Here is a 57,671-nt window from a genome sequence, read left to right on the forward strand (position 1 = left end):
CGGTACCGTCCGTGCGGAACTCGAAGGCTCCGGCGAACTCGTTGTCGTTGTCGACCACGAACCGCACGAACGTCTTGCGCTCGGTGGTGTTGGGCAGCACCTGCTGGTCGAGGCCGCCGGTGACGATCCGCACCGGCGCGGTCCGATCGTTGTGCACCGCCTGCCAGTCGGGCCGCTGCAGCACCCGCTCGGGCACGTACACCTCGGTGCCGGGGAACCGCCGGCCGTACTCGAGCAGCTGCTCCAGGTTGGTCACCGGCCGGTCCGCGCCGAACGGCAGGTATGCCGAGAGCCGGTCCGCGGTGTTGTGGTAGAGCCCCAGCGCCGTGCCCAGCGCCGAATCGGCGCCGCGGCGCAGCCACCGCAGCCGTCCCTGCAGCTGCTGCGGCATCACACCGAGAGGGCCCAGCGGCGCATCCGGTCCCGGCGCCCCGGTGGCCTTCGCACCGGGGGGACCGGACACGCCGGCGCTTGACAGGCCGGGCGTTCGCACGGCGCCGAGCGCCCGATGCTCGAACTGCGCCGCGTCCGGCGCCGCCACCCCGAGCTCGCCCCTCACCCGGGTCACGACGATCGGCAGGGTCCGGCCGGCGGTGAGCACCATCGCCCCGAAGTCCCACTCGCCCTCGTACCGGATCTGCCCGCGGTCGCCGGGCGACATGAACGCGGTCTTCGCCTGCCCCTGCTCCTGCAGGGAGTAGCCGACGTCGCGCCCGACGCCGCCGCCGAAGCCGAACGACAGCGACAGCGCGCTGTGGATCAGGAAATGGAACGGCACGCCGACCTCGAGCTTGCTGCCGAGCTTCCGGCCGCCCTTCGAGGTGAACGTCGAGGCGATGTCGTCGCGGACCCGCGCCGAGGCCCCGCCGACCGCGCGGACCCGGCGCAGCGCCATCGACACGATGATCACGCCGTCCGAGCCGTCCGGCAGCTCGAACACGTCGGACACCAGCGCACCGGCGAGGGCGTACCGGCTGCGGTCCTTGATCCACTTCTCGTGGATCTCGGCGCGCAGCTCGGACAGGGTGCGCCCGGCGCCGGCCGTCGCGCCGGTGTACCGCAGGCCGAGCCAGCCGAACCGGGTCCAGTCCTGCCCTTCGATCTGCCGCCGCAGCCCGGCCACGAGGGGGGCGACGTCCACGGCGTTGACGGTGCTGTTGACCTCGTGCACGGCCATCGGGTTGAGCACGTCGTGCCAGCCGTCGCCGGACTGCCCGGCCACGCCGCCGCCGACCACGCCGCCGCCGAGGGCCGAGAACACCGTCGGGTAGCTCACCGTGAGCCGCCCGGCCAGCGTCGTCGTCCGCGCCGGCGAACCGCCGCTGGACAGCACGCTCACCGTCAGGTCGTTGCGGAACGTCCGCGCGGCGTTGGCCAGCGACCGGTTGCCGGCCTGGATCTCCCGGACCGTCGCGTCGTGGCGGCCGGAGACGCGGGTCCAGCCGACGTCGGGGGCCCACGTGAACAGGCCCAGGGCTCCGGTCAGCGCCCGGGCCAGGCTCTCCACGGCCAGCCGGATGTCGAGGTCGGAGTCCGTCCCCGCGTTGTCCTTGACGGTCGTGTCGCCGTAGCGGCTCGTGCTCTGCGACTCGCCGGCCCGCTTCGCGGCGGCGGCCGCGGCGTACACCGGGTTGCGCGTGGTGAAGCTCACCCGGGCCCACAGCTCGCCCTCCGCCACGAAGAGGCCCTGCCGCAGCAGTTCGGTCCACTCGGTGGGCTTCTCCAGGGCCAGCGCGGCCTCCACCTCGGCGCGCAGCCGGTCGCGCAGCGCCGGGGTGCGGCGGTCGCCGTCGGGCAGCCCCACCAGCCGGACGATCTGATCGGCCGCGTTGCTGCGGTCGTCGGCGGACCGCCACGGCTCGACGCCGGAGACGTAGGAATCGCCGTCCATGCCGGCGCCGGCGTACCACGGCAGGCCGGGCCGGGCGGCGCGCTGCTCGACGCGGTGGGCCACCAGCTCCGTGGGCAGCGTCGCGTGCTTGGTCAGCGCGTCGCCGTAGGCCCGCAGCTGATCGGCCGGCAGCGCCGGCCCGGCCGGCCCGCCCCGCAGCTGATCGGCAAGCTGCTCCAGCGCGGCGGTCGTCGCGCGCGCCCGGGCGGCGCCGGCACCGAACAGCTGGTCCCACAGCTCGCCGACCACCTTGTCCTGCGGCGCCGGCACCTCCCCCGCGGCGGCCTGGTCCAGCACTCCGACCAGCGCGTCCCGGGTGGGTGTCCCGGGACCGAGCATGGCCTCGACCGCCCGGAAGTACTGCTCCGCGTGCACCATCTCGTGCAGGGCGGTGACCAGCACGCCCGCCGGGTCGGCGCCGACCGTGCCGAGGCCGCCCAGCCGCACCGCCCACCGCAGCTGGTCGAACTGGCCGCGCCGGCCGCCGGACACCCCGGACACCACGACCGGGTTCGGCATCCCGACCAGCCTGGCCAGCCCGTCGACGAAGTCCTGCACGCCGGCGAGCATGACGGCTTCCTTGTTCGCACCGGGCGCGCCGGCGAGCAGCTCGATCGACAGCCGCGCCCGGGCCTGCTCGAGCCGGACGGAGACCTGCCGGCTCATGTCCTCGTCGGTGAACCGCACCAGCCGGTGCCACGCCGGCAGCGGCGCTCCCGCCCCCGCCTCCAGCGCGTCGAAGCCGGGCAGCTCCTGGATCCGGGGAGGACCGGCGGCGGCCGAGGACGGGCCGGCGGCCGAGGACGGACCCGCCGCCGAGGACGGACCGGCCGCCGCCGCGCGGCTACCCAGCTCGATCGCCCCGCCCGCCCCGACCCGGGGCGGCACGAACGTCGCCGGCGCCGCACCGCTCGCAGGCCCTGACGGCGCGGTCCCAGGCGCAGTCGCCGCCGCCGGAGGCACGGTCGCGGCCGCCGAGGGCACGGTCGCGGGGCCGAGCGCGGCGAAGCGGGCCGGTGGGCGGGTGATGCCGGCGCCGTCGGGGTCGCCGAAGACGGCGCTGTCCGTCCGGTGGAGCTCCTGGGCCACGTCGCGGGGCAGCAGGCCGTACATCCGGCCGTTCACCCCGGCCTGGCGCCGCGGGCCGTGCGTGACGAACGTCCCGTCGAAGCGGTAGACGACGAAGTTGGTGTCGAACGTGGAGTTCAGCTCGGTGTAGTCGCCGCCGGTGCTGGCGAGCTCCTCGGCGATCCTGCGTACGTACTCGAAGTTGATGCCGGCCCCGTCGCCGCGCTTCGGGTCCTCGCCGTCGAGGTAGACGGCGTGGAGCATGAGCCGCAGCACCGTCTCGTAGGCGCCCTTGAGCTCGGCCTCCGGCTCGGCGGCGTGCTCGGGGAAGAGCAGCGCGACCGCGTTGGCGTCGGTCAGCGGCATGGCGAGGCTGACCGTGAAGCCCTGGCTCAGCGGCTCGCCGCCGCCGATCCGCGGCACCTGCAGCCGGTGCAGCAGCAGGTCCCGCACGTTGGTGTTCAGGTTCGCCCCGTCGAGGGCGACCGAGGCCAGGTCCCCGTCGATGCGGGCCGGGTTCATCCGCGGCACCGTCGTCGAGCGCTCCGAGGCCGCGGCCGCCCGCTGCGCGGCCGCGGTCACCTGCTCCGCGCCCGACGCGCCGTACATCAGCACGAACTTGGCCAGCAGATGGACCCAGTGCCGCGGGTCGTTCACCCCGGCCGGTATCTGGTTGCCGCCCACCGTCGGCGGCGCCGCCGCGGCCGGCGCCGGCGGGCGCGCGGAGGGGATCGCGCCCGCGGGCTGGTCCCGGACCATGAACTGCGGCACCAGCACCGTGGCGCTGCCGTTGACCGGCGGACTCGTGGCGATCGGCGCCTGGGCCTCGGTGTCGGCGATCCCCAGCGTCTCCCGGGCCGCCTGGTAGCCGGACCGCAGCAGCCGGACCAGCTCCGTCGGCTCGGTCGCCTCGTACAGGTACAGCCGAAACGTGAGGGTATGGGAGAACTGCTCGGAGCGGCCGGTGAGCGCGCCGGTGTTCGCGTCGGTGCCGTTCTTGACCGTGATCCGCCGGATGTCACGCTTGGTGACCGTCGTGCCCTGCTTCTGCTCGCTCTGCTGCGCCATGCCGAGCGAGCCGCCGAGGTTGATCTGGATCCAGCGGGGGCTCTCCCCCTCGCCGGCCAGGTTCTTCCCGGCCCGGCCGCCCAGGTCGAGCATCTGTTTCCACACGCGCTCGCGCACGGCGTTGTCCCGGGTGATGTCGAACGCCTGGCCGCCCACGGTGTTGGTCGCGTCCGGCCGGAATCCGTCGTAGGTCTCCGGGCCCCAGGTCGCCTTGAGGACCAGCCGCGCCCGCTGCACGTTGCCGACAGCGCCGCCCGGCGTGAGGACGCTCGGCCGGACCGTCACCAGGTGCGAGATCTCGCCGCCGTTGGCCAGCCTGGTCACCGACCGGAGCAGCGCCCACTCGTCGAACGTGTTGGTCAGGCCGCGCACGACGTCGGTGGGGGTGTCCCGCTGCGCGGCCGGCAGCAGGCCGTGCTGTTGCAGCAGGGTCTTCGCGGCGGGCAGCACGCCGGCCGCGTCGATCTCGATCGCGCCGGACAGCGGCAGGGTGGCCGCGGGGTCCACGTAGAACGTGTCGCGGGTCGGGTCCGGCGGGACCAGGGTGTCCGGCACCAGCTCGCGTGGGTCGGACGGCAGCGGGAAGTTGTTGGCGACCGCCGGACCTTGCGCGGCACCCAGCTGCACGCCCCCTTCGAGCCACACGTAGACGTGCTGCCGGCTCGGTGCGCCGTCGCCCGTCCACCGGAAGCTGGTGATCTCATACAGCGCATCGGCGCGGGCCGAGTAGCCCTCCTTGGCGAAGCCCACGATGTTGAGCGTCAGGTTGCCGCCGGTGGCATTCTCCTCGGTACCGGTCTTGCGCTCGAAGATCACCGGGACCAGCTCGCCGCGGAAGCGGTTGCCGAAGGCGCCGCCGTCCGAGGGCCGGGCCGCCGGCGGGTGCGCCGCCTCGTCGTCGGACCGCTTGTGGTGCCCGGCGCCGCCCTGCCCGGCGTTCGAGGTGCGCACCACCTCGGAGAAGCCGGCGTGCACCTCCGGCCAGGTCGTGGCCGAGCCCGACGAGGTGCTGAACCGGCCGTCCGTCTCCTGGTAGTGCTCGCTGGCCGCGTCGCGGCGGCCGCTGTTGCGCGGGTTGAACATCACCAGCCGGACCGCGAGGGCCCGCTCGACGCCGCCCGAGTCCTCGGGCAGCGGGAGGTACATGCCGCCGGGGGAGTTCAGCGGCCCGAGCCGGCCCGGCAGGACCGTGCTGGACAGGCCGTCACGCACCTCGCTGGGCAGGTCGGTGCGGTCGGCGGCCGGCGGCAGCCCGCCGTGGCGGCGCACCAGGTTGCCGGCGACCCAGGCCAGTTCCTCGGAGCCGGGCAGGTACGCCGAGATCCCGACCAGGCCGCCGGCCGGCAGGTCCCACCGCTGGTGCCCGCCGGCGCGCGGGATCAGCCGGTTCAGCTCCCGCAGCCGGTTGCCCAGGGCGTCGGGCACCGACAGGACCAGGGCCTGCCCCACGGTCTCCACGGCCGGCAGCGGCTGGCCGTCGAGGGCGACCGGCAGGTACTGGCGCGGGACGTACACCGGCGTCCAGTACTTCGGGCCGTACAGCTCCCGGCTCTCGCTGCTCAGCAGCCGCTGCGTGACCCGGTCGCGGACGGTGCCGGTCACGACGTACCCGGCGGCGTAGTCGAACCGCCGCGGCACGCCGTCGAGCCGTTCCCGGGTGTACATCTTGCTGCCCCGGTTCGACTCCGCGGCACGCTTGCTCTGGTAGCCGGCCCCGCCACCGCCGCCGTAGTCGCCGATCACGCTCGAGCCGTGGCTCACGTGGCCGCCGAGGTCGGCCTCCACCCCGACGGAGAAGCCGCGGTCCTCGCCGGACTCGACCGCCACGCCGGCCTTGTTCTGCCGGTCGATCGACGACTCCAGCATCGGCGTCGAGGGCCGCAACCGGGGGCCCAGCGCCGCGGCGACGACGACCTCGACCGTGTAGGGGCCGAGCGTCACCTTGTGGTCCACGCCACCGCTGAGCCCGTCGCGATAGCGCGATCGGATGCCGCCGAGGCCGAAGCGCGCCGCGAGGTCGCGGTACACCTTCGCGATGCCCTGCTGCAGCAGCAGGTCGCCCACGTGGTACTCGTGCGCCAGCTTGGTCAGCATCGCCGACGCGACCGGCAGGATGTTCTCGGCCCCGGGCAGCTCCCGGACCTGTCCCGGGCCGAGCCCCCACCGGGCGGCCAGCTCCGGTGGCTCGTACGGGTCCCGGGCCCAGGTGGGATGCTGCCCGGCCCCCGGCCGTGGCGGGGTGAACCGCAGCCGCATGGCCTCCCGCTGCGGCAGCCGCACCGGCTGGCGTTCCTGGTCGGCGGCCGGTCCCGGTCGCACGGCCGCCGCCCGCGCCGGCGCCGGGAGCCAGCCCGCCACGCGCCAGTTCCCGCTTTCCGACACGAATTGGTACGCCCCGGTGACGTCGCCCTGCGCGTCCACCACGAAGCGCAGCGGCACCTGGTTCGCGCCCGGCACCGGCTGGTCGCCGGTCCCGCCCTCGACCACGGTCACGTTTTGGCCGGGGTTGGCGCGCAGGCCGGCCCACGCCTGCTCGCGCGGGTTCGCCGGCCGCTGCAGCACGCTCCGCGGTACGGCGACCTGCGTCGGGCCCGTGCGCGCCGCGAACGCCTGCAGCGTGACCGGGTCGGTCACCGGCCGGTCGGACACGAACGGCGCGGGCGGCCTGAGCAGGTCCTGCAGGTTGTGGTACCCGGAACGGAGGTGACTCCAGGCGCTGCCGGCGCCGCGTCGCAACGGCAGCAGCATCCCTTGGAGGTCCTTCGGCGCCACGCCGAGCGCGCCGAGCCTCTGCGCGACGCTCATGGCCGCCGGGTCGGGGGTGCCGGCCGGCCCGTAGACCCGGGTGCCGGACAGGCCCGGCGAGCGCACCCCGCCGAACGCCCGGTGCTCGAACTGGGCCGCGTCCTCCGCGCTCACGCCCATCTCGCCAACCGTGCGCACGGTCTGCACCGGCAGTGCGCGCGACGGGGTGAGCACCGCGATGCCGACGTCCCAGTTGACCTGGTAGCGGATCTCGCCGGCCTTGGCGTTGGACATGAACGCGGTCTTCGCCTGGTCCTGCTCCTGCAGCGAGTAGCCGAGGTTGCGGCCGAAGTCGCCGCCGACCTTGAAGCCGGTCGAGAGCATGCTCTTGATGAGGGCGTGGAACGCGTACGACACACCGAGCTTGGACCCGGTCTTCCGTCCGGTCTTCGTGGTGAACGTCGAGGCGATGTCGTCGCGGATCCGCGCCGGCGCGCCGCCGAGCACGCGGGCCTGGGCCGCCTCGATGTAGAGCACCAGGGCGGCCGCGCTGCCGTCGGGCAGCTCGAACTGGTTGAGCACCAGCGAGCCGCCGAGGCCGTAGCGGTTGCGGTCCTTCACCGCCTTCTCGTGCAGCTCCTCCATCAGCTCCGACACGCTGCGGCCGGCGGCCGCGGTCCGGCCCTGGTTCGTGAACAGCGCGGGCAACGCCGACCAGTTCGTGGTGTAGATCAGGGTTTCCAGCGCGTCGACCAGCGGCTTGGCGTCGAAGCTGTTCAGCGTGGTGTTGACCTCGTGCACGGCGGCCGGGTTGTCCACGGTGACCCAGCCGTCGCCCGCCGCCCGCCCGGCGACGCCGGCCTTGCCCGGCGCGCCGCCGACGGCGGAGAAGGCCGCCGGGTATTCGACCGTCAGCCGGGACGGCAACGTCACGGTGTTCGCGGCGGCCTGGCCTCTGGTGGCCACCTCCACGACCACGTCGGTCAGGAAGGCCGAGTTGTCGCCGGTCAGCGAGCGGTTGCCGGACTGGACCTCCCGGGCGACCGACTCGTGGCGGGCCGACGGGCGGGAGAAGTCGATGTCGGGCTTGTTGGTGATCAGGCCGGTGAACGTGTTGACGTGCCGGAGCAGGTTGTCGTAGTCGAGGCTGAGGCTGGAGTCGCGGTCCTTGCTGGCCGCGTCCTTGACCGACGTGTCGCCGTAGCGGCTCGCCGCGCCCTTCTCGCCCGTGCGCAGCCCGGCCCGTGGCCCGGTGTACTGCTGGTCGCCCAGCCGGAAGCGGACGTGGACCCAGTTCGGCGAGTCGCCGGTCGCCATCTGGACCAGCCGCCTGGGCCCGTCCAGGACCCGCTCGACGACGCCTTCGGGCGCCTCCTCCACGAAGATGCCGGTCTGCAGCAGGCTCATCCACTCGGTGGGCGATTCCTCGGCGAGCGCCTCCCGGACCCGGTCGCTCACCTGCCGCTCCAGCTGGGCGTCGCGCGGCGTCACCAGCGCCGCGATCTGGTCCGCCAACCGCCGCAGGTCCGTGCCCGCGGCCCAGGGCTGGACGGCGCTCACGTACGAGTCGCCGGCCATGCCGGCACCGCGGTACCACGGCAGGCCGGGCCGGGAGGTGCGCCGCTCGACGTGGTGCGCCGAGATCTCCTCCGGCCGGGCCGCCCACGCCTGCAGCGCGTTGGTGTAATCGGTCCGCTCCTTGGCGGTGAGCGCCGTCCGGCCGCGCAGGGGAGCGGCGATCGCCTCCAGCCCGCGCTCCGCGGCGGTGCTCCTCGCCGCGCCCGCGCCGAACAGGTCGTCGAACAACGCGGTCCGGTCGGCGGTCCAGCCGGTCGCCGGCGGGCGGAGCTGACCGGTGCCAGCCTGCTCCAGCACCTGCACCAGGGCCTGCCGGTCCACGCCGGTCGACGGCAGGAACCCCTCGACGGCGCGGTAGTACTGCTCGGCGTGCACCATCTCGTGCACCGTCGTGGTCAGCGCCGGCAGCGGGTCGGCGGCGATCCGGTCCAGGCCGCCGATGCTGACCGTGTACGTCGACGGGTCGAACCGCCCGCGCCGGCCGCCACCGGCGCCGAGGGCCCGCACCCTGGGCGCGACGGGCAGCCCGGCCCGCTGCGCGATGTCGTCGACGAGCCGCTGTACCCAGGTCACCAGGAGTTGCTGGCGGTTCGCGGCGGGATCGCCCGCGAGCAGCTCGATCGACAGCCGCGCCCGGACCTGCTCCACGAGGTCGGTCACGGCGTCCTGCACGCCATGGTCGGCGAGCCTCAGCAGCGCATGCCACGCCGGCGGCGGCCCCGCGTTGACACCGAGCAGGTTGAAGCCGGGCAGCTCGTCCACCCGGGCCGGTCCCGCCTCGGACTCTCCGGGCCGCGGATCCGCCGGCCCCGGATCCGCCGGCGGCGCCTCGGCGTGGCGCTGGAACGCGGGGGCGAGGAAGTCGTCGACCGCCGCGACGTGCTCGTCGGGCAGCTGGGCCAGATCGACGATGACGTCGGTGCCGCCGATGGTCACCGCCCGGCCCGGTGCGGTCCCGGCGGGCAGGCCCGGCGCGTGCAGCCATTCGGCGCCGCCGTAGGGCTCGGCGACCACGCCGGGGGCGACCTCGACGAGGCTCGGCAGCGGCCGCTCCGCCGGTGGGAGCTCGGCCTGGCCGCCGGCCGGCACCCGCCAGTAGTCGGCGAGCGGGGCGTGGGCCGGGCGGCCCCACCGGTCGACCGGGACGAAGCCCTCCCCGGGCGGGCCCTCGAGCCGACCGGCCGGGAACCACACCTGGCCGTCGCCCGCCGGGCCGAGGACCCGGTCGGCGGCCCGCTGCATCCGCGGCGCGGCCAGCCCCGGGCCGGGCAGGACGACCACGGCGGTACCGCCGTCCGGCACGACGCCGAGGGACCGGCGCACCGGCGGCGCCACGGTGACGCGCTCGTCCACGACGATCGTGGTGACGCCGTCCCGAGCCGCCGGCGGCGCCGGCAGGTCGAGCGGCCGCGGGGGTGCCGGCGGATCGCCGGGCAGGCCGTCCGGGGTCAGCGCGAAGCCGGAGCCGGTCGGCGTGAGGGCGAACCCGGGTCCGACCGCAAGGTTGGCCGCGGCCAGCCGTTCGGCGGCCGCCTGCCGATCGCGCAGCTCGATCTCCAACGGGCGGCGCAGCATCTCGCCGAGCAGCCGCCGGGTGTCCGGGCTCAGCTCATCGGGCGAGACGTGGAAGACGAACGTCGTCCCGCCGACCGTGACCGGCAGACCGGCCCCGGCCGGAGCGCCATCCGCGGCGCCATCCGCGGCGCCATCCGCGGCGCCATCCGCGGGGCCGTCCGCGGGCCGGAACTCGATGGTGTCGCGGCCGGACACGCTCATCACGACGCCCTCGTCCAGGCGCCAGCCGCCGTCCGGCGCGGCGGGCAGCCGGTACGGCGTCGGGGGATCCGGCACGACCCCGGTCGGGTAGACGTAGTAGGCGTCGGCCAGCGGCGGCAGGGTGACCCGGCCGTCGCGGTCGATCGGCACGATCTGGTCGCCAACCGGCCGCTCGGTGAACCGCTCGACCGGGAACCGGGCCACGCCCTCGGCGCCGCCCCGCTCCGGCGCGAAGATGTTGTCGGCGGCCCGCTGCGCCTGCTCGGGCGTGACCTGCTTCGGCCCGCCCAGCGACACCACGACCCCGTTCGGCGCCGTGGCGCCGACCCGGTCCACCACGGCGCGCAGGCCGGCCAGGTCGCCGTACTCCGGATCGACCACGACGGTCGGCGCGCCGCGCACCGCCCGCACTGCCTGGGCGTCCGCCGCGCCGCCCGGTGAGCCCTGGCCGCGCCACGGCTCACCCGCGTACACGTAGTAGTTGTCGCCGGCCCGGTCCAAGTGGGTCCCCTGCGGCGCGGCCGCGCGCGCCGCGGCCAGCTCGGCATCCGGCCGCGGGACGACCGGCCGCTCCTGTACGGCCTCGCGCTGTGCCGCGGCGCGCGCCTCCTGCTCGATCTGCCGCAACTGCTCCTGCCGCTCCTGCCGGTACTCAGCCGCCGCGTCCTGGCGCAGCTGCTGCCGCACCGCTTCGGTCGGCCGCGGCCGGTCGAACGCCCCATCGGACCCCCCGTCCGACCGCTGGGTCGCCGCGTCGGCGACCCGCTCGCCGATCGGGCGCCGGTCGACGGCGCCGACCGGCCGGGGCGAGTCGGCGCCGACCAACTTCGTCTCGTTGGGGAACCCGGACCGCGCCCGCGGGTTCGCCGCCCCCGCCGAGCCGGTGCGCTCCGGCCCGGGCTTACCCGCGACGGGCTCGGCCGCCCCGGTCGGCTCGGCGGGGCGCGGCCGGTCGGCCGGCGCCACCGACAGCTCGTCGTTCTTGTTGATCAGCCGAGTGCGGGACTCGATGTACTGCCGATCGCGTTCGGCCGGGGTCAGGCTCTCCTCGCCGACGGGCCGGCCCGGCCGCCCTTGCAGCTGGGACTGGGACTGGCGCTGCGGATCGCGCTCCCCCGGCGCGACGCGCCGGCCGTCTTCGAGGACCCGCCCGTCGCGGTCGAACGGCGACGTGGGCTTCGGATCGCCGCCGCCGGTCTCGGTGCGCGGCTTGCTCTCGGTGACCGTCACGGTCTTCGAGCCCTCGCTCGCCGCGCGCTGGTTGCCCCGGGCGCCGCCGCCGGTGGAGCCACCGCCGTTGTCCCGGGCGCCGGGCACCTCGTCGCCGCGCAGGTCGTTGAAGGTCATGCTGCCGGGCTCGTCACCGGTCGGCCGCGGCTGCTTGGGGCGCAGGTGCGGCGGCAGCTCCGCGGCATCGCGGGCAGCCCCTCCACGCGGCGCCCCCGAACGGCCCGAACCGGTCCCAGGGGCCGGGTTCGCGGCGCGGGCCGCCTCGCCGTCCGGGGCGGGCCGCGGCTGCGTCCAGTGCTGGCTGACGGCCTTCGATGCCTCCGGCGGGCCGATCCGCCCACCGGTGATCCGGTTGGCCGCGCCGCTGACCGCGTCGCCGAGGGCCTCCATGCCGGTCTGCTGGGACCGGCCGGTGGAGAGTGTCCGCCCCGGCCCCTGGACGTCCTCCTCCCGCACCGGCCGCACCGGCCGCGCCGCCGACTGCGGCCGCGAGTCCGCGGCCCCGGCGGAGGCCCGGTCGCCGCTGCCGTCGATCGTCTCCGGGTTGCGCCGGGTCGTCGCCTCGTAGTGGTCCCAGCTCTGCCCGCGCTCGCCCGGCGCCGCCCCGTCGGCGGAGCCCGCACCGCGCGACGGCGGCGAGGCGAAGTTCTGGTAGAGCTTGCGGGCCGCGTCGCCTAGCCGCTCGACCGTCGTGTCGCCGCCGAGCCGCCGGCCCGCGCCCGGGAAGTCGCCGGGCGCGGGCTGCTCGGCCGGCGCCGGCTTGCGCAGCGCGGCCGGTGGATCCACCGCCCGGCCCCCACCGGTCACCGTGTCGTACGAGCGCTGGTCGCGCGACTCCGCCATCGGGCTCTCGCCGCGTGGTACGCCGCGGGCCTGCTCGTACAGGTCCCGCACGACGCTGCCGGTGCCGAGCCGATGGCCGTCGCCCGTGAAGTTGGCGGAATCGTCCGTCCCGGGCTTCGCGGCCTTCGGCTGCGGCGGCCTCGCCGGGGCGGGCGGCGGCGCGGCCTCGCCCCGCTGCCCGGGCTCGTCGAACTTCGCGTACGACCGGAGATCCCGCGCCCGCTCGTTGTCCGTGAGGCCGCCGGTGTCCGTCGGCGCGGCCCGCCGGGGTCCGGTTCCGGCGCCGACCGCAGCCTGGTCGGCGGCGGGCCCGGCCACCGGCTGAGCCACCGACCGGTCCGTCCCGGCGGTCACCGGGGCGGGCTCCGCTCGCTCCACGGCCGGGGGCCGCTCGGCTCCCGGCTGACCCACCGAACCCCTCGGGCTACCGGCAGCGGGACCCCCGCCCTCCGCAACCGGAGGCCGCCCAACTCCCGGCTGACCGACCACACCGGGATCCCCGCCGCCGGATTGCGCCTTGGCGGCGGATGGTGCCGGCTCGCCGAGCGGTCCCGGGGCCGCCGTCCGCCCTGGCCCGGTGCCGGCGGCGGCCGGCGGATTTCCGAGCCGCTCCGTTGGCACGGCCGGCGGGACGGCCTCGGCAACCCCGTCGCCGCCGGCGCGAACGGTGCCCGCGCTCCCGGCGGGGCCTCTCGGCGCCGGCGCCGGCTGGGCCACCGGCGCGCCCTCGCCGCGCGTGGCCGCACCGGCGTCTCCGGCCCCCCGCGCCGGCGCGGGCTGCGCCACCCGGCCCTCACCGCCAGCCACCACCGAAGGCGCACCACCACCATCGCCCGCCGCACGCGACGGCGCGGGCTGCGCCACCCGGCCCTCACCGCCAGCCACCGCCGGCGGCACACCACCATCACCAGCCGCACGCGACGGCGCAGCCTGCACCACCCGGCCCCCACCGCCAGCCACCGCCGGCGGCACACCACCATCACCAGCCGCACGCGACGGCGCAGCCTGCACCACCCGGCCCCCACCATCAGCCACCGCCGGCGGCACACCACCATCACCAGCCGCACGCGACGGCGCAGCCTGCACCACCCGGCCCCCACCATCAGCCACCGCCGGCGGCACACCACCATCACCAGCCGCACGCGACGGCGCAGCCTGCACCACCCGGCCCCCACCATCAGCCACCGCCGGCGGCACACCACCATCACCAGCCGCACGCGACGGCGCAGCCTGCACCACCCGGCCCCCACCATCAGCCACCGCCGGCGGCACACCACCATCACCAGCCGCACGCGACGGCGCAGCCTGCACCACCCGGCCCCCACCATCAGCCACCGCCGGCGGCACACCACCATCACCAGCCGCACGCGACGGCGCGGGCTGCGCCGCGCGGCCCGCGCCATCGGTCGCGGCCGGCGGGGGGCCGGCGTCGGCGGAGGTGCGTGACGGCGGTGGGGCGGCCGGCGTGTCGGGGCCGGACTCGCGCACGGCCGTGGTCGTGGTGCCGGTGGGGCGGGCCGGAACGGGCTGCGCCACGGTGCCGGGGCCGGGGTCGCGGACCGCCGCGCCGGCGCCGCTGGTGGAGCGGCCGGTCGGTGGTGGTTGCGCCACCGCGCCCGAGCCGCTGGCGTTCTCGGGGGCCGCGCCGCGGGAGCCGGCCGCCGGTGGTGGCGGCGCGGCGAGGTCACCGCCGCCGGTGGCGGTCCTGGCGCCGGCGGCCGTGCCGGCCGGGCGCAGCGCGGGCGGCTGGGCCAGCTCGGCGGCGGCGGCCGGGGCGGTGGTCGGCGCCCCGGCGCGGGTGCCGGGCAGGCCGCCGGGCACCTCGGACCCGGCGGCCCCGGCGGACGTGGAGGAGCGGGCGGGTGCCCGGACGCCGTCGCCGAGCTGGCCGAGGGACGGCACGGGCTCGCCGGCGTTCGCCGGCGAGCGCTGCGGCCCCGGGCCGGCGGCGAGTCCTTCCCCGGGCGGGTTGACCTGGAAGCTGCCGGGGCGGTTCTGCGGGGTGTACTGCATGTCGAGCGCGCCCTCGCCCGCGCCGAAGTTCACCGGCGCCGGTGCCCGGCCGCCGCCGGGCGCGCCGCCCGCGCCGATCTTCGGTGCGGCCGGCCTGCCGAGCGCCGGATCTCCCAACGCGAGCCCGCCGCCGATGAGGCCGCCGACGAGGACGTTGATGCCGAGGCCGGTCCAGTCGAACGGGCTGAACGGGCCGCCGATGACGCCCTGCGCGACGAGGTACGACAGGCCCTGGATAGTGAACTCGAGGCCGGCGCCGGTGATCGCGCCCGCGGAGAAGGCAGCGATGCGCCCCGCCGCCGACAGGGAAAGGAAAGGGATCTTGCCCAGGATGTTGGTCAGCACGGTGGTGAGGGAGCGTAGTACCGCACCCAGCAGCGAGCCCCCGACGAAGCCCAGGCCCAGCGACAGCACCCCGACCAGGATGTTGATCAGCGAGTTCTTCTTCTCGTCCTGGGCCTTCTTGTGCAGGTCGTGGGCGTTCTGGACCAGGGCCCGGCCGAGCTGGATCGACTGGTCGCCGACCTCGGCGAGCTTGCTCTTGATGACGACGCTGACCGAGAGCATGGCGTCGTACGCCAGCCCCAACCACGATGAGGCGAGCGTGAAGGTTGCCGTCTCGATGGCGCTCTTCAGGGTGTGCAGGCCGTCGCCGATGTTGATCCACCGATTGCCCAGCGTCTCGATCGCGTCGGCGTCGTTGTCGATCGGGGGTGCGGCGGGCCGGGCGGGCGCTACGGACGGCATTGCGGCTCAGTAGTCGATCGTGATGGGCGCGTGCGTGTCGTCGGTCGCGGAGCCGCCGGCCGGCGCCGGGTTGTTCAGCGCGTCCAGCAGCTCGACGAAGGACTTGCGCACGTCGCGCTCCACGTTGGTGTAGTTCTGCGCGGCGATGGTGACGATCTGGCCGATCTGGTTGACGACGCCGGACTTCTCGTCCCCTTCGGTGCCGTACAGGTGCACCATCACCTTGCGCCAGCGCTCGTTGAAGTCGGCGGCCTCGTCGGCGCTCTCGCCGTTCCAGCTCACGTGGAGGTCGGCCCAGCACTTGACGACGGCGCCGATGTGGTCGGCCATCGACTGGGCGAGCGTCTTGATGGTGCCGACCTCTTCATCGAGGCCCAACGGATCGACCGCGATCTCCGTGTCAGGGCTGTTGTAGTCGGCCATGTTCCACCTCTCGGCCTCGATGCGGACCCGTCACTTGCCCGAGGCGATGCCGCGCGTGTTGACGCCCTCGGTCTGCTTGTAGTGGTCGTAGGACTGCTGCATCCGGTTGACGGCCTCCTTGAGCAGCGCGACCAGCGTGTCCGAGTGCGTGTCGAACGCCTGCCGCAGCGGGGGGAACTTCGCGCCGGCGGGGCTGCTCCAGTACTCCTCGATCCGGTCGAAGGACTGCTTGAGGTTCTTGACGTCCTCCTCCATGCCCGCCTGCTCGCTGCGGACCTTCCCGATCGCCGCCAGCAGCGCGCCCAGATCCACGTCGAAGCCGTTCATTCGTGCACCCCCAACGCGATGGATATGCCGGTCGATGCGACCGTAGCCAGCCCGCGCGGCGGGGCAGAAGTCCCGTTGGCCCGCGCGCAGGTCACCGAAACTGGGACATTGCCCGCGCCCGCTCGGCCGCCGAGAGTTGGGTCGGTGGTATCTCAGGTTCGACGGCTCCGGGAGGGCACATGACGGACTGGCATCCGGTCACGAACGAGAACCGGCACAATCCGGTCGGACACTGGGCACCCGGCACCAGAGGCGGCTTCCGCTGGATCTCCGGAAGCCTGCCCGGGCCGGACGACTGGGCGGTCAAGAACTGGGGCTACGCGAAGGCGACGGACTACAGTCATCTCCCCGACGGGTCCAAGAACCCCAGCTACGATCCCGACGAGCCGATCACGGACGTCAAGCCGCCGGCGCTGGAGCAGCTGTGGGGGTACGCGCCCGACATCCCCAGCGCGATGGTGTACGGCGGGTCGGACGGCACGGCGGGCGGCGGCGGGGCGGATCAGCCCTACACCCGGTTCAGCGTCCACACCGGATCCATCCGCGACGCCGAGAACACCATCCTCGTGGAGAGCAACAAGATGGTGGTCGAGTACGGCAACCTGCGCGAGATGGTCCTCGAGTCGGCGAGCTGGGACTTCACCGGCGGCGGCGACCCGGCCGACAACCACAAGGTCAAGATGATCCAGGACAACCTGCTCACCGGGGTCGCCGGCGTCATCCACCTCGCCGGCGTGTTCACCGCCAAGCTCAACGACGCCGCCCAGGTCTACGCGAAGGCCGACGCGGCGTCCGAGCCGCCCGAAGCGGTCGCCTGACCGACCCCCGAAAGACCGTGCGCCCCCGCTGCTGCCGCGGCGGGGGCGCACTCGTCCGGTACGGCTGGGTCAGCTAACCCAGCCGCGGGTGAGCACGGACAGTGAGCCGAGCAGCCCGAAGGCGCCCATCGCCACCGGCAGCGCGGCCAGGTCGCACAGGGTGACCAGCACCTCGGCGACGGTCCGGCGGATCGGCGGCGTGGCGCCGATGACGTCTTCCGGTCCGCCGGGCGGGGGCGCCGGCGGGGGCGGGCGGTGCCGCAGCACCATCGACACGCCCAGTCCCACCACGAACAGCCCGACCACGGCGAGCAGCAGCACGCCGAGCCCGCCGAGCGCCAGGCGCCGGGACAGCGCGACGAGCAGGACGAACAGCGCGGTGAACCCGGCCGTGCCGAGCACGACCAGTTCGGCGCCGAACGCGGTCTGCGCGGTCCGGCCCAGCAGGCCCACGACGGCGATCAGGGCGAGCAGCGCGGCCCAGCCGTTGTCCGAGTTCGCCAGGGTGCCGGTGGCGGCGACGAGTACCACCGCCGGGCCGGCCATCACCACGGCCAGCAGCCGGCTGCCGCGCACCAGCAGCGCGGTGACCTCGCCGGCGAACCCGGCGTCGGGGCGGGGCGGCCGGCTCGCCGCGGCGGTGATGCCCCCGGCCGACCACCGGGCGGTGGCCAGCAGCCCGATCGCGGTGACGGCGGCCAGCGCGGCCAGGCCGTCGCCGTGCAGGCCGGCGCCGATGACGATCGGGGTGAGCAGCCCGGCCACGGCCAGCTGCAGCTCGACGGCGAGCAGGACCGGCTCGGGCGCCGCGGCGATCGCCATCGCGGCGCCGGCGTTGGCGCCGATGACGGCGCCGGCCCAGCCGTACTGCGCCCCGGCCAGCGCGACGGCGACGAGCACGCCGGCGCCGGCCAGGCACGGGACGGCCGACAGCGACGTGAGCAGGACCAGCACCGGCGGGATGCCGCCGCGCCGCTGGGCCATGGACCAGGCGGCGGCGAGGAGCACCACGGCGGTGCCGGAGAGCGCGACGGCGGGGACGAGGACGTCCGCCGGCCCGGTGCGCACCGCCAGGTACAGCGCCGTCGCGGCGACCCACAGCAGGCCGAGGACGGTGAGCACGACGCCGCGCGGCAGGATGCCCCAGCGGTGCCGGTCGGCGGCCTCCGCGACCACCTCGTCGAGCTCGTCCACGACCGGGTCCGCGTTGGAGCGGTCGGTGAGGTCGCGCAGGTAGAGCACCTGCCCGTCGGGCACGTGCGCGTCGGCGAGGCTCGCGTTCAGCGGCAGGACGGCGCCGCCGGCCGGAGCCAGCGACCATGCGGCGGGCAGGACGTTGTCGCGGTCCTGGCCGCACAGGTCGGCGAGCCGGGTTACGTACTCGCCGACCGGTGCGCGACTGGGCACCGCGATGTCGACGCGCCGCCGCGCGCCGATCACCGTGATCCGGCTCAGTTCGTCGACCATGGCCACGGTCAGTTGTGCCGCCAGCCGGAGGTGATGCCGGTCTCGCAGTTCTTGTAGTTCTCCCAGGCGATGGTGGCCGCCTTGGCGATCTGCGGCAGGACGCCGTCGGGCTTGCCGTTGTTGTCGGCGTCCCCGGTGCCGAACAGGCCGGTGGCGGCGGTGTCCCACTCCTGCTGGTACTCGCCGTAGGCGATGCGGCCCGAGCCGGTCCAGGACTGGTCCAGCGGCGCGAGCAGCGTCTTGAGCTGGGCGAGGATGCCGCCGAGCTCGGCCGAGACGCCGCTGATCTTCGGTCCGGCGCCCTCCAGCTCCGGCGGTACCTTGAGGCGGGTGTCCATCACGTCTGCCATGGGCTTCTCCTTGGGGTCGGGCCGCCGGTCGGCGGCGGGGTCGGGGTCGGGCCGACCGCCGAGGGGCCGGCGGTCCGGAAGGGCGTGCGGGTCAGACGCGCAGCGCGGGCAGGCTGCCGGCGATGGACGTGACGTTGGTGAGGTTGACGCCCTCGTGCTCGGCGTAGTCCCCCGCGTTTTTGCGCAGGCCGTCGGCGATGCCGACGAGCGCGGTGTGCAGGGTGCGCGAGTGCGCGTCCCACTGGTCCATCAGGAGCGTGAACTCCTGGGCGGTCATCCCGAGCCACTCCTCGCCGAGCTGCAGGACGTAGGACTTCAGGGCGTTCAGCTGGTCGCTGATCTGCCCCGCCGAGCTTTCACAGCTGCTGGCGCCCTGCTGGAGGGCTTCCGGGGTTACCTCGAAGTACGCCATGGGCGGTCTCCCTTCGGTGTCGGCATCAGTCCCCTGGTCCTCGCATCGTCGCAGCCGCCGCCGCGCACCGGGAGAAACCGATTCTGGTGTCCCACAACGCTCATCCGGCCGTCGCCAGCTCCGCGGCCCCGGTGGCCACCTGGACCAGCAGGCCGGGCGCGCCACGGCGGACCAGCACGCCCCGGCCCGGCGGGCGCGCCTCGGCCCGCTCCTCGCCCAGGACGGCCCCCTCCCGCCGATCGCCGGACAGCACCAGCCCGGAGCAGCCCAGCTCGCGGATCCGGCCGATCAGCGGGTCGTTCATGGCCCGGGACAGGCCCGCCACCCGCCGGGCCAGCACCAGGTGCAGGCCGACGTCGCGGGCGTGCGGCAGGAACTCCTGCAGCGGCGCCAGCGGGGCGTTGAGGCCGCCGCCGACGAGGTCATAGTCGTCCACCACGACGTAGATGTCCGACCCCTCCCACCAGCTGCGCTCGCGCAGCTGCTGCGGGGTGACGTCGGGCGGTGGCAGGCGCTCGCGCAGCCGCTGCGCCACCTGGGTGGCGTAGGCGCCGGCCGCCTCGGCGTCGCCGGCATACGCGGCGACGTAGTCGCCGGGCAGCGCGCCGAGCAGCGAGCGCCGGTAGTCCACGAGCACGACCCGGGCCTCGTCGGAGGTGTGGTGGCGGACGAGCCCGTGCAGGTACGTGCGCAGGAACTCGGTCTTGCCGGAGCCGGTGTCGCCGAAGACGAGGAAGTGCGCGTCGCCGCCGGTGAGGTCGACGCCGACGGGATTGAGATCGGTCTCGCCAACGCCGATGCGCACGCCGTCGGTGCGCAGGGAGCCGTTGAGGGTGGCGGCGAGCGCGTCGAGCTCGTCGACGGTGATCCGCTCGGGCAGGAGGCGGACCCGCGGCGCGGCCGGGCCGCTCCAGTGCCGGCGCATGTCCTCGACCGTGCCCTGCAGCGCCTCGCGCAGCCCGTCGGTGTCGGCGGCGCCGTCCACGCGCGGCAGCAGGATCTGGCAGAACACGCCGGGCGCGACGATCCCGCGGCCGGCCGCGGCGGGGATCTGCTTGGCCAGCTGGCGGTTGATCTCCGACTCGTAGGGGTCGTTGAGCCGGAACTCCAGCCGGGAGCCGATGCTGTCGCGCAGCGCGGAGCGGATCTCCGACCACCGGTTGGTGGTGAGCACGAGGTGGACCCCGGCGCCGAGGCCGCGCGCCGCGATCTCGGTGACGATCCCCTCGGCCGGCTCGAACTCGGCGCGCAGGGCGCCCCAGTTGTCGATGACGAGGAAGACGTCGGCGGCGCGGACGCCCGCCGGCAGGGTGCCCGCGTCGCGCAGGGCCCGGAAACCGGCGATGTTGTCGACGCCGAGCCGGCGGAACAGCCGCTCCCGCTCGGCGATGAGCCCGCGCAGCTCGGCGAGGGTGCGCCCGACCAGCTCGACGTCCGTCCGCCCGGCCACCGCGCCGACGTGCGGTGCGCCGGCGAGCTGATGCAGGCCGCCACCGCCGAGGTCGATGCAGTACACCTGAAGCTCCTCCGGCGTGTGCGTCAGCATCGCGGCGAGCAGCAGCGTGCGCAGCAGGGTGCTGCGCCCCATCTGCGGCGCGCCGACCACGGCGAGGTGGCCGTGCGGGCCGCTGAAGTCCAGGACCATCTTCTGCTGCTGCTGCAGGGCCGGCAGGTCGATGATGCCGACCGGCACCTTCAGCGACCCGGGCAGCGGCCAGATCCGGGCCACCAGCCCGCGCCCGGGCTGCACGGCCACCGGGCCCAGCACCTCGTCGAGGGCCACGGCGGTGGGCAGCGGCGGCAGCCAGACCTGGTGCGCGAGCCGCCCGACGGAGCGCAGCCGCTCCACGACGACCTGCGACTCGGCGGGGCCTTCCGCGACCGCGGGGGCGGTGGGCGCGGGCGCCTCCTGCTCCGCGGCCGAGCGGCGCAGGTCGAACGGCACCAGCGTGGCCGGGGCGGCCTCCCCCTCGTCCGGGCCGGGGCCGCGGTAGGGCGCGGACACGTGCGCGACCCGGAACCGCTGGTAGATCGACTCGTCGACCTTGAGGTACGCCGAGCCGGGAATGGCCGGCAGGCGGTAGGCGTCGGTGGTGCCGATGACCGTGCGGCTCTCGGCCGCGCTGAAGGTGCGCAGGCAGATGCGGTACGACAGGTGCGAGTCCAGCCCGCGCAGCCGCCCCTCCTCCAGCCGCTGGGTGGCCAGCAGCAGGTGCATGCCGAGGCTGCGCCCGACCCGGCCGATCTGCACGAACAGGTCGACCAGGTCGGGCCGGCGGGAGAGCAGCTCGCCGAACTCGTCGACGATGATGAGCAGGTACGGCAGCGGCGGCAGCGGCCGGCCGTCGGCGCCGGTGGCCCCGGACGCCTGCCGGACCTGGTAGTCGCGCACCGAGTCGACGTTGCCGGCCGCGCGCAGCAGCTGCTGGCGGCGCTGCTGCTCACCCTGCAGCGCGGCCTGCATCCGGTCGACCAGCGCCAGGTCGTCGGCGAGGTTGGTGATGAGGCCGGCCACGTGCGGCAGCTCGACCAGCGAGGCGAAGGTCGCGCCGCCCTTGAAGTCGACCAGCACGAAGCTCAGCAGCTCCGGCGAGTGGGTGAGGGCGAGCGCGGTCACCAGGGTGCGCATCAGCTCGCTCTTGCCGGAGCCGGTGGCGCCGACGACCAGGCCGTGCGGGCCGGAGCCGCCCTGGGCCGACTCCTTCATGTCGAGGATGACCGGCTCGCCCTCGCCGTCGGTGCCGATCGGCACCTTGAGCACCCGCTCCTGCTCGGCTCCCACCCAGCCGGCGGTGATCTCGGCGGTGCGCAGGTCGCGGCCGAGCAGCATCTCGGCGAGCGAGACGGTGCGGGTCAGCAGCTGTTCCCGCTCGTCGCCGAGCACGAGCGGCGCGATCCGCCGGGCGATCTGCTCGGCCAGGGCGACCGGCACCAGGTCGGCGGCGGCGCGGTCGGTCGGCGCGCTGAGCAGCGCGAGCCGGCCCTCGGCGGCGAGGGCGCCGTCGGCGCCGACGCGGATCCGCAGGTCGACCCGGCCCGGTTCGTCGCCCTCCTGGCGCACCAGGAAGAGCAGGGTGAGGCCGTACTGCGGCCCGGCGTTGTCCAGCAGGTCACGCAGCAGCGCCGAGCGGCCGAACTCGGAGACCGGGTCGAAGCCGCTGAAGATGACCAGCAGGCGCTGCTGCACCGGGACGCCGCGCCGGTCGTAGCCCACCTGCATCCGCCGTGCGGCGGCCTGCTCCTGCCGCTGCAGCAGCTGCTTGCCCAGGAACTCGGTGAGGTGCTCGACGTCGGTCGCGATCAGCGGCAGGGTGCCGGCCGGGCCGTACGAGTCGGGCTCCTGGGCGTGCGGCAGCCACTTCATCCAGTCGAACGCCGCCGCGCCGGCCGAGTCGACCGCGATCAGCACGTCGCCGGGCGCGTGCAGCACCGCGACCTGGCACACGAGCGCCGACACCAGCTCGGCGGCCCGCCGGGGCGGCCCGATCACGCTGGCGACGCCGGACCCGCCCAGGTCGATCAGCAGTGGCTGGCGGTGCACCCGGCCGAAGCGGCTGACCAGCCGCCGGGCCGCGCGCATCGACTCCCAGTCGTAGTCGGCCATCGGGTCGAGCCGGTTGCCGATCTGCAGCGGCGTGGCCAGCTCCGCCTCGCCCAGCCCGAGCCGCACCTTGAGGAAGTCGGCGTCGCTCTGCCGGCGCTCCCAGACCCGGGCCCGGTTGCCGGCGATGGCGAACAGCCGCTCCGGCGACGGGTGCGCCCAGGCGGCCAGCAGCTGCTGGTGCTCGGCGACCCGGCGGGCGTTGGCCCGGGTGGTGGCCAGGTGGGCCCGGTAGCGGATCCGGCGGCGGCGCAGCTGGCTGCGGGTGGTGGCGCGCATCTGCCAGCGCATGCCGACGGTGGCGCCGACCGCGCCGAGCACGAAGATGATGCCGATGACGACGAGCAGCGGCCGCCCGAACGTGATCATGTAGGCGGCCATGCCGACGCTGCCCAGCAGCGGCAGCAGCACCGCCATCCACGACCCGGCCGGGTTCGGCTGGGCCGCCTCCGGCGGCTGGGGCAGTACCACCTTGTCGGCCGGCAGCTCCGGCGGGACGAACCGCGCCGGCCGGTGGAACATCTGGCGGGTCATCGGTCCTCCTAGGCGACGCTGCCCGGCTCGGGCAGGTCCTCCGGGCGCAGGGTGCTCAGCTCTTCGGTGCCGGTGTCGAGCAGCTCGGTGACCCGGGCGGCGTGCCGCTCGGTCATCCGCTGGAACACCTGCCGGGCGAACCGGCCGTTGCCGAAGCCCTCGCCGCGCTCGGTGGCGTCGAAGAAACGGGCCAGCGCGGCGCGGGTCGGCTCGGTGAGGCGGTACTGGTGCTCGGCGCTGTGGTGCGCCACGATCTCGACCAGCTCGCCGGTGGTGTAGTCGTCGAACGTCAGGGTGCGGGTGAACCGGGAGGCGAGGCCCGGGTTGGCGGAGATGAAGCGGCTCATGTCGTCGGGGTAGCCGGCCACGATGACCACGACCTCGTCGCGGTGGTCCTCCATGAGCTTCACCAGGGTGGCGATCGCCTCGTGCCCGAAGTCGTTGTTCTGCCCCTCCGGCACGAGGGCGTACGCCTCGTCGATGAACAGCACGCCGCCGATCGCCCGCCGGAACGCCGCCTGGGTCTTGGGTGCGGTGTGCCCGACGTACTCGCCGACGAGCTGGCCGCGGTCGACCTCGACCAGGTGGCCGGTGGTGAGGATGTCGAGGGCGGCGAGGATCTGGCCGTAGACCCGCGCGACGGTGGTCTTGCCGGTGCCGGGGTTGCCGGCGAAGACGAGGTGCCGCGACAGCGGCGGCGGCGCCAGCCCGGCCTCGCGCCGGCGGGCCACCATCCGCATCAGCTTGACCAGCATGCCGACGTCCTGCTTGACCCGGCCCAGCCCGATGAGGCCGTTGAGCTGGGTGAGCAGCTGGTCGAGCCGCTCGGCGCCGGGCAGCGGCACGTCGGCCGACAGCGCCGGCGCCGGCGCGCGCGGCCCGGCCGGGGCCGGCACCGCCCGCCCGGCCGGGGCGGCGGTGGGCATCGTGGCCGTGCGCACGCCGCTCGCCCGGCACTCCTCGAACGTCGCGGCGGCGCCGTCCGCGGCGGCCAGGTCCTCGTCGGTGTCGTGGACGTGGCAGCCGCGGAACGCCGGCGCCGCCCCCGCCCCGACGAACAGCGCCGGGAACTCGGTGTGCGACACGTCGGCGGCCACGAACGTGCCCCGGCCGCCGGGCGCGACGAACACGCCGTTCTTGCGGCAGTGCGAGATCCGCACGTCGCGGACGGCCGGGTCGGCGCCCTCCCACACGATGACGCCGGAGCCGCCGGACGCGGTGATCTCGCAGCCGTCCAGCAGCGGCGCCGCGCCGGTGTCGACGAACACGCCGGCCGCGCCGCACCCGCTGATCCGCCCGCCGCGCACGGTGGCGCCGGTGCCGACGCCGATCTCGATGCCGGTGTCGGCGATGTCGCGGATGACGCAGTCCGCGACGAGCGGGCGGTGCGGGGTGGCGAGCTTGATCCCGACGCCGCAGCCGGCCACGGTCGTGCCGCGCAGCGCCACGTCGGCGAGCTCGTCCACCACGACGCCGCCCAGCGCGGCCGCGGTGACCGAGCCGCCGGCCAGGCGGACCATGGCCCGGCCGGTGACCCGCACGCCCTGTTCGGGGGTGTCGCGCACGTCGCAGTCGGCCAGCCCGGCCAGCGCGTTGTCGCACGCGTAGACCGCCGCGTAGCCGGCGTCGGCGATCTGCGGCGCGAACAGCAGCGCCCGGCTGTCCTCGCCGAGGTAGACGCCGTTGGCCGCGGCGCCGGTCACGACCAGGCCGTCGCCGGCGGCCTGCGCGGTGCCGCGCAGCGCGAGCCCGCTCGAGGCGGACCCGGTCACCCGGCACCCGGACAGCCCCAGCCGCGCGGTGTCGGCGACGACCACGCCCGGTCCGGCCGGGTCGGCGATCTCGCACTCGCGCAGCACGACCTGCCCGGCGCCGCCGACGGAGACCCCGGCGCCGCGCGGGCGCACGATCTGGGTCGACTCGGCGACCACCCCGCCGCGCCCGGACGGCTCCGGCTGCGCCACCGGTACCGCTTCCGCCTCGGCGTCCACCAGGGGAGTGAGGTCCGGCAGGGGCCGGGCGAACGGCGCGCTGCCGGAGATCTCCAGCCCGGAGCCCTCGGCGTCGCTGATCCGGCAGGCCCGCAGCCGCAGCTCGGCCCGCTCGGCCACGAGGACGCCCGGCCCGGCGGTGGCGGAGACGGCGCAGTCGGCCAGCGCGAGCCGGGCGGTGCCGGTGGCGTGCACCCCCGGTCCGGTCGACCGGCGCACGGCGGTACCGCTCACGCTCGCCCGGGAGGCGTCCGCGGCGAGCAGCCCGGCGCCGTCCACGCCCTCCACGGTGCAGCCGGAGACCTCGGCCCGCGCGTCGTCGCGCAGGAAGAGCGCCGCACCGGCCGCGCCGGACAGGGTGCAGTCGCGCAGCACCAGGCCGGCCTGCTCGCCCACCTCGACGCGGCCCCGCTCGACGGTGCACCGCTCCAGCACCACCTCGCCGCCCTCGACCGACACGACGGGGCCGGCCGGGTCGGCGCCACGCAGCGTCAGCCCGCGCAGCGTCACCGCGCCGGAGCGCACCCGCAGCGCCGGTCCGGCACCGGCCGGGGCGGTCAGGATCACCGCCCCCTTGGCGTCCTCGGCCACCACGGCGACCGCGTCGTCGAGCACGAGGGACTCGACGTACTCGCCGGGGGCGACGGCCACGGTGGCGCCGGCCCCGGCGGCCCGGGCCGCCGCCGCGATCGTCCGGTGCCGGTTCCAGCCGCGCGGGGAGACGCGTTCCAGGCCGGCCGGCGCCTCCGGCATCACCTGCATGGTCAGCCCTCTTCCGTGCTCGAAGACCTGCTCAGACACGACAGTCGACCTTGACCTGGGCGACCGCGATCATCGCGCCGGGCCGGGCCGGCACGCCGCGGTTGCCCAGCCGGAGGGCCAGCCCGCCGCTCACCGGGAACGTGCCGGCGTCCTGCCAGCGGCCGGGCCGGGCGGTCTGGTCGACGGTGAACGCCGCGTACGCGGTGCCGGACCGCCCGGCGAGCACGTCGTAGCGCGCCGCGGTCGCGGCGGCGTCCGCGGGCTTGGCGCCCACCGGCAGGTACACCGCGACCGCGCACCGGGTGACCGTCGCGCCGGTGGCGAACCACCACGTCACGTACTGGTCGGGGTCCTCGGCGCCGGCCCGCCCGCTCATCGGCAGGGCGGCGAAGGTGCCCCGGCAGCCGTCGGCGGCCCAGCCGCCGGTGGCCACCGTGTACCACTGCGGGGTGCGCCCGACCGCCTCGAAGCCCGAGTGGTCGGTGCCGGCGCAGTCCCAGCCGGCGAGCGCGGTGAACGTCGCCGGGTCGGTGGAGCGGCGCTCCGGCGCCGCGGCGGTCGGCCGGGCCGGGCGGATCACGCCCCACACCACGCCGACGAGCATGGCCAGGCCGCACGCCACCACCGCCATCATCACGGTGCTCACCGGCCGCGCGTGCATCCGGTCCGGGTTGGGCCGGCGCCACGCGTTGCCGGCGAAGGCCCGCACGAAGGTGCGCCGCGGCGACTCCTCCTCGTCCGGGGGCGGCGCCGCCCCCGGCAGCGGCAGGCTCATGCGGCCGGGAACCGGTGGTCGCCGGGATTGACGTGGCCCAGTTCGATGGCGATGCGGGTCAGCTCGGCCTTGTTGCCGGCGTTGAGCTTGGCCCGGATGCGCTTGGTGTAGGTGTTCACGGTCGCCTCGGTGAGCCCCATCCGGCGCGCGATCTGCGCGTGGGTGAGGCCCATGGCGATCCAGCGCAGCGTCTCCACCTCGCGCGGGGACAGCTCGGTCGAGTCCTCCACGGCGCCGCGGGTCAGCTCGGTGTTGAACCGGCCCACCAGCTCCGGGCAGACGAACAGGCTGCCCGCCGCCACCGCCGCCAGCGCCGTGGTGATCACCGCGACGTCGGAGCGGCGGGTCAGGTAGCCGCGCGCGCCGGCCCGCACCATGGCGCCGATCGTCGGCGGCTGACCCCACGTCGAGGTCACCACGACGCCGGCCCGGCCGGTCAGCAGCTCGACGTCGTGCACCAGTCCGCCGCTGCGGAACTGCGGCACGTCCAGCAGTACCACGTCGAAAGGAACGGCCGGGTCAAGGTCGGCGACGGTCCCCGCGGACGCCGCCACGGTGAGGTCGCGGGCGTCGGAGACGACCTTCTCCAGGCCGGTCCGCGACGCCGGGTGGTCGTCGACGATGGCCACCGCGTAGTGCCGCTCGCCGTGGCAGCGGGGGTCAACGCTGGCATCGATGCTCATGGCTTCCGTCCCCAGACCCGCGCGCCGCCGGAGTCGCCGGCCCAGGGATCCTCGTCGTTGTCGGTGTCGGTGTCGTACGTCTGGAAGGCCCCGTCGCCGGCCGGCGGCGCCCCGGCCGGCCCGGGTTCCTCGGCGGGCCGCACGACCCGCCGCAGCCGCAGCACGACCAGCGCCGCGGCGACCAGCGCGACGAGCACCATGACGGTGACCGCGATCGTGCGCACGAGGGGCGCCGTGCCGTGCCCGGTTCCGCCCCCGGCGTCGCGCGCGGCGTCGCCGGCGTGACCCTGCTCGGCGGCCAGCACCGCGGTGACCGCCGAGCCGGCGTTGACCAGCCCGAAGCCGAACCGCGTGTCGGGGGCGTGACCGCCCAGGGCGTCGGAGGTGGACTTGATGCGCTGGACGACGGCCGGGGCGTCCAGGTCCGGGTGGGCGGAGCGCACCAGCGCCACGACCGCGGCGGCGAACGCGACCGCCAGGTGGGTGCCGGTGCCGACGCGCACGCCGGTGCCGGCGATGCCGAGGCTGGTCACCTCGCCGCCGGGGGCGACCACGTCGACCGCGCCGGCCCGGTACTGGGCGATGGGGTCCCCGGCGACCTCGATGCCGCCGACGCGCAGCATGACCTCCTCCGCCCGGGCTTCGGCGCTGCCCGGCTGGGGCGCCGGCCCGGTCGGGGCCGCCCCGACGACCACGATGCCGTGCCCGGCCGCCTGCACCACGGCCTCGGCCACCGCCGGATCGTGGGTGTCCACCAGCGGCCCCAGCGCGATGACCCCGGCCTTGGCGGAGACGGCGACGCCGATGCCGGCCGCGACGTCGTCCGGGCGCGGGGCCGTGGCGTCCTTGGTCACCCGGATCGGCATGACCGTCGCGTCCGGGGCGATGCCGCTGACCGCGGCGCCCGGCCCGGGCTGGGCCACGATCAGGGCGGCCATCGCGGTGCCCGAGCCGAGGCAGTCGACGTCGCCCCGGCCGCTGCCGGAGACGATGTCGGCGCCCTCGCTGACGTGCCCGGTGAGCTCGGGCAGGCTGGCGTCCACGCCGGAGTCGACGACCGCCACCAGCTGGCCGCGGCCCTTGGTCTGCGTCCACGCCTTGGCCGGGGCCATCCGCAGCTGCGCCCACTGGCTCGCGCCGGTGCTGCCGCTCACCGTGCCGGCGCAGGGGCCGGCGGCGGCGGGGGGCGAGGAGGCCCGGCCGGTCGGCGGCGCGGCCGACGCGGACCGCGGTGCCGCGGCCGTGGAGGTGGCCGGCGCCGGGGGCGACGGCCGGTTCTGCGCCGCGGCCTGCTTCGTCGGCGAGGCGGCCGGCGACGCGGACGGTGCCGGGGCGGCGGGCAGCGGCCCGTAGACGACGCCCGGCCCGACCGCGTCCCACGGCAGCGTCAAGATCCAGCCCGCGTGCAGCGTGCTGGGATCGGTCAGCCGGCCCCCGTCGGGCTGGGTGCGCCCGGCGTTGAGGTCGAAGATCTCCCCCGCGCGGTCGGCGCTGCCCAGCAGGCGGTTGGCGATCGCGGCCAGGGTCTCCTTGGCTCCCTGGTACGACGCGGCGACGGTGTAGTACTTCACGAACTGCTCGGCCGCCAGCGCCTGCGCGGCGCCGAGCACGGCGGCCCCGACGGCGACCACGACCACGAACGCCGCGATGAACGATGTACGGACCTTTGCCAACGCCCGCCGCCTCCCTCGGTTGCCCCGGGACGTCCGGAAGGGGACGCCGCCGCCCGGGAGACGGACCGGGAGCCGGTTCGGTTCAGCGGCCTCCCCGGGCGGCCGTGAACCCGCACGGACCGGTCCTCGTCTCTGGGTGGACGACCCAAGCCACGTGGGAGGCGTACATGCAACCCGGCACGAACCGCACCGACAACCCCGACAACGGCCTGGACGACCTGATGAGGATGGCGCAGTCGGTGCGCGACAACCTCGTCGCCGCCCAGGCGAGCATGGCCGAGACCGAGGTGACCGGAGCGGCGCCGGGCGTCGCGATCACCATGACCGCCCTCGGCGAGTTCCGGTCGGTGTCCATCGACCCGGCCCTGGCCGACCCGCAGGCGATCGAGGTGCTGGAGGGGCGCGTGCTGGGCGCACTGCGCGACGCCGCCGCCGGCATCCGCGCCCTCGCCGAGGACCGGTTCGGTGCGATGCAGGAGGGTCTGTACAGCTGATGAACCTCCCCAGCTTCGTGTCCCGGATCAGGATCAGCCGCCGGGCCAGGATCGCGGCCGCCACGGCCGTGGTGTGCTTCGCGGGGGCCTACGGCGTGACGGTGGTGATGGGCATCGGCCGGGCCGGGACCAACCCGCTGGCCGGGGTGCCCGTCCCCGCCGACCAGCTGGTCACCGTCAACGACGCGGCGAAGTCGTGCCCGGCACTGACCGGGCCGCGCGTCGCCGGGCAGGTCATGGAGGCGTCGGGCTTCGCACCGTCGGCCGGCACCCACCGCGGCGGGCAGGGCGTCGCCGGGCTCACCGACGGCGAGTGGAAGGTCTGGGCGCCGTGGACCGGCGCGCCCCGCGACGACGCGAAGGCCGGCATCGTCGGGCTCGCCCACTACATGTGCGACCTGGTCGGGCAGGTGCGGGTGGCCGGCGTGCCGGGCGAGCCGTGGCGGCTCGGCCTGGCCGCCTTCTACTCCGGCGTCACCGCGGTGCAGGCGGCCGGCGGCGTGCCCGACGCGGCCAAGTCCTACGTGGACAAGGTCGAGGGCTACGCCGCCTGGTACGCCCTGCAGCCGCAGTTCGGCGGCAGCGGCGCGACCGAGTCCCCCACCCCGCAGCAGCAGGAACAGGCCGCGCCGCCGTCGGCGTCGGCGAGCCCGTCACCGTCGCCGTCACCGTCGGCCTCGCCGTCGTCGCCGCCGTCCGCCGCCGCCCTGGCGGCATCGCCGCCCGCGCCACGCAAGACCGCGTCGCCCCCGGCAATGCCCAGCGGTAAGGCCGTGGTCAGCGCCCAGAGCGGCAAGTGCCTGAGTTCGACCTCCGCCACCGACGGCACCGCGCTGGTGATCTGGAGCTGCGACGGCTCGATACCGCAGCAGTGGTCGTTCGAGGGCGACGGCACGGTCCGCTCGGTGCGCCTGTGCATGGACCTGCCCTCCGCCTCCACCACGGACGGCACGCCGATCCAGGTCGCGAAGTGCAGCGGCAACCTGGCCCAGCAGTTCCGGCTGCGCGGCGACGGCACCATCTACAGCCCGTACGCCAACAAGTGCCTCGACGTGTGGGACAACCGCCAGGATGACGGCACCCCCCTGATCCTGTGGCCCTGCAAGGACCCGGCCGTGGAGGACAACTCGAACCAGCGCTGGTCGGTTCGCTGAGCCCGGCAACGCGAGGGGCCCGTCCGCGCCGGACGGGCCCCTCGCTTCGTGTGCTCAGCCGCCGTACACCTCGAACTCCGACAATTGCGCGCCCGGCCAGCCGGTGTTGGCCGTGAACAGCACCAGCAGGAACCGCGCGCCGGCCGCCTCGACGCCCACCGTGGCGGTGTTGCCGGTAGCCGGGTCGAAGGCGACCCGCTGCGAGCCGGCGACGTTGGCGTAGTCGACCCCGTCCCGGCTGGCCATGATCGACACCGTCTGCGTGCGCGGGCCCCAGGCCGGCGACGGCGGCAGTTTCAGCACCACCCGCCGCACGTCCCGGGGTGCGCCCAGGTCGACGGTGAAGACCTGCGGGAAGGCGTGGTTGGCGCTCTCCCAATAGGTGGCCGGGTCGCCGTCGACCGCGTTGCGCGCCTGGTAGTCCTGCACGACGCTGGTCGCGGTCACCGCCGCGCCCCGGGCCAGATTCCCCGTGGGCCCCGGGGCCTTGGTGGACGGGCCGACGGTAGCCGGTGCGGATGTGGCCGGGCGGGTCGGCGGGGCGGTCGTCGCACTGGTCGTCGCCGGGGCCCGGGTGGTCGGCGCGGGGGCCGGGGCGGTCGCCGCGTCGTCGGGGAGCACCGCATCGGGCCAGGCGGCGCAGCCCTCCCAGGCGGTGTCCCAGCCGGAGTTGCCGGAGCCGGCGCGGGCGAACGTGCCGCTGCCGGCCGGATACGGGCAGTCGTAGACGCCGGCCCGGCCCACGCCGTCGGCGTGCACGCCGGTGAAGGTCCCCGAGCCCTTCGCCTCGACCTGCAGCACGACGGTGCCGACGCCCTGCACGGTCGCCCCGTCCACGGTCAGGCCGTTGACCGGCAGGCCCAGGCCACCGCCCGAGACGACCTCGAAGGCGCTGTACGGGCTCGCGATGATCCGGGTGCCGGTGACCTTGATCCGCACGCCGTCGATCGCGGAGTCGTAGGAGTCGAACCGGATCGCGCCCATCGGGTGGTTCCAGTTGGGGTTCATCGCGCCCGCCCGGATCAGCACGTTGTCGGCCAGGTCGATGGTCCCGGCCAGCGGGGTGAAGCCCTGCCCGGCGATGAACTGCTGGTTGGACACGGCGATGCCGCTGCCCAGGCCGTTGGTGTCGGCGACGACGTTCTTCGACAGCGCGATGTCGGTGCCGCCGTAGATCGCGATGCCGTTGGCCAGGTTGGGCTGCACGACGGTGTTGTTGGCGAACGTGTCGTTCTTGTTCTCCGCGTGCAGCGACCACATCGCGAGCCCGTCGTCGCCGGTGTTGCGCACGTAGGTGTCGCGCACCACCGAGCCGGTGACCGTGCCGTTGAAGTTGATGCCGTCCGCGGTGGTGTCCAGGATGCGGTTGCCCTCGATGGTGAGGCCGGTGTTGTTCGGCCCCATCAGCCACAGGCCGACCTTCAGGTGCTGCATCCAGATGTTCGACACCACGGACCCGTTGCCGAGGCTGCCGTTGACGAAGTTGTCCGGCGAGCCGTCGTCGCGGGTGGTGACGTCGCCGAAGACGGCGAAGTCGTAGAGCTTGATCGGGCCGGTCGACGCCTGGTTGTCGATGATGCGCTTGCCGTGGATCACCGAGTACCACGGCCCCGCGCCGCGCACGGTCACCTTGTCGATGGTGAGCGGGCCGTTGACCGCGTAGTCGCCCGGCGGGATCCACACCTGCCCGCCGCGCGCGGACGCGTCCGCGATGGCCTTGTTGAACGCGGCGGTGGAGTCCGCGGCGCCGGTCCGGTCGGCGCCGGCGTCGACGACCGACACCGCGTCGGCGGGCGCGGCGGCCGGGTCGGCGACGTCCTCGAAGTCGGCGAGATCGACGGTGTACGGCAGGCTGCCGGCCTGCGCGGTGAGCCGGACCTTGTCGCCGGGCCCGGCGCGGCGGCCCAGCAGCGTGCGCACGTCGTCGAAGAGGTGGTGGGTCTTGGAGCCGCCGATGTTGGGCGTGTCCAGATAGGTGTACCGCGCGGTGAGGTCGAGCCGGGCGTCGACCGGCTGCCCGTTCAGCGACACCGACAGCGCCCCCGAGCCGCCCCGCGGCACGTTGTAGCGGACGTCGACCGCGTTCGCCGCCTTGGTGAGCGTGAACTCGACGTACTGCCCCGCCGCGGTCAGCCGCACCGCCCGGCGCCCGGTGGCCTCCGACTCGAGCGCGCCCTGCGCGTAGCCCGGGCCGATCACCGTGCCGTCGGTCGCCGCGTCCTCGGCCTCGTACTCGACGAACGGCACGCCGGCGCCGACGCCCTGTGGCACGTCGAACGGCGAGGTCGCCCCCGCGTCGGCCGGCCCCGCCAGCCGGGCGACGACCCAGATCGCGATGGTGGCGACGACCCCCGCCGCGGCCACCACCGCCACGATGCGGGGCCAGCGGTCCGGGCGCGGCATCCGCACCCGTCCGGCCCCGGTCCGCAGCAACCTCATCGGTTCCACCGAGCCTCCTCCTGTGTCCGGCCACAGCCGCGCTGTGTCCGCCCAAGCGGACGAGCGCGGCCGGGCCGCGGTTCACGGAGGAGTCAGCCGCCTACAACGATCTTGTCCACGTCGGGGGCCCGGCCGGACGGGTTGTCGAACCGGATCGTGACCCGCCCGGCCGGGAAGGTCAGCGTCATCCGGGCCGTCCGCGGAGCCGTCCAGCCGGCGCCGGCGAGGGTGAGCGACGTCGACGAGCCGCCGGAGACGCTGACGCGCAGGCTCCGCGCGGTGTCGGTCTCGTAGGTGACGGTCAGTGGCCAGCTGCCGGCGGCGGGCACGTCCACGTACACCAGCAGGTACTTGCCGGCGTTGTCGTAGTCGCCGATGTACTGCACCTTCTTGCCGCCGTCGCACGGCACGCAGTCCTGCACGCCGGCGCCGTACCAGTAGTTGGCGGGGTCCTCGGCCTGCACCGGGATCGGCGCGAACGCGGCGGCCGGCTTCGGCGCCGCCGGGACCGCGGCCGTGGTCGAACCGGTGCCGCCGACCGGGCCGGCGTTGGTGCCGGTCCGGCCGGGCGCGGCCGGCGGCGCTGCGCCCTCCGCCGGGCCGGTGCGGGTCTGGCCCGCGGCGGCGACGCTCGCGGCCTGCGCCGGCGGCCCGGCCGGCGACGCGCCCGCGGCCGCGTCGGTGGCGCTCGCGACGGCGCCCGGCGCCGCCGGGGGCGGCGCGTTCACGACCGGGCCGGTGCCGGCGGGGTCCGCGCTCTGCCCCGCCCCGGCGTCCGGTGCGCCGGTGTGGACGCCCAGCTGCACGCCGCACAGCGTCGCGGGGACCGCGACCGCCACGACGACCACCGCCTGCAGCGCGCGGGCCGTCCGGCGCCGCCCCGGCGGGGCGGCCTCCTCGTCGTCGGGTGCGTCCTGCGCGTCGCCGGCCGCGAACGGCCGCAGCCGCGACCACCGCCGCCGGCCGACATAGCCGTCGCCTCGCGTCATGCGCATCGCCGCCGCTCCCGCCCGTGTGGCGATGGGGAGTCCCCGAGCTTACGCGGGCGGGCACCGCGGCGCCTCACGCCGGCGACCACCGGTCCAGCGGCATCCCGGACGGCCGCTTCGACCGGCGCCACCGCCCGTCGTCGTAGTGGTACTCGTGCTCGACGGCCACCGCGCGGTAGGACACCGAGGGCAGCAGGTGCTCCACGCCGTCGGCGAGCAGCTGCGGCAGGGCGGTGTGCACCGCCGGGAACCCGCTCAGCGCGGCCCGCGTCGCCGCGACGTCGATCGCCCGCTGCCGCTCCACCCGCACCTCCAGCAGGCGGTGCCCGGTCACCGGCTGCGGCCGGGCGCCGTGCAGCCGTTGCCAGGCGCCGAGGCCGTCCGGGGCGTCCTCGGCGACCAGGAGGTACTGCCCCACCGACTGACGCATCCGCCCGTTCGGCCAGCGCTCGACGTCGTTCGGCAGCCCCGGGACGCCGTGCGCCGCGCCCAGGCTGCGGATCGCGGCCGGGGCGTCGTTGAACCAGCGCTCGGCCGACAGCCGCCCGCCCCGGCCGACCCGGTAGCCGGTCCGGAGGTGGCACCGGTCCAGCCAGCCCGCCGGCAGCAGGTAGGCGTCGGGCTCGCGCAGCGCCCCGACCACGGACCGCGGCGGGACCACGTCGGAGGCCGCGACGTCCACGGCCACGCCCTCGGGGACGTGCAGCCGCAGGACGTGCTCGGCGGCGGTCCGGGCGGCCAGCCGCTCGCCGTCGAGATGGGCGATGAGGAAGAGGTACGGCGTGGGAATGCCTTCGGCGGCGGCGCGCCCCGGGTCGCCGGCGCACTCGACGAACAGCTCGCACGCCTCCTGGTTGACCTGCGGCTGCGCGACCAGCCACGCCAGCCCGTGCGGCGCGCCCTTGCGCCCGGCCGGCGCCATCCGCGGGCCGTCGATGAACCGCGACAGCCCGGCCGGCGGCGGCACCACCCCGACCTCGGGGGGCGCCGCGCTCACCGCCCGCGCCTGCGGCTCCCACTCCGGTTCGAGATCCTCGTCCGGGTCGTCGTCCGGGTCGTCGTCCGGCCCGTCCCAGCTTTCGTTCTCGTCCTCGGCCTCGTCCTCGGGCTCCAAGTCTTCGATTTCGGTTTCGACGTCGACTTCGATTTCGGCCGGATCGTCGGGTTCGGCCGGCGGGTCCGCGACGACATCCGCGCGCCGCGCCGGACCGGGCTCCCCGGCGCTGCTGCGCGACGCCGGCCCCTCCGGCACGGCAACCGCCTCGACCGGCCGCTCGACGGGCCGGTCGACAAGCCGCTCGACCGGCTGGTCGACCGGCTGGTCATCGGGCCCGAGCGGGCGCAGGATGACGGTGCAGCCGAGCTCGCCGGCCAGGTGTTCGGCGTGCCGGCGGGCGCCCGCGAGGCGCTCCGGGGCGACCTCGGACACCACGACGACCTCGTCGCCGCGCCAGCCGGCCCGGTGCAGCAGCTCCGCGAGCTGCCGGTCGCCGGCGGCCAGGAGCGAGCCGTCGCGGTAGCGCAGCGCGAGCCGCCCGTCGGCGAGCACCGCGAGGGCGGCCCGGAACACGCCGTCCCTGCGGTGGTCGGGCCGCGCCGCCGGCTCCGGCTCGCCCGCGGGCGGCTCGCTGACCAGTGGTACGCCGGGACGGCTCGTGGTCCACACCCCGCCCGCCGGGACCAGCCGCCCGTCGACGTCGGACTCGAACCGGCCGGCCGGGCCGTCGCCGTGCGGCTCCCAGCGCCCGGGCCCGCCGTCGGGGCCGACCGCGGCGAGGTCGCGGCAGCCCGGCAGCGGCTCGGCCCGGCCGCCCTCGGCCGGCGCCCAGACGCACGCGCCCGTCGTCTCGGCCAGCTCCGTCAGGTTTCGCCGGAGCCGCTGGCGCTCCCGGGCTCTGACGGGCCAGTCGAGCCAGAGCCGGACGGTAGCGCCGTAGAGCGGCAGCGCGGCGAGGCTGGCCGCCAGCGCCCGGCCGTCGCACAGGTTGGCCCCGCCGCCGTAGTCACCCACGATGAAGTCCCCGGCGCGCGTGCCGACGGCGACCGTGGCCAGCCCCGGGTGCCCGGGGCGCAGCTCGGCGGCGGCGGCCCGGCGCCGGACGAAGTCGGGCCGGGTCGCGAACGAGAAGCCGCCGCCGGGCACCGGCAGCAGCACCGCCCCGGCCCGGGCCAGGACCATGCCGCCGGCCAGCTCGAACCACGTCGGCGCGGCGGCCGGTGTCCCGGTCGGCGGGACGACGATCCAGTCCACCGGAAAGCCGGTCGTGGGGTCGACGGGCGTGAGTTCCACGCCCCCGTCGCCGGCCCCGCCCAGCAGGGCTGGCACCGGCCGCAGCTCGCTGCCGGGCGGCGCCGCCAGCACGTCCAGGCCGAGCTCGGCCGCGAGGGCCTCGAGGGCCGGCCGGTTGTGCTCGCCCACGGCCACCGGGACGCGCACGTCCACCCGGTCGTCGCCGGTGCCGGCCCGCACCAGCGCGGCCAGCTCGGCGACGCCGAGGGAGCGTTGCGGGTCACCGGGCGCGGCGAAACCGCCGTCGGGGGCCACCACCACGGCCAGGTCGAACAGTCCGGGCACCTGGCGGGTGCGCACCGCATGCGGGCCAGAGCGCGCCGGACGGGCCGCGCCCGCGCCGCGCTCGTCGTTCCAGCGAATCCCTACGTCCACCGCCACATCACATAAACGGACGCGCGGGGCACGCGGTTCGCGCATCCGGTGTCCAGCGACATATTTCGAAACCATTACGGCGGATGTCCCCGCCGTAATGGTTTCGGTGACCCCGCCGGCCATCGAGAACCGATCTGGCCGGACGTCCGCATCACTTGTACTATTTGCCAATCGCCAAGGAGATCAAGGGCGGTCAAGATGCACCAGGTGCACCGCCTCACCTCCCCCGACCCGGGACTGCGATTGTGACCGAGCCTGCGAGCAGCGCCACCGAGGAGCCGATCCCCGACGAGGTGTTCCAGCGGCTGTATGACCAGCACGGGACGGCCATCCTCAACCACCTGGTGCGGCTCACCCACGGCGACTGGCACCGCGCCGAGGACATCCTGCAGGAGACGCTGGTCCGCGCGTGGCGCCACCCCGAGGCGCGCTCGGCCAACGGCGAGTGGAGCCGGGCCTGGCTGCTCACGGTGGCCCGGCGGATCGCGATCGACCACGTGCGGGCGAGCATGAGCCGGCCGAGCGAGCTGGGCGACGACCGGCTGGACGAGCGCCGGTCGGTGGACGACGGCGTGGACCGGCTCGTGGACAAGACGGAGGTGCGGATGGCCCTCGCGGACCTGCCCGACCGCCTCCGCGACGTGCTGATCGAGGTGTACTACCGCGACCTGTCCGGCGCGGAGGCGGCCGAGTCGCTCGGCGTGCCCGTCGGCACCGTCAAGTCGCGCACGTACTATGCCCTGCGCGCGCTGCGCGAGGCGCTGATAGAGCGCGGATACCTGGAGGGCGAGGAACCGCCCGCCGGCACCCCGTAGCGCCGCTCAGGCCAGCTACTCGACCTTCACCGTGACGAGGACCGCGCCGTCCTGGCGGGCGACGGAGAAGAACGCGACGTTGGCCGCGGCCAGCGGCAGGTCGCCCTGGTAGTCGTAGAGCTGGCGGTCGGCGACCCACTGCGCCACCATCCGGGTCTGTCCCTGCTTGGTGGCCGCGATGAGCTGATACCCGCTACCCTGGGTCAGCCCGCGGATTCGCGCGGTGACCTTCGAGTGGTCGTCGCCGTCGCTGACCACCGTCACGGACATCCGCACGCCGGTCGCGGCGTTGGCCTCGGTGCCGTCCAGGGTGATCGCGACCGGCCCGCTGACCCGCAGCAGCAGCCCGATGCCCAGGCCGGCGAGCAGCGCGACGACGATCGTGCCGGCCAGCACGACCCCGAAGCGGCTCAGCAGTCGCCGCCGCGGGCGCGGCTTCCCGGCGGGCCCGTTCTTCCCCGCCGGCCGGGTCTTCCTCGCCGGCGCCCGTTCGGCCGGGCGCGGCGGGCGGTCGGCCGGGGTGGCGGTCGCCGGGGCGGCGTCGGCCGGGGCGGCGGGGCGTGGTCGCGGGGCGGCGAGGTCCTCGACGTCGCCGAGCTCCAGCATCTGCATGAAGGGCAGGACCTGGCGAAGCTGCGCGCACTCCCGCCGGCACGGCTCGCACCCGGCGAGATGCTCGTCGACCGCGCGCCGCTCGTCGGGCGGCAACGCGTCCAGAACGTACAGCCCAAGCTGGACCTGCACGTGCTGGTCGGCGGTGCCCGGTGTCGTCATGCCAGACTTCCTCGGCCGTCGTTTTCCTCGGGTGTGGGGCCCGTTCACCAGAAGACGTGTGCGCGACCCTTCCGGTTCAACGATCCGGACCGGTCCCTGTCACTCTACGGTGCAAGTGCACACTTCGCGATGCGCACTTCGGTGGATCCACCCTGTACCGGGCGTCACCGGCGCCGGGCCGGGCGCCGCCGCCGGCGCAGCGCCAGCAGGGCGAGCACCGCCACGCCGAGCAGCGCGATCGGCACCGCCCAGCCGGCGGAGATCCGCCCGCCCCGCGCCGCGCCGGCGGTGGGCAGGCCGGCGACCGCCGCCACGGGATCGATGATGCCGCCGTCCTCCGGGTCGCCGGCGGCCCGCTCCGAGGTGTCCTGGATGTGCCGGGCGGCGTCCGCCGCCGACATGCCCGGCGCGGCGGAGCGCACGAGGGCGGCGAGCCCGGCGGCGAAGGGCACGGCGAAGTCGGTGCCGCTGCCGGCGATCCAGCCGGAGCCCCCGGCACCGATCGTCACGATGCCGTCCCCCGGTGCGAGGACGTCCACCGTGCCGGCCGGGTAGTCCCGGGCCGGGTGGTCGTCGGCGGCGACCGCGCCCACCCGCAGCACCCCCGGCCCCCCGCCGCCGCCCCACGCTCCGACCACGACCAGGACGTCCGCGGCCACGGCGGCGCTGATCCCGGCGGCGACCGGCGGGGCCGACAGGTCCGCCGGCACGCCCAGCATGACCACCCGCGCGCCGGCGGCGACCGCGGCGGACAGGGCCGCGGCGACCTGCTCCGGCGGCGCGGACCCGCCGACCACGTCGACGGTGACCGGCACGATCGTGGCCTCGGGGGCGATCCCGATCAGGTTGCTGCCGGGCACGCGCTGCGCGGCGACGATGCCGGCCAGCGCCGTGCCGTGCCCGGCGCACGCCTGCCCGGCGCCGGTGCCGACGGTGGTGCCGGGGGCGACCCGGCCGGCCAGCGCGGGCGCCGCCGGGTCGACGCCGGTGTCGACGACCGCGACCTTGACGCCCGCGCCGCGGGTGGCGTTCCAGGCCCGGTCGGGCGCCAGCCGCAGCCGCGGCCACGGGATGTCGGCGGCGGCCTCGGCGGGCAGGGCCGCGCAGGTGGACGCGGCCGGCAGGCGGGCCGCGTCACCGACCGGCCCGGGACTCGTCGCGGCGCCGCGGGCCGGCATCGGCCCGAGCACGACGCCCGGCCCGACGGCGTCCCACGGCAGCACCAGCAGCCAGCCCGGGTGCAGCGTGCCGGCGTCGGTGAGCCGGCCGCCGTCGGGCTGCTCGCGGTCCTGGTTGAGCTGGAGGATCTCGCCGGCCCGGGCGGGCGTGCCGAGCAGCCGCTCGGCGATGTCGTCGAGCCGCTCCGGGCGGCCCTGGTAGGACGGGCGCACCTCGTAGAACTTGAACGCCGCGACGGGCGTGGCCGCCGGAGACGGGCCGGGCGACGGGGCGGCGAGCGCGGGCGCGGCGGCCGCGGCGAACGCCACGGCGAGGACGGCGGCCAGCACCGCGCGCGCCGGGGTCCGCGATCGCCCACCCGCGAGCGTCCTCACGCCGGCCCACCGCCCGGTGGTGCGCCGCTGCCCCGGCCGTGCCGCCGCAGCGGCCCACCGAGGTCGATGGTGTCGTGCATCACGATCCCGGCCGGCGGGACGGCCGCATCGTCCCCGGCGGGGCCGCGCACCGAGCGGATCCGGCGGAGGAACAGCATCGCGCACACGACGCCGACGACCGCCGCGACGCCCGCCAGCAGGACCGCGCCCCCGGGCCGGTGCTCGGCAGCGGCGGTGGGCGCGGGCAAGGGCGAGTCGGGCAGCGGGCCGACGACGACGCCGGGGCCCACGGCGTCCCACGGCAGGACGACGATCCACCCGGCGCGCAGCGCGTCGGGGTCGGTGATGACGGCACCGTCGGGCTGGCGGCGACCGGCGTTGAGCCGCAGCAGCTCCTCGGCCCGCGCCGGCGTGCCGAGCAGCCGGTCGGAGAGCTCCGGCAGCGCCGCACCGGGCTCACCGACGACGTAGTACTTCACCGTGCTCCCGTCCTGCGCCGACACCGGCGCGGCGGGAAGCAGCAACGCCGCGCACACGGCGAGCAGCGCCACCGCGATGGAAGCCGGACGCACCGACCGGCGAACCATGACCCTGACCATAGCGACCCCCTTCCGCGGGGAGACGTCCCGCCCCCGGATGCCGTTCACAGTGAACCGACCGGCCTGCGTGGTCGTCCTACGGGTACGCGCCGCCGCCGAGGAGCGTCCCCGAGAAGATGTGAGGAGTGACCGTGACCGTTCAGGACCGCGCCACCGTGCAACCGCCCGAGCGCGCCCACCGGTGGCCGCCGAGATCGGCCGGGCGCGGGCGGGACCGGACGGGGCCGGTCGTCTACTCCGTCGCGATCGTCGACGACCAGCCGATCAGCCGGGCCGGGACCGAGCGGCTGGTGGGCGAGCAGCCGCACTTCGACGTCGTCGCCTCGGTCGCCGGCGCCGCCGAGTTCGACGCCGCCTGCCCGCCCGGGGGCTGCGACGTGGTGATCCTGGCCCTGCCCTCGCCCGGCGGCCCCGCGTACGGCCCGGTCGTGGCCGGCTTCGCCAAGCTCGCCCGCACGGTCGTCGCATCGACGTGGGACCGGCCGATGGCCCTGGCCGAGACCTTCCGGGCCGGCGCCCGCGGCTGCCTGACCCGCCAGTGCGAGCAGCAGGAGCTGCTGACCGCCCTGCGCATCGCGGCCACCGGTGGGCTCTACGTCTGCGCCCCGCTGGTCGACCAGCTGCACGCGGAGCTGGGCCGCATCCCCCGGGACGAGGCGATCGGGCTGGCGCCCCGGGAGATCGAGACGATCCGCTGGATCGCGCTGGGCTTCACCCAGGCGCAGATCGCGACCCGGATGGGGCTGTCGCAGGCGACGGTGAACACCTACGCCAAGCGCATCCGCAGCAAGCTGCAGGTCAGCTCCAAGGCCGAGCTGACCCGGATCGCCATGCGGCTGGGCTACCTGACCGACGAGCCCGTGGTGTAGCGGCGGATGGCTGTCATCGGCATTCCCCGCAAGGCGGCCGTCCTGGTCCTGGCCGCCGGCCTGCTCCTCGCGCTCGCGCTGCGGCCCGCACCGGCCGCGGCCGAACCGACGCCGCTGCCCAGCGGCACGGTGAAGTTCTACGTCGTACAGACCTCGGTCGGCGGGCAGCCGGAGTACCTGTTCGCCATCGCGACCCGGCTGCTGGGCGACGGGCGCCGCGCCGGGGAGATCTTCGAGCTGAACAAGGGCCGCCGCCAGCCGGACGGCGCCGCGCTGGTCGACCCGGCGGTGCTGCACGCGGGCTGGATCCTGCGGCTGCCCGACGACGCGAAGGGCGACGGCGTGCTGCTCGGGCCGCTGCCCTCGGCCGACGCCGCATCGACCCCGGCGGCCGGCGGGACCCCGCCGGCCCGTCCGGCGGAGTCCGGCGCGGCCGCGGCCGTGCGGGCGATCTCCCTCGCCGGCGTCGTGGGCCTGATGCTCGCCGCCATCGTGGCGCTGCGCCGGGGCCGGCGGATCAGGCTGCGGCGCCGGCCCCGGCGGCCGCCCAACCGGACCCCGGTGCGCGCCGCCGCCGGCCCGGCCGGCCCCAAGCCGGTCGGCGCCGACCGGCCGGCGCGGGAGGAGCCCGCGCAGCCGGCGCGGGAGGACCTGATCCAGCCGGTGCGGGAGGAGCCCGCGCGCGAGCTCGTACCGATCCCCGTCCCGGCCCCGGCACTGGCAGCGGCACCGGTCGCGCGGCCGACGCCGGCCGGCACACTGGTCGACGACCGGCCGGCCGGTTTCAACCCCGACGACCAGATCGTGGACGTCGTGGTGGCGACCCGCTCCGGCGCCGACCGGGCGACCGTGCGGCTGGCCGGAGCGCGGGCGCCGGGCACCGAGCCGGCGTGGGTGTGGCTGGCCGCCGATGCGGCGCTGCCGGCCTGTCCGACGTCCGTCCCGGTGGGCACGGGCGAGGCGGGAACGCTGTGCGTGGACCTGGCCCGGGCGCCCGACGTGCTGACCGTCACCGGCGACGCGGGGGCGGGGCGCCGCCTCGCCGCCGACCTGGCCGGTCAGCTCGCCGGGCGCGGCGTGCGGGTGGCCGCCGTCGGGCCGGTCCTCGGCGCGCCGGTGGCCGGCGCGGAGGCACTGGGCTCGCTCGCCGAGGCGGAGGCGGCCGTCGAGGCCGAGGCGGACCCGGCCGGGCCGGCGTGGGTCGTGTTCTGCCCGCCCGGTGAGGACCCGGCCCTGGTGCTGCGGCTCTCGGCGCGCCACGCGCCACGCACCGTCGTGGTGTTCGTGGGGCATGCCCGCTCCTCCCGGTGGTCGTTCGAGGCGCAGCCGGCACGATGACGGGCCGGCGGACGAAACAGCGTCCGCCGGCCCGCGGCCGTCACTGCGAGCCGTAGCCGATCATCACTGCGAGACGTACCTGATGCGCCGGCGCCGGGCGACGAGCACGAGCGTCGTGCCGGCGCCGAGCAGCAGCACCCCGACGGCGACCGCGACGCCGATCCGGTCGCCCGTGACCGGCAGTTCGCCGCCGCCCGCGGGCGGCGGCACCGGGCTCGCCGAGCCACCCGGCGGGCGCTCGGCGACGGTGAAGGCCCGCTGCGCGGTGTCCGCGGTCACCGGCGAACGGGTCCGGAAGTAGTTCACCAGCACCGTGAGGTCGTTGTCGCCGGTGGCGAACCGGTCGGTGCCCTGGCCGAGCGCGGTGAAGTTGTCGCCGCCGGCGGCCAGGAACGAGTTGGTGGTCACCCGGTACTTGCCGGTCGGGCTGAGCACCTGCCCGTTGAGCGTGATGCCGCCGGCCGGGACGCGCTCGCCGGGCGGGCCGGCGGGGTCGTAGACGTAGCTGAACCCCTTCGAGACGCCCAGGTGCAGGAACGGCCTCGAGGCGCCGGCCGGCTGCCACTGCTCCTCCAGCGCGGTCTTGATCTGCGCGCCGGTCAGCGTCTGGGTGATGATGTCGTTGGCGAACGGCTGCACCGTGGCCGCCTCGGCGTAGGTGATGACGCCGCCGTCGGCGCCCTTGAGGAAGTCGGCGCGCAGGCCGCCCGGGTTCATGAGGGCGATCTGGGCGCCGCCGCGGTTGGCGTCCCTGGTCTGGTCGAGCTGGACGTCGGCGATGAAGTTGCCCATCACCGACTCGCCGCCCCGGTTGTCGCTGTTGTCGGGGTTGTAGGCCCGCTTGATGTCGGCGGTGATCGTGCCGATCTTTTCCTTGCCTACCTCGTCGGCCTGCCGCTTCGCGTCGGCGACCAGCGCCGCGACCGCCGGGTCGGTGGGCTGGCCCACGGCGGGCATCAGCTTGCCGGTGACGCCGGTGACCGCGCCGCCGGTCACGGTGACGGTGATCCGGTCCAGCGCCGAGCCGTAGCTGCCGGTCTGCAGCACCGGCCGGTCGTGGCCGAGCCCGGGCACCGGGTACGAGCAGCTGTACGCCATGTGGGTGTGCCCGGACACGATGGCGTCGATGCCGGCGTTGGCGCCGCGGACGATCTTGCCGAAGACGGTCGCCGGGTCGGCGACCGCGGCGCAGGCCGCGGCGTCGCTGCCGGACGCGTCCGCGCCCTCGTGCACCAGGAGCACGACGAGGTCGGCCGCGCCGCTGTCGTGCAGCCGCTTCGCGACCCGGTTGGCCTCGGCGACCGGGTCGCGGAACTCGAGTCCGGCGATGCCGGTCGGGGTCACCAGGCTCGCGGTCTGCTGGGTCACGACGCCGACGAACCCGACGTCGATCCCGCCGACGTGGGCGATGTACGACTCGGGCAGCGCGGGTGCGCCGCCGCGGTACACGTTCGCGCCGAGGTAGGGGAAGCCGGCCAGGCCGTCGACGCGGCCGGTGAGGTCGGCGAAGCCGCGGTCGAACTCGTGGTTGCCGACCGCGGACACGGTCAGGCCGATCGCGTTGAGGAACTCGATGGTGGGCTTGTCCTGCTGCACCGCCGAGACGAACGGCGACGCGCCGATGTTGTCGCCGGCCGACACGACGAGCGTGTCGGGGTTGGCCTGGCGCACCGCCGCGATCATGCCGGCCAGCTGGGCCGCGCCGCCGATCGGCTTGCCGTCGGGGTCGTTGCCCGGGGACTCCAGGCGGCCGTGGAAGTCGTTGATGCCGAGGATCTCGATCGTGCCGGTCGTGGGTGCGGCGCCGGCCGGCGTGACGCCGACGACCGATGTGCACAGGACGGCGCCGGCCACGAGCGCCGCTGCGCCCGCACGTTGCCAATTCATGCAGTCTCCGGGGTGCTGGTTGTCGATGATTCGGGGGGTACCTTCAGCGCCGCGCGACCCACGCCTCCGCGTGCCCGCCCGCGCCGACCGCGCGCAGCAGCCGGATCGCGTGGGCCGGATCGTCGACGGTGAGGAAGTGGTAGTCGCTCTGGCAGCGGTGCTCGGTGACCCGCAGCTCCAGGGCCTCGCCGGCGTCGGCGAGGGTGTGCAGCACCTCGGCGTCGGGCACCCGGATGCGCACCTGGGCGCGGCGCCGGTCGCTGCTGGAGACCAGCAACGCGGCCCGCCACATCGTGCGGGCCGCGGCCAGCCGGTCGTCCTGCCGGTTGCGCGCGGTGACCCGGGCCGCCGCGACCGCCCAGCGCTCGCGCAGCCAGCCGGTGAGGACGCTGAGCTCCGCGGCCGGGACGAGCACCTCGAAGCGCACCCGGTTCTCCCGGTCGGGACGGCGGGCCCGGCTGACCACCCGCGCCGACGGGCAACGCTGCCCGATGTACCGCGCGGCGCGCACGGCCAGCGCCGGATAGTAGGTGGCGACGAGGCTCACCAGGTCGCCGCGGTCGTACCACGGCACCGCGCGCAGCAGGCGGGTGACCGTGGCCGTCTCGACCTCGGGGAGCCGGTCGAAGGGGACGGAGGCCGCGATGGCGTCGAGCAGCTGCCGGTGCTGGATCGCGCCGCGGTGGACCTGCGGCGGCCGGGCGGCGGGGCGGTTGCCGGGGTGGTCGGACATGTGCGTTCTCCACATCTGGTGCTCGGTCCGCCGGGGTGGGCCCGCCCTCACAAGGCCGGAGGTCGGGTGCCGCGTGCGCACACCCGGCCCGCCCTGCGACGGCGGGCCCGCCCCGCCGGCCTTACCGGGTGACGATCAGGGCATCGCCCACGGACCGCTCGACCTGCTGGCCCTGGGCGTTGGTGTCGGACGGCGAGCTGACCAGCTTGCCGTTGACCACCGTGGCCGACGACCCGCCGCCGTCGAGGTTGATCGCCTCGACCGCGCCGAGCGACCGCATGACGTTCGCCAGCTCCTCGATGGTCAGGCCCTGGCTGAGCTTCTCCTGGCGGCCGTCGGCCTGCACGATGAGCAGCCGCCCGCGGGAGTCCACGCCGACGCCGGTGCGCGGGTTGTCGCGCACGAACCAGCCGTAGCCGTAGGACGCGCCGAGCGCGGAGTTGGGCAGGCCGAGCGCCGGGCTCTCGTGCAGCAGGCCGTCCTGCTCCGGGTCGACCGCGAGCCGGCCGCCGGAGAGCAGCTGCGGGCCGCCGTTGACCACGTAGTCGCCGTGTCCGAAGTGGACGGTGCGGCCACGGCTGTCCACAGTGGTCGTGGTGAGGTCCATCGTGGATCCGACGACCGCGTTGGCCGACAGCCAGGCGGCCGCGGTTCCGGTGGCCTGCACGAGGCTGTCGCCCGCGGGCACCGCCTCGCCGGTGCGCGGCCGGACGGCGATGACCTTGCCGCGGCCGTCCACGAGCGCCTCGACGCCCGCGCCGGTGGGCGCGGCCGTGCCGTACCGCGGCGTGAGCACGACCAGCTCGTCGGTGTCCTTGCAGGTGAAGTCCATCGCCGGGCGCTGCGTCGGGGTGTCGCCGCCGACGCCGCCGCAGTTGCGGATGAGGCCGGCCGGCCGGTTGAGCCCGTCGACGGTGTACGACGGCCCGGGCCGCCCGCCGCGGTCGAACCGGATGGTGTAGCGGCTGGAGAGCTTCTCGACCCGGGTGTCGCGGCCGTTGTCGCCGAGGACCAGGGCGACCCGGCCGTTCGTCGCCGCCGTCACCGGCTTGCCGTCGAGCACGGTCAGGCCGGCCGGCACGCCCGGCGTGCCGTCGGCGGTGCTGATGGTGAAGAAGCCGCCGTTGGTGGCGAAGACGGCGTTCTCCTTGCCGGCGATGGCGGTGGTGGTCTCCTGCCCGGAGACGGCGTCACCGACCGAGGTCTTGACCTTGCCGTGGAAGGCGTGGAAGTCGACGGTCAGCACCCGCACCACCCACGGGCCGGTGCTGTCCGGGCGGCCGTCCTGGCCGGTGTGCACGGCGAAGACCTTGAACCCGGCCTTGGCCAGCGCCGCGTAGAGCGGGTCGGCGGCCGTGGGCTTGCTGTCGAACCGGCCGATCCGCAGCGTGTAGCCGATCAGCCCGCCCGGGTAGCCGATGAGCGGCTTGACGTAGTCGACCGGCTCCACGCGCGGCTGCCAGCCGCGCTCGGCGAGCAGCGGCGCGACGGTGGGGGCCGCCGAGATCTGCGCCGCCATCTCCTGCGCCTTGTCCAGCGTGCCGAGCGCGCCCGCGTCGGCGTCCGGGTCGGGGTCGGGCGGTACCTCGCCCAGCGGCATGTTGACCGCGATCGTCCAGAACTGGGTGGCCGGGTCGGGCCGGCCGCGGGTGATCGTGGTCAGCGTGAGGCCGGGGGCGACCTGGGTGACGGTGCGCTGCTCGGGCAGGTCGCGGGGGCCGAGCGGCAGCGCCGCCGGGCTCGGGCCGCCGGGCTCGCGCCCGTGCGCCTCCGCCGGTGCGCCGGCGGACACCAGCGCGAGCGTGGCCAGCGCCGCGGCGGGCGCGAGCAGCCATCGGGGACGGGATCGCATCGGTGGTTCCTTCCTCGAAATTGGGGGTGGCGGGCTACTTGACCGAGCCCGCGAGCATGCCGCCGGCCAGGTGCTTCTCGACGCTGATGAACAGCACGACGACCGGGACGACGGCGATGAGGGAGGCGGCGAGCATGTTGTTCCACTGCTGCTCGTAGCCCGTGACATAGGAGTTGATGCCGACGGTGAGCGGCTTGAGGGCGTCGTCGCGCATGAGGGTCAGCGCGACGACGTACTCGTTCCACGCGGCGATGAACGTGAAGACGGTCGCGGTCACCAGCGCCGGGCGGACCAGCGGCAGCATGACCCGCCACAGGATGCCGGCCCGGCCGGAGCCGTCGAGCTGCGCGGCCTCCTCGATGTCGCGGGGGATCGCGGCGAAGAAGCCGTGCAGGATCCAGATCGCGAACGCGAGGTTGAACGCGGCGTTGGTCAGGATGACCGCGAGGTACGTGTTGACCAGGCCCAGCTCGAAGAACTCCCGGTAGACGCCGACGACCAGCGACGTCGGCGAGAACATCTGGGTGACGAGCACGGCGAAGAGGAACGCGCCGCGGCCGAGGAACCGCACCCGGGCCGCGTAGTAGGCGGCCGGCACGGCGACGAGCAGCACGATCGCCGTGGACGCGACCGCGACGACGACCGAGCTGCGCAGCCAGTGCAGGAAGCGCGGGTCGTGCAGCACCGTGCCGAACGACGACCAGTCCCACCGGTGCGGCAGCAGCGTCGCGGGCGAGGCGAGGATCTCGCCGTTGGGGCGCAGCGCGTCCAGCAGCATGACGGCGAACGGCCACAGCGACATGACGGCGACCGCGAGGCCGGCCAGCGGCAGCAGGAACCGGCTCGCCGAGCGGCGGCGGGTGACGCGGATGACGGCCGAGGTCATGGCTGGCGCCCTTCTCCCCACTTGACCAGGCGCAGGTAGACGGCGACCACGACGAGCATGAACAGCACGTTGCACACCCCGGCCGCGGCCGACATGCCGACGTCGCGCTCGGCGCTCTTGAACGCCAGCTTGTACATGAACGTGATGCTCGTGTCGTGCAGGTAGCCGGGGTTGCGGTCGTTGAGGGTGTAGATGATCGGGAAGGAGTTGAAGACGTAGATGATGTTGAGCAGCGCGGCCACCAGCAGCGTGGGTCGCAGCAGCGGCAGGGTGATCGAGCGGTACGTCGTCCACGCCCCCGCGCCGTCCATCCGCGCCGCCTCGTACACGTCGCCGGGAATGCTGTTGATGCCGGCGAGCAGCACATAGGCGGTGAACGGCACGGACACGAACACGCCGACCGCGATCATCGAGGCCATCGCCCACCGGTCGTCGCCGAGGAAGTCGACCGGCTCGGACACCAGGTGCAGCCGCAGCAGGACGGTGTTGAGCGCGCCGTGGTAGTAGTCGTAGATCAGCGTGAACAGCCGCGCCGTGATGACCAGCGAGGCCGCCCACGGCACGATGAGCGCCCAGCGGACCAGCCGCCGGCCGGCGAAGTCCTTCGACACCAGCTGGGCCACGGCCAGCCCGGCCAGCATCGTGATGGCGACCACCGCGACCACCCACACCACCGTGTTGGTCGCCACCACGCCGAGCGAGGCGTGGTGCAGCACCGCCGTGTAGTTGGCCGTGCCGGCCGGGCCCTTGCGCAGGCCGGTGAGCGAGTAGCGCTCGAAGGACGCCCGCACGAGCGCGATCACCGGGTAGACGACGACGCCGATGATGAGCGCCAGCGCCGGGCCGACCCACACCAGCGCCGCGAGGCCGGAGCCGCGGCCGGGGCGCCGGCGGCGGATCCGGTCCGAGGAGATCTCGGCCGGGCGGGGGATCCGCCCGGCACCGCGGCTGGTCGCCGCGATGCCGGACATGCTTCGCACGGCCAACTCAGCTGCCCGACTCGGCGAGCTTCTGCAGGTCGTCGAGGACCCGCTGCGGATCGCCGTCCGGTGCGACGGCGGTGCCCAGGTTCTGCTGCACGGCGAGCTTGACCTTGTCCCAGCGCGGATCGTCGGTGGGCGTCAGGTGCACGTTGGGCAGCGTGTCGAGGTACACCTTCAGCGCCTGGTCCGAGGAGAACTCCTTGATGCCGGACTTCGTCACCGGCAGGAAGCCCTCGCCCTTGATGAACGTGTTGACCTCGTCGGGCGAGTAGTACAGGTCGTAGAACGCCTTCACCGCGTCGGTGTTGCCCGGCCGCTTGAAGGCCATCAGGTAGTCCGTGACGCCGTAGGTCTGCGCCGGGCCGCCGGTGTTGGAGGGCATCGGTGCGACGCCGTACTCGACGGTCTTGTCCTTGTCCAGGTCGCCCGCGAGCGGCGAGAACCCGACCACCATGCCGGCCTTGCCGGAGCGGAACTGGGCGAACGCGCCGTCGGTGCGGTTGGTGCGGCCCGGGTTGTTCTGGGTCACCTTGTCGGTGACGGCGAGCTGCTTGAGGAACTTCAGCGTCTCGACGTTCTTCGGCGAGTTGATCGTCCACTTGCCGTCGGTCTTCCAGTCCCCGCCGTTGTTCACCAGCCAGATGGAGAACTCCGCCTGCGCCTCCTCCGGCCCGAGCGGCTCGGCGTAGCCGGTGACGCCGTCGCCCAGCGCGCTGATCTTCTTGGCCGTGTCGGCGAACTCCGGCCAGGTCGTCGGCGGGTTGGCGACGCCGGCCTTGGCGAACAAAGCCTTGTTGTAGAACAGGGCCCGCGCCGAGGACAGGTCCGGCATGCCGTAGAGCTTGCCCTTGTACGTGCCGCTCTTGACGAAGGCGTCGAGCAGGTCGCCGCGGACCTCCGGCGAGAGCACCTCGTCGGCGTTGTAGAGCAGGTCGTCGGCGGCGTAGCTGGCGTAGGCGTTGAGGTTGAGGATGTCCGGCGGGCTGCCGTTCTGGATCATCGTGCTGCTCTGCTGATCGATGTCGGTCCAGCTCACCACCTGCACGTCGAGCCGGATGCCGGTCTTGGCCTGGTACTTCTTGGCGAACTGGGCCCAGAACGCGGCGGTGTTGGACTTCGAGTACTCCGCCGCGACGAGCCGGATCGACTGGACCTTGTCACCTGTGCCTCCGCCGGCGTCTCCGCCGCCGCACGCCGACAGCCCGAGCGCCGCCACAATCAGGGCGCTGAGCAGCACAAATGAACCCCTTCGCATGGGTTCCTCCCGCGAGTGGAATCGAGTGGGTTAATTACTAAAGGAGTCTGCTTTAATAATCCGGTACTATGCCGTGCCATGGAAGACACGTCAAGCGGGAGCGGACCACACGTCCTGCGATGGCTGAACGCCTCAGCGGTGCTGGGGGTCGTGCGGGCCGCGGACCAGGCCACCCTGTCGGACCTCATGGAGGCCACCGGGCTCACCCGGCCGACCGTCGCGCAGGCCGTCGCCACGCTGGAGCGCGCGGGCTGGATCGAGATCCTGCGCAACGAGGCCGACGGCGGCGCCCGGCGGATCGGGCGCCCGGCGCAGCGGGTGCGGTTCCGCGCCGAGGCGGGTCACCTCGTCGGCGTCGACGTGGGCCCGCACAAGACCATGGCGATCGTGACCGACCTCGCCGGCACGGTCCTCGCGCAGGTGCGGCACGAGATCGACGGCGTCCATCAGGGCGGGGAGCTGGCCACCGACGTGCTCGCCCTCACCGAGTCCGCGCTGGGCGAGGCCGGCGTGGCGCCGGAGTCGGTCGCCGCCATCGGCGTGGGCACTCCCGGCGTGGTCGCCGACGGCGAGGTGCTGATGGCGCCGAGCATTCCCGGCTGGGCCGGCAACCGCCTCGGCGCCGACCTGACCACCCGCTTCGACTGCCCGGTGCTGATCGACAACGACGTGAACCTCGCCGTCCTCGCCGAGAACTGGCACCGCCGCGGCGGGCCGGAGGGCACGCTGGCGTTCGTCCACTGGGGAGCCCGCCTCGGCGCCGGCCTCCTCATCGGCGGCCGGCTGCACCGCGGGCACGCCGCGTCCGCCGGTGAGATCGGCTTTCTGGACCTCGACGAGGAGCCCCGGGAGCGGCTGTCCACCGACCGGATGGGCCCGCTGGAGTCCATCGCCGGCGCCGAGGCCATCGCCGCGCTCGCCGAGTCCGTGGTACGCCGCCGCCGGACTCCGCTGCGCGAGCTGCTCGCCGCCCGCACCGACCCCCTGGACGTCTCGCCGATCTTCCACTGCGCCGCCGAGGGCGACCCGGTCGCGCTGTCCATCGTGGACACCGTGGCGGCGCGGTTCGCCCGCGGCCTGGCGCCACTGTTCCTGCTGCTGGACCCGGACCTGGTCATCATCGGCGGCGGCGTGTCCCGCGGCGGCCCGGTGCTGCTCGACGCCGTCGAGCGGCACGTGCGGCGGCGCACGCTGGTGCCGCCCCGCCTGGAGATGTCCGAGCTCGGCGACGCCGCCGTCGCGCTCGGCGGGGTGCGCCTCGCCCTGGACCGGACCGAGGAGACGCTCTTCTCCGCCGCCGGCCTCAGCGCCGAAGGCTGAGGGGCGGCGCGCGGCCGGACGCCGATCTTCACTCCCCTGGAACGAGCGGGCGGGCGGCTCGGTTCACGCCGCCCGGACCGTCACTCGAACCGGATCTCGTCGATCACGATGGAGCTGTGCCCGCCCCACCAGAAGCTGAGCTGGAACTCGCCGGGGCTGCGGGTGTTGATGCCGTTGGCCGTCATGGGGATGCGGATGTCCGTGTAGGACCGGGTGACGACCGGATGCCCGCCGCCGTCGAGGGTCATGTCGCCGAGGAACCGGGTGACGCCGCCGAGGGTCAGCTTCATGTGCCGCTCCTCGCCGCCCTCGGCGCCGATGATCCGGATCACCAGGTACTTGTAGGCGGACACGTCGCGCATGACGTCGGAGCCGAACCAGCCGTCGTCGTCGTAGACGAGCGTGAGGCCGCCGCCGGCCACCACGCCCCGCCCGCCGCCGTTGGCGAACACCTCCGCGTCGGTCTCCTCGCCGAGGTCGTTGCGCTTGTTCGCATACGCCGAGGGGCTGTCGAAGTTGTCCAGCAGGAACGCGGGCCGGGTCGGCACGACGGTCGCCTCGGCCGGGGCGGCCGGCGGCGGGCCGGCCACCGCCTGCCCACCGGGGGTGGCGCCGGCCGCCGCCGTGGTCTGGCCCGGCGCGCCCGCCGGCCCCGGCGCCGAGGCCGGGGGCGCCGCCGCGGACGCGGCGGTCGTCGGCGCGCCGGACGGTGCGGTCGAGCGCGTGGCCTCGGCCACCGCGCTCACGTCGACGTCGGGCCACGGCGGGGTCTCGACGGTGGAGACGACCGCGCCGGGCGGGCCGGGCAGGCCGAGCGACTCGGCCCGGTCGGCGCCGGAGAAGCCTAGGCAGACGCCCAGCGTCGCGGTCGGGACGGCGGCCGCGACGATGATGCTCAGCCGGGCGGAGCGGGACAGCCGCTCCCGCGGCGGGGCATCGTCGTCGAACTCGTCGTCGTCGAAGCCCTCCTCGTCGAAGCCGTCCTCAGGGTCCGGCGCGGACCCGAAGCGGCGGCGACCGCGGTAACCACCACTCATGGGGCACCCTCCTCGACTACGCCCGCGCAGCGTACTCGAATCTTCGGACCCGACGCACTTCGCGCCCGGCACCCGTCACGGGCAGCGATCGGCCGGTTACGACCGCGGCGGCCTGAACGACGCATCTTCGGCTCTCCTCGCCTGGGGGTGGACGCCGGCAAGCATCACAGAAACGGCCGCGGCCGCCGATGCGTTCACACCGGATCGGGCACCGGCGCAGGATGTCGATCGCAAATTGCGATGAATCTCAATATTCATATGAGAGATGGTGAATGAATGACCCGGGCAGTACATCATCCGGATTATCTTTGTCACCAGGCCGGGCTTATCCCCGACAGGGTCCCGACCAGCGGAAACTGCCCATTTCCCCGATCCGGACGGGATTGTCATGCCGGACGCAGCGCGGAGGATCAATGGTCACACGGCCGCACTGGCCGAGCTCAAGGCGGCCGGCTGGGACTCGCACAGCGTGGCCATGGCCAACGTACGGTTCACCGCGATGGCCAGGCGCCTGCCCGCCATCCTCCGCCGGGCCGTCGCACTGGCCTGGGGCGCCAGCCGCCGGGACACCCTCGCCGCGCTGGCGCTGAACCTGCTCACCGGCGTCGCGACCGCCTTCGGGCTGCTGGCGACGCGGGGGGTACTGCAGGCGCTGTTCGCGGCCGGTCCGACGCTGGAGCGGGTCCGCGCGGCGCTGCCCTCGCTGCTCGTCGTGGCGATCGCCACCGCCGTGCGCAGCGGGCTGTCGATCGCCGCCGGCTGGGCGCAGGCCCGGCTGGAGCCGCAGGTGCTCACCGCGGCGGAGCGGCGCCTGTTCGAGCTGACCACGCGGGTGAAGCTGGCCGCGTTCGACGACGCCGGCTTCTCCGACGAGATGGAGCGGGCCCGCAACCGCGGCTCGCTGGCCGTGCAGTTCCTGGTGCGGGCGGCGATCGACCTCAGCGCCGGGCTGGCCGGGCTCGCCGCCACCGCGGTCACCCTGGCGCTGCTGCACCCGCTGCTGCTCGGGGCGCTGCTGCTGGCCAGCGTCCCGGCCGCCTGGGCGGCGGTGCGGGCGGCGCGCCTGGCATACCTGAGCAACCACGCCCGGACCAGCCGCCGGCGCCGGCTGTGGATGCTGTCGGACCTGATGGCGCACCGCGCGACGGCCGCGGAGCTGCGCGCGTTCACGATGCGGCCGTTTCTGCTGCGGGAGTACGACCTGATGGCCGGCGCGGAGACGCGGACCGAGCTCGAGGTGGTGCGCAAGCAGGCGGTGACCCGGCTCGTCGGCGGCGTCTTCTCCGGGATCGCCACCGCGGGCGTCTACGCGGTGCTCGGTGCGCTGCTGGTCGACCACAGCATGCCGCTGGCCTCCGCCGGCACGGCCGTGCTCGCCCTGCAGGCGGCCCGGGCGGCGCTCGCGCTCGCGGTGACCAACGTCAACCGCGTCTACGAGGAGGGGTTGTACTTCAACGACTACACCGACTTCCTCGACCGCGCCGAGCAGCGCGTGCCCCGGGTACCCCGGCAGCGGGAACCCCTGCCCGCCCCGCACACCATCGCCGTGCGCGGCGTCACGCTGCACTACGCCGACACCGACACCCCGGCCGTCGTGGACGCATCGCTCACCGTCCGCCGCGGCCAGACGATCGCCCTGGTCGGCGAGAACGGCTCCGGCAAGACCAGCCTGGCCCGCCTGATCGCCGGGCTCTACCACCCCGACCGCGGCGTGGTCTGCTGGGACGGCCGCCCGCTCGCCGGCGCAGACCCGGACGAGGTCTGGCGGCACGTGGCGATGGTGAGCCAGGAGTACTGGCACTGGCCCTTCACCGCGGAGCGCAACATCCTGCTGGGCACCCACGACGAGCCCGCCGACGGCCTGGTCCAGTCCGCCGCCCGCCGGGCCGGCGCGCACGACATGATCGAGTCGCTGCCGGCGGGCTACCAGACGCTGCTGTCCCGCAACTTCCGCGGCGGCCAGGACCTCTCCGGCGGCCAGTGGCAGCGCCTGGCCGCGGCCCGCGCCTTCTACCGCGACGCCCCGCTGCTCATCTGCGACGAGCCGTCGGCCGCCCTGGACGCCCGCGCCGAGCACGCACTGTTCGCCGCCCTGCGCGCGGGCGCCCCGGACCGCATCACGGTGCTGATCACCCACCGGCTGGCCAACGTGCGCCACGCCGACCACATCTACGTCCTGCGCGACGGCCACATCACCGAGCACGGCACCCACGCCGAGCTGATGGCCGCCGGCGGCGGCTACGCGGAGCTGTTCACCCTGCAGGCGACCGGCTACTCCTGAGTCAGCCGCCGGACCGCGTCCACGACGGTCGCCCGCCGGTCGGCGGCCGGGACGAGGTCCACCGATTCGCCGGCCTGGGAGTGCCACATGTTGGCCACGGCGAGCACCAGGGCGAGGGTCTGGGCCGGGGTGTAGCGGGCGCTGACGGTGCCGCGAAGCTGGGCCGCCGCGATGGCCTCGACCTTCTCGCGCATCGCGGCGGCGGTGGAGGCCCGGGTGGTGGCCGCGGCGCCGCGCTCGAGCCGATACCAGGTCAGGAAGCGCGGCACGACCGGGTGCGCCCCCGCGGCGTCGTGCAGTCCCGCCGCATACTCGGGCAGGCTGTCGGCGTCGATGGGGACGGTGGCGACCGTCTGCTCGACGATCAGGTCGTGGACGGCCTCGAACAGGCTGTCCTTGTTGTCGTAGAACGAGTAGATCAGCCCGGCGCTGATGCCGGCCCGGCGGGCGATCCGGTCGATGCGGGCGCCGGCGACGCCGGACTCGGCGAACTCTTCCAGGGCGGCCTCCAGCAGTAGGCGGCGCTTGGTCTCCGGGTCGCGGGTCCGCATCAGGCCAGTCTGCGGTAATGAACGTTCATTTGACAACTCGCCGCGTCGGCGCCTTCCTCGGGCCGGCCGGCCGGGACCAGACCTCGGGCACGCCCCACCCGGTGCCGCTCCCCCGCGGCGCCGACGACCCGGCCGGGGGCGCCCGGCTGCGGCAGCTCAGCGAGCGCCTCACCGGCGCTCGGCTCAGCGGCGGGTAGCTCGGGGCTGTGGTCGTGGTCCTGCCGCCCTGATAACGGCTCGCGACCGGGCCGCGCCGCCCGGTACGGTCCGGGTCGTGGGAGTGCAGAACGCCATCGCCGCCCGGCGGGCCGGGGCCGGCGACGCCGAGGAACTGGTCCGGCTGCGGATCGTGATGCTGGAGTCGGTGGACGGCACGACCGCCGCGCCCGGCCCGTGGTCGGAGGCGGCCGCGGCCTCGCTGCGCCGGCGGCTGCCGCTGCCGGGCACGGACATCGCCGCGTTCGTGGTCGACCGGCCGGCGGTGGACGGGGCCGGGCTGGCCGCCTGCGCGGTCGGGATATTCCAGGAGCGGCTCGGCACGCCGGACAACCCGGGCGGGCTGTCCGGGTACATCTTCAGCGTGGCGACCGATCCGGAGTACCGCCGCCGCGGCTACTCGACCGCGTGCCTCACCGCGCTGCTGGACTGGTTCACCGACAACGGCGTCCCGTCCGTGTCGCTGCGGGCGTCGCAGGAGGGGCAGCCGGTCTACGAGAAGCTCGGCTTCGTCGCGCAGTCAGGCCCGGCGATGCGCCTGGTCCGGCCCGTTCCCGCGCGGTAGCGGGTCCGTTCGCGCCCGCAAACGTCACATAACTGTCATGATTCATTACACACAGTAATCAGCCATGACATTGTGGAGGTCGGCATGGGCATGCACGGACCGTGGCCGCGCCGGGCGGCGCTGCGCCTGGGGGTGCTCGCCGGGGTTGGCGCCGTCGCCGCGGCGTGCGGCACGAAGACCGACGACTCGGCGGTGGGGCAGGCGCCCAGTTCGCCGGCTCCGCCGCCGTCGGAGCCGGCGGTGACCGACCCCGACCAGGCGCTCGCCCGGCTCAAGGCCGGCGCGGAGCGGTTCGCCTCGGGCGGGGTGCACCGGCCCGACCAGGACACCACCTACCGGGCCACGCTGTCGGCCGGACAGCACCCGTTCGCGTGCGTGCTGTCGTGCGTCGATTCGCGGGTACCCCCGGAAATCGTCTTCGACCAGGGCCTCGGCGACCTCTTCGTCACCCGGACGGCGGGCCAGGTCGTCGACCACGCCGTGCTCGGCAGCATCCAATACGGCGTCGCGGAGCTGAAGATCCCGCTCGTGCTCGTACTCGGGCACGAGAAGTGCGGCGCCGTGAAGGCCACCGTCGAGGCGGTGGAGAAAGGCTCGCCGCCGGGCGGCAACGACATCGACGCGCTGGTGGCCGCGATCAAGCCCGCGGTACAGCAGGCGGAGGACGCCAAGGCCGCGGACATGCTCGACGCCTCGGTGCGCAACAACGTCAAGAACATCGTCGCCGACCTGGGCGCCCGGCCGGTGCTGTCGGCGGCCGTCGCCGCGGGCACGCTGAAGGTCGCCGGTGCCCGCTACGACCTCGACACCGGCGAGGTCGAGTTCCTCTAGCGCGCTCAGAGCCAGCGGCGCAGGGCGGTGTAGCTGCCGTCGTGGTAGACGAGAGGGGTGGCCTGGTCGTCGTCGTGGTGCTCGGCGTGGACGGGCGAGGCGATGACGATGACATGGTCGCCGGCCTCCACGTGGTTGACCACACGGCAGGTGAGCACGGCCAGGACGCCGTCGAGCAACGGCACGCCCTCCAGGCCCGGGTGCCAGGAGCCGACCGTCTCGTAGGCGGCGAAGCGGTCGATGCCCGGCGTGGCGAAGGCGCGGGCCACCTGCTCCTGCTCGGCGGTCAGCACGTGCACGGCGACCAGCGGGGCCGAGCTGACCGAGGGCCACGCCGACGCGGTCTTGGCCACGGAGAATGAGACCAGCGGCGGGTCGAGCGACACCGACGTGAACGACGTGGCCGTGAAGCCGGTGGGGCCGGGGGCGGTGACGACCACCACGGCGGCGGCGTGCCGGCGGAGGACCCGGCGAAACAGACCCGAGTCGATGGCGCCGATCGTCACGCCCCAACCCTACCCGGCCCACCACGATCTACCGTGCCACGAGCGCTTCCGCCGCCTCGCCCCGGCATCGTGGAATCGGCGCGGCCGTGCCCGTGGTCGGCGGCGGCGTCACCGCGAGGTGGCCACGCGACCGCGCGACCACCGAATCGCCCCCCCACGACGCCGCGCGACCACTTGACGGCCCGCGACCACGCGACAGCCGGGCGACCGCGAGAGGGCCCGCGACCACGAGACGGCCGCGCGACCACGAGAGGCCCGCGACCACGCGACAGCCGGGCGACCGCGAGAGGGCCCGCGACCACGC

General features: G+C 75.2%; 37 protein-coding genes (1 of these 37 cut by a window edge). 11 read left to right on the top strand and 26 right to left on the bottom strand.

The features are described from left to right. The 3 genes in view from ACQPXD_RS40080 to ACQPXD_RS40090 are tightly spaced (at most 30 nt apart) and all read right to left on the bottom strand, a layout consistent with a single transcriptional unit that may run on beyond the window. Positions 1–14,959, bottom strand: the 5' portion of a protein-coding gene (locus ACQPXD_RS40080; RefSeq protein WP_432827540.1) for a hypothetical protein. It extends 11,534 nt beyond the left edge of the window; 14,959 of the gene's 26,493 nt are visible here — the first part of the coding sequence; its start codon is at positions 14,957–14,959; the stop codon falls past the left edge of the window. A 6-nt stretch (positions 14,960–14,965) separates the two neighbouring features. Then, on the bottom strand, positions 14,966–15,382 hold the full coding sequence (locus tag ACQPXD_RS40085; RefSeq protein WP_432827542.1) for a WXG100 family type VII secretion target: 417 nt from the start codon (positions 15,380–15,382) through the stop codon (positions 14,966–14,968). A gap of 30 nt (positions 15,383–15,412) precedes the next feature. Then, the gene (locus ACQPXD_RS40090) at positions 15,413–15,709 is read right to left on the bottom strand and encodes a WXG100 family type VII secretion target (protein ID WP_432827544.1); all 297 of its coding nucleotides are present in this window, start codon (positions 15,707–15,709) and stop codon (positions 15,413–15,415) included. Between the two features lie 179 nt (positions 15,710–15,888). Between ACQPXD_RS40090 and ACQPXD_RS40095 the strand changes: the two genes are divergently transcribed. Next, on the top strand, positions 15,889–16,527 hold the full coding sequence (locus ACQPXD_RS40095) for a hypothetical protein (RefSeq protein ID WP_432827546.1): 639 nt from the start codon (positions 15,889–15,891) through the stop codon (positions 16,525–16,527). A 69-nt stretch (positions 16,528–16,596) separates the two neighbouring features. Here the strand turns inward: ACQPXD_RS40095 and ACQPXD_RS40100 are convergent, their stop codons facing one another. The 8 genes from ACQPXD_RS40100 to ACQPXD_RS40135 all read right to left on the bottom strand — a co-directional run bounded on the left by ACQPXD_RS40100 (position 16,597) and on the right by ACQPXD_RS40135 (position 28,775). Further along, on the bottom strand, positions 16,597–17,994 hold the full coding sequence (locus tag ACQPXD_RS40100) for an EsaB/YukD family protein (protein WP_432827548.1): 1,398 nt from the start codon (positions 17,992–17,994) through the stop codon (positions 16,597–16,599). Positions 17,995–18,002: 8 nt separating this feature from the next. Next, on the bottom strand, positions 18,003–18,344 hold the full coding sequence (locus ACQPXD_RS40105) for a WXG100 family type VII secretion target (RefSeq protein ID WP_432827550.1): 342 nt from the start codon (positions 18,342–18,344) through the stop codon (positions 18,003–18,005). A gap of 91 nt (positions 18,345–18,435) precedes the next feature. Then, positions 18,436–18,756 carry a WXG100 family type VII secretion target gene (locus ACQPXD_RS40110; RefSeq protein WP_432827552.1) on the bottom strand — a complete coding sequence of 107 codons (321 nt, stop codon included), beginning with the start codon at positions 18,754–18,756 and terminating at the stop codon, positions 18,436–18,438. A gap of 100 nt (positions 18,757–18,856) precedes the next feature. Beyond that, complete coding sequence (gene eccCb / locus ACQPXD_RS40115) at positions 18,857–22,891, bottom strand: type VII secretion protein EccCb (RefSeq protein WP_432827554.1); 4,035 nt, start codon at positions 22,889–22,891, stop codon at positions 18,857–18,859. Positions 22,892–22,899: 8 nt separating this feature from the next. Then, positions 22,900–25,683 carry a right-handed parallel beta-helix repeat-containing protein gene (locus ACQPXD_RS40120; protein WP_432827556.1) on the bottom strand — a complete coding sequence of 928 codons (2,784 nt, stop codon included), beginning with the start codon at positions 25,681–25,683 and terminating at the stop codon, positions 22,900–22,902. Beyond that, complete coding sequence (locus ACQPXD_RS40125; protein WP_432827558.1) at positions 25,676–26,419, bottom strand: hypothetical protein; 744 nt, start codon at positions 26,417–26,419, stop codon at positions 25,676–25,678. The genes ACQPXD_RS40120 and ACQPXD_RS40125 overlap by 8 nt, the downstream gene beginning before the upstream one ends. Then, positions 26,416–27,102 carry a response regulator transcription factor gene (locus ACQPXD_RS40130; RefSeq protein ID WP_432827560.1) on the bottom strand — a complete coding sequence of 229 codons (687 nt, stop codon included), beginning with the start codon at positions 27,100–27,102 and terminating at the stop codon, positions 26,416–26,418. The genes ACQPXD_RS40125 and ACQPXD_RS40130 overlap by 4 nt, the downstream gene beginning before the upstream one ends. Beyond that, entirely contained in the window at positions 27,099–28,775 is a 1,677-nt protein-coding gene (locus tag ACQPXD_RS40135; RefSeq protein ID WP_432827562.1) for a S8 family serine peptidase, read from the bottom strand. Before ACQPXD_RS40135 ends, ACQPXD_RS40130 begins: the two co-directional genes overlap by 4 nt. 167 nt (positions 28,776–28,942) lie before the next feature. On the opposite strand from ACQPXD_RS40135, the gene ACQPXD_RS40140 reads away from it, so the two are divergent. Both ACQPXD_RS40140 and ACQPXD_RS40145 read left to right on the top strand, forming a co-directional pair. Then, positions 28,943–29,269, top strand: coding sequence for a YbaB/EbfC family nucleoid-associated protein (locus ACQPXD_RS40140; protein WP_432827564.1), 327 nt, complete (start codon positions 28,943–28,945; stop codon positions 29,267–29,269). After that, positions 29,269–30,423 (top strand): ricin-type beta-trefoil lectin domain protein, encoded by a 1,155-nt coding sequence (locus ACQPXD_RS40145; protein ID WP_432827566.1) that lies wholly within the window; start codon positions 29,269–29,271, stop codon positions 30,421–30,423. The genes ACQPXD_RS40140 and ACQPXD_RS40145 overlap by 1 nt, the downstream gene beginning before the upstream one ends. A 54-nt stretch (positions 30,424–30,477) precedes the next feature. On the opposite strand, the gene ACQPXD_RS40150 is transcribed toward ACQPXD_RS40145, so the two are convergent. From ACQPXD_RS40150 to ACQPXD_RS40160, 3 genes are all read right to left on the bottom strand, one after another. After that, positions 30,478–32,862, bottom strand: a complete 2,385-nt coding sequence (locus ACQPXD_RS40150) for a discoidin domain-containing protein (protein WP_432827568.1) — start codon at positions 32,860–32,862, stop codon at positions 30,478–30,480. A 92-nt stretch (positions 32,863–32,954) separates the two neighbouring features. After that, on the bottom strand, positions 32,955–33,857 hold the full coding sequence (locus ACQPXD_RS40155) for a hypothetical protein (RefSeq protein ID WP_432827570.1): 903 nt from the start codon (positions 33,855–33,857) through the stop codon (positions 32,955–32,957). A 67-nt stretch (positions 33,858–33,924) separates the two neighbouring features. After that, on the bottom strand, positions 33,925–36,516 hold the full coding sequence (locus tag ACQPXD_RS40160; RefSeq protein ID WP_432827572.1) for a hypothetical protein: 2,592 nt from the start codon (positions 36,514–36,516) through the stop codon (positions 33,925–33,927). A 245-nt stretch (positions 36,517–36,761) separates the two neighbouring features. Between ACQPXD_RS40160 and ACQPXD_RS40165 the strand changes: the two genes are divergently transcribed. Further along, the gene (locus tag ACQPXD_RS40165) at positions 36,762–37,331 is read left to right on the top strand and encodes a sigma-70 family RNA polymerase sigma factor (protein ID WP_432827574.1); all 570 of its coding nucleotides are present in this window, start codon (positions 36,762–36,764) and stop codon (positions 37,329–37,331) included. 15 nt (positions 37,332–37,346) lie between these two features. On the opposite strand, the gene ACQPXD_RS40170 is transcribed toward ACQPXD_RS40165, so the two are convergent. From ACQPXD_RS40170 to ACQPXD_RS40180, 3 genes are all read right to left on the bottom strand, one after another. Continuing rightward, positions 37,347–38,105, bottom strand: coding sequence for a zf-HC2 domain-containing protein (locus ACQPXD_RS40170; protein ID WP_432827576.1), 759 nt, complete (start codon positions 38,103–38,105; stop codon positions 37,347–37,349). Between the two features lie 164 nt (positions 38,106–38,269). Further along, a complete protein-coding gene (locus ACQPXD_RS40175; protein WP_432827578.1) occupies positions 38,270–39,658 on the bottom strand; it encodes a S8 family serine peptidase in 1,389 nt (462 codons plus the stop codon). Continuing rightward, positions 39,655–40,245, bottom strand: coding sequence for a hypothetical protein (locus tag ACQPXD_RS40180; RefSeq protein WP_432827580.1), 591 nt, complete (start codon positions 40,243–40,245; stop codon positions 39,655–39,657). The genes ACQPXD_RS40175 and ACQPXD_RS40180 overlap by 4 nt, the downstream gene beginning before the upstream one ends. 143 nt (positions 40,246–40,388) lie before the next feature. Here ACQPXD_RS40180 and ACQPXD_RS40185 point away from each other — a divergent pair, with 143 nt between their 5' ends. Further along, a complete protein-coding gene (locus ACQPXD_RS40185; protein WP_432827582.1) occupies positions 40,389–41,126 on the top strand; it encodes a LuxR C-terminal-related transcriptional regulator in 738 nt (245 codons plus the stop codon). 6 nt (positions 41,127–41,132) lie between these two features. Further along, positions 41,133–42,464 (top strand): hypothetical protein, encoded by a 1,332-nt coding sequence (locus ACQPXD_RS40190; protein WP_432827584.1) that lies wholly within the window; start codon positions 41,133–41,135, stop codon positions 42,462–42,464. A 63-nt stretch (positions 42,465–42,527) separates the two neighbouring features. On the opposite strand, the gene ACQPXD_RS40195 is transcribed toward ACQPXD_RS40190, so the two are convergent. The 6 genes from ACQPXD_RS40195 to ACQPXD_RS40220 all read right to left on the bottom strand — a co-directional run bounded on the left by ACQPXD_RS40195 (position 42,528) and on the right by ACQPXD_RS40220 (position 50,060). Then, on the bottom strand, positions 42,528–44,351 hold the full coding sequence (locus ACQPXD_RS40195; RefSeq protein WP_432827586.1) for a bifunctional metallophosphatase/5'-nucleotidase: 1,824 nt from the start codon (positions 44,349–44,351) through the stop codon (positions 42,528–42,530). A 43-nt stretch (positions 44,352–44,394) separates the two neighbouring features. After that, positions 44,395–45,084 (bottom strand): hypothetical protein, encoded by a 690-nt coding sequence (locus tag ACQPXD_RS40200; RefSeq protein ID WP_432827588.1) that lies wholly within the window; start codon positions 45,082–45,084, stop codon positions 44,395–44,397. 121 nt (positions 45,085–45,205) lie between these two features. After that, a complete protein-coding gene (locus ACQPXD_RS40205) occupies positions 45,206–46,936 on the bottom strand; it encodes a phosphodiester glycosidase family protein (protein WP_432827590.1) in 1,731 nt (576 codons plus the stop codon). Positions 46,937–46,970: 34 nt separating this feature from the next. Next, positions 46,971–47,822, bottom strand: coding sequence for a carbohydrate ABC transporter permease (locus tag ACQPXD_RS40210; RefSeq protein WP_432827592.1), 852 nt, complete (start codon positions 47,820–47,822; stop codon positions 46,971–46,973). Continuing rightward, a complete protein-coding gene (locus ACQPXD_RS40215; RefSeq protein WP_432827594.1) occupies positions 47,819–48,793 on the bottom strand; it encodes a carbohydrate ABC transporter permease in 975 nt (324 codons plus the stop codon). The genes ACQPXD_RS40210 and ACQPXD_RS40215 overlap by 4 nt, the downstream gene beginning before the upstream one ends. A gap of 16 nt (positions 48,794–48,809) precedes the next feature. Further along, a complete protein-coding gene (locus ACQPXD_RS40220) occupies positions 48,810–50,060 on the bottom strand; it encodes an extracellular solute-binding protein (protein WP_432827596.1) in 1,251 nt (416 codons plus the stop codon). 78 nt (positions 50,061–50,138) lie between these two features. Here ACQPXD_RS40220 and ACQPXD_RS40225 point away from each other — a divergent pair, with 78 nt between their 5' ends. Next, positions 50,139–51,380 (top strand): ROK family transcriptional regulator, encoded by a 1,242-nt coding sequence (locus tag ACQPXD_RS40225; RefSeq protein ID WP_432827598.1) that lies wholly within the window; start codon positions 50,139–50,141, stop codon positions 51,378–51,380. Between the two features lie 80 nt (positions 51,381–51,460). On the opposite strand, the gene ACQPXD_RS40230 is transcribed toward ACQPXD_RS40225, so the two are convergent. Further along, positions 51,461–52,417, bottom strand: coding sequence for a hypothetical protein (locus ACQPXD_RS40230; RefSeq protein ID WP_432827600.1), 957 nt, complete (start codon positions 52,415–52,417; stop codon positions 51,461–51,463). Between the two features lie 388 nt (positions 52,418–52,805). Here ACQPXD_RS40230 and ACQPXD_RS40235 point away from each other — a divergent pair, with 388 nt between their 5' ends. After that, on the top strand, positions 52,806–54,698 hold the full coding sequence (locus tag ACQPXD_RS40235; protein ID WP_432827602.1) for an ABC transporter ATP-binding protein: 1,893 nt from the start codon (positions 52,806–52,808) through the stop codon (positions 54,696–54,698). On the opposite strand, the gene ACQPXD_RS40240 is transcribed toward ACQPXD_RS40235, so the two are convergent. Beyond that, the gene (locus ACQPXD_RS40240; protein ID WP_432827604.1) at positions 54,689–55,249 is read right to left on the bottom strand and encodes a TetR family transcriptional regulator; all 561 of its coding nucleotides are present in this window, start codon (positions 55,247–55,249) and stop codon (positions 54,689–54,691) included. The two genes, ACQPXD_RS40235 and ACQPXD_RS40240, sit on opposite strands and share 10 nt — an antisense overlap. 17 nt (positions 55,250–55,266) lie before the next feature. On the opposite strand from ACQPXD_RS40240, the gene ACQPXD_RS40245 reads away from it, so the two are divergent. From ACQPXD_RS40245 to ACQPXD_RS40255, 3 genes are all read left to right on the top strand, one after another. Next, positions 55,267–55,446 (top strand): hypothetical protein, encoded by a 180-nt coding sequence (locus ACQPXD_RS40245; protein WP_432827606.1) that lies wholly within the window; start codon positions 55,267–55,269, stop codon positions 55,444–55,446. A 77-nt stretch (positions 55,447–55,523) separates the two neighbouring features. After that, on the top strand, positions 55,524–56,030 hold the full coding sequence (locus ACQPXD_RS40250) for a GNAT family N-acetyltransferase (protein ID WP_432827608.1): 507 nt from the start codon (positions 55,524–55,526) through the stop codon (positions 56,028–56,030). A gap of 84 nt (positions 56,031–56,114) precedes the next feature. Further along, complete coding sequence (locus tag ACQPXD_RS40255) at positions 56,115–56,861, top strand: carbonic anhydrase (RefSeq protein WP_432827610.1); 747 nt, start codon at positions 56,115–56,117, stop codon at positions 56,859–56,861. A 5-nt stretch (positions 56,862–56,866) separates the two neighbouring features. Here the strand turns inward: ACQPXD_RS40255 and ACQPXD_RS40260 are convergent, their stop codons facing one another. Then, the gene (locus ACQPXD_RS40260) at positions 56,867–57,367 is read right to left on the bottom strand and encodes a flavin reductase family protein (protein ID WP_432827612.1); all 501 of its coding nucleotides are present in this window, start codon (positions 57,365–57,367) and stop codon (positions 56,867–56,869) included. Positions 57,368–57,671: the final 304 nt, after the last annotated feature.

Source organism: Dactylosporangium sp. CA-092794 (genome assembly GCF_050948465.1).
Lineage (GTDB): Bacteria > Actinomycetota > Actinomycetes > Mycobacteriales > Micromonosporaceae > Dactylosporangium.

Bases quoted from the DNA above. Each gene is read 5' to 3' on its own strand.
- ACQPXD_RS40085 (WP_432827542.1), bottom strand. From the start codon at position 15,382: ATGGCCGACTACAACAGCCCTGACACGGAGATCGCGGTCGATCCGTTG.
- ACQPXD_RS40090 (WP_432827544.1), bottom strand. From the start codon at position 15,709: ATGAACGGCTTCGACGTGGATCTGGGCGCGCTGCTGGCGGCGATCGGG.
- ACQPXD_RS40095 (WP_432827546.1), top strand. From the start codon at position 15,889: ATGACGGACTGGCATCCGGTCACGAACGAGAACCGGCACAATCCGGTC.
- ACQPXD_RS40100 (WP_432827548.1), bottom strand. From the start codon at position 17,994: ATGGTCGACGAACTGAGCCGGATCACGGTGATCGGCGCGCGGCGGCGC.
- ACQPXD_RS40105 (WP_432827550.1), bottom strand. From the start codon at position 18,344: ATGGCAGACGTGATGGACACCCGCCTCAAGGTACCGCCGGAGCTGGAG.
- ACQPXD_RS40110 (WP_432827552.1), bottom strand. From the start codon at position 18,756: ATGGCGTACTTCGAGGTAACCCCGGAAGCCCTCCAGCAGGGCGCCAGC.
- eccCb (WP_432827554.1), bottom strand. From the start codon at position 22,891: ATGACCCGCCAGATGTTCCACCGGCCGGCGCGGTTCGTCCCGCCGGAG.
- ACQPXD_RS40125 (WP_432827558.1), bottom strand. From the start codon at position 26,419: ATGAGCCTGCCGCTGCCGGGGGCGGCGCCGCCCCCGGACGAGGAGGAG.
- ACQPXD_RS40130 (WP_432827560.1), bottom strand. From the start codon at position 27,102: ATGAGCATCGATGCCAGCGTTGACCCCCGCTGCCACGGCGAGCGGCAC.
- ACQPXD_RS40140 (WP_432827564.1), top strand. From the start codon at position 28,943: ATGCAACCCGGCACGAACCGCACCGACAACCCCGACAACGGCCTGGAC.
- ACQPXD_RS40145 (WP_432827566.1), top strand. From the start codon at position 29,269: ATGAACCTCCCCAGCTTCGTGTCCCGGATCAGGATCAGCCGCCGGGCC.
- ACQPXD_RS40150 (WP_432827568.1), bottom strand. From the start codon at position 32,862: ATGAGGTTGCTGCGGACCGGGGCCGGACGGGTGCGGATGCCGCGCCCG.
- ACQPXD_RS40155 (WP_432827570.1), bottom strand. From the start codon at position 33,857: ATGCGCATGACGCGAGGCGACGGCTATGTCGGCCGGCGGCGGTGGTCG.
- ACQPXD_RS40170 (WP_432827576.1), bottom strand. From the start codon at position 38,105: ATGACGACACCGGGCACCGCCGACCAGCACGTGCAGGTCCAGCTTGGG.
- ACQPXD_RS40180 (WP_432827580.1), bottom strand. From the start codon at position 40,245: ATGGTTCGCCGGTCGGTGCGTCCGGCTTCCATCGCGGTGGCGCTGCTC.
- ACQPXD_RS40190 (WP_432827584.1), top strand. From the start codon at position 41,133: ATGGCTGTCATCGGCATTCCCCGCAAGGCGGCCGTCCTGGTCCTGGCC.
- ACQPXD_RS40195 (WP_432827586.1), bottom strand. From the start codon at position 44,351: ATGAATTGGCAACGTGCGGGCGCAGCGGCGCTCGTGGCCGGCGCCGTC.
- ACQPXD_RS40200 (WP_432827588.1), bottom strand. From the start codon at position 45,084: ATGTCCGACCACCCCGGCAACCGCCCCGCCGCCCGGCCGCCGCAGGTC.
- ACQPXD_RS40205 (WP_432827590.1), bottom strand. From the start codon at position 46,936: ATGCGATCCCGTCCCCGATGGCTGCTCGCGCCCGCCGCGGCGCTGGCC.
- ACQPXD_RS40210 (WP_432827592.1), bottom strand. From the start codon at position 47,822: ATGACCTCGGCCGTCATCCGCGTCACCCGCCGCCGCTCGGCGAGCCGG.
- ACQPXD_RS40215 (WP_432827594.1), bottom strand. From the start codon at position 48,793: ATGTCCGGCATCGCGGCGACCAGCCGCGGTGCCGGGCGGATCCCCCGC.
- ACQPXD_RS40220 (WP_432827596.1), bottom strand. From the start codon at position 50,060: ATGCGAAGGGGTTCATTTGTGCTGCTCAGCGCCCTGATTGTGGCGGCG.
- ACQPXD_RS40225 (WP_432827598.1), top strand. From the start codon at position 50,139: ATGGAAGACACGTCAAGCGGGAGCGGACCACACGTCCTGCGATGGCTG.
- ACQPXD_RS40230 (WP_432827600.1), bottom strand. From the start codon at position 52,417: ATGAGTGGTGGTTACCGCGGTCGCCGCCGCTTCGGGTCCGCGCCGGAC.
- ACQPXD_RS40235 (WP_432827602.1), top strand. From the start codon at position 52,806: ATGCCGGACGCAGCGCGGAGGATCAATGGTCACACGGCCGCACTGGCC.
- ACQPXD_RS40240 (WP_432827604.1), bottom strand. From the start codon at position 55,249: ATGCGGACCCGCGACCCGGAGACCAAGCGCCGCCTACTGCTGGAGGCC.
- ACQPXD_RS40245 (WP_432827606.1), top strand. From the start codon at position 55,267: ATGAACGTTCATTTGACAACTCGCCGCGTCGGCGCCTTCCTCGGGCCG.
- ACQPXD_RS40255 (WP_432827610.1), top strand. From the start codon at position 56,115: ATGGGCATGCACGGACCGTGGCCGCGCCGGGCGGCGCTGCGCCTGGGG.